Annotated in this window: 63 protein-coding genes and 1 pseudogene; 50 read left to right on the plus strand and 14 right to left on the minus strand. The window is 40.7% G+C overall.

Annotation, left to right across the window (positions count from 1 at the left end; all coding sequences use genetic code 11):
• From ACE1TI_RS12665 to ACE1TI_RS12755, 19 genes and pseudogenes are all read left to right on the plus strand, one after another.
• On the plus strand, positions 1-197 hold a 197-nt coding region (locus ACE1TI_RS12665), incomplete at its 5' end, for an electron transfer flavoprotein subunit alpha/FixB family protein (protein WP_375007942.1).
• A 47-nt stretch (positions 198-244) separates the two neighbouring features.
• Entirely contained in the window at positions 245-1,405 is a 1,161-nt protein-coding gene (locus ACE1TI_RS12670; RefSeq protein ID WP_375007944.1) for an acyl-CoA dehydrogenase family protein, read from the plus strand.
• 81 nt (positions 1,406-1,486) lie between these two features.
• Complete coding sequence (locus ACE1TI_RS12675) at positions 1,487-2,827, plus strand: MmgE/PrpD family protein (protein ID WP_375007945.1); 1,341 nt, start codon at positions 1,487-1,489, stop codon at positions 2,825-2,827.
• A 17-nt stretch (positions 2,828-2,844) separates the two neighbouring features.
• A complete protein-coding gene (locus tag ACE1TI_RS12680) occupies positions 2,845-4,203 on the plus strand; it encodes an MmgE/PrpD family protein (RefSeq protein WP_375007947.1) in 1,359 nt (452 codons plus the stop codon).
• A gap of 41 nt (positions 4,204-4,244) precedes the next feature.
• On the plus strand, positions 4,245-4,397 hold the full coding sequence (locus ACE1TI_RS12685) for a hypothetical protein (protein ID WP_375007948.1): 153 nt from the start codon (positions 4,245-4,247) through the stop codon (positions 4,395-4,397).
• 2 nt (positions 4,398-4,399) lie between these two features.
• Positions 4,400-4,657 carry a PaaI family thioesterase gene (locus ACE1TI_RS12690; protein ID WP_375008034.1) on the plus strand — a complete coding sequence of 86 codons (258 nt, stop codon included), beginning with the start codon at positions 4,400-4,402 and terminating at the stop codon, positions 4,655-4,657.
• Positions 4,658-4,742: 85 nt separating this feature from the next.
• Positions 4,743-5,585, plus strand: coding sequence for a fumarate hydratase (locus ACE1TI_RS12695; RefSeq protein WP_375007949.1), 843 nt, complete (start codon positions 4,743-4,745; stop codon positions 5,583-5,585).
• Positions 5,510-6,172 carry a Fe-S-containing hydro-lyase gene (locus ACE1TI_RS12700; protein ID WP_375007951.1) on the plus strand — a complete coding sequence of 221 codons (663 nt, stop codon included), beginning with the start codon at positions 5,510-5,512 and terminating at the stop codon, positions 6,170-6,172. Before ACE1TI_RS12695 ends, ACE1TI_RS12700 begins: the two co-directional genes overlap by 76 nt.
• Positions 6,173-6,198: 26 nt before the next feature.
• The gene (locus ACE1TI_RS12705; RefSeq protein ID WP_375007952.1) at positions 6,199-7,437 is read left to right on the plus strand and encodes an MFS transporter; all 1,239 of its coding nucleotides are present in this window, start codon (positions 6,199-6,201) and stop codon (positions 7,435-7,437) included.
• Between the two features lie 182 nt (positions 7,438-7,619).
• Positions 7,620-7,908 (plus strand): annotated as a pseudogene (locus ACE1TI_RS12710) (sigma 54-interacting transcriptional regulator); the annotation flags it as partial.
• 68 nt (positions 7,909-7,976) lie between these two features.
• On the plus strand, positions 7,977-8,168 hold the full coding sequence (locus ACE1TI_RS12715) for a helix-turn-helix domain-containing protein (protein ID WP_375007953.1): 192 nt from the start codon (positions 7,977-7,979) through the stop codon (positions 8,166-8,168).
• A 135-nt stretch (positions 8,169-8,303) separates the two neighbouring features.
• The gene (locus tag ACE1TI_RS12720) at positions 8,304-9,218 is read left to right on the plus strand and encodes an NAD(P)-dependent oxidoreductase (RefSeq protein ID WP_375007954.1); all 915 of its coding nucleotides are present in this window, start codon (positions 8,304-8,306) and stop codon (positions 9,216-9,218) included.
• 53 nt (positions 9,219-9,271) lie between these two features.
• Positions 9,272-10,099, plus strand: coding sequence for an enolase C-terminal domain-like protein (locus ACE1TI_RS12725; RefSeq protein WP_375007955.1), 828 nt, complete (start codon positions 9,272-9,274; stop codon positions 10,097-10,099).
• Complete coding sequence (locus ACE1TI_RS12730; RefSeq protein WP_375007957.1) at positions 10,075-10,440, plus strand: enolase-like domain-containing protein; 366 nt, start codon at positions 10,075-10,077, stop codon at positions 10,438-10,440. The genes ACE1TI_RS12725 and ACE1TI_RS12730 overlap by 25 nt, the downstream gene beginning before the upstream one ends.
• A gap of 423 nt (positions 10,441-10,863) precedes the next feature.
• Entirely contained in the window at positions 10,864-12,000 is a 1,137-nt protein-coding gene (locus ACE1TI_RS12735; protein ID WP_375007959.1) for a mechanosensitive ion channel family protein, read from the plus strand.
• A 113-nt stretch (positions 12,001-12,113) separates the two neighbouring features.
• Positions 12,114-12,509, plus strand: a complete 396-nt coding sequence (locus tag ACE1TI_RS12740; RefSeq protein ID WP_375007960.1) for an HPr family phosphocarrier protein — start codon at positions 12,114-12,116, stop codon at positions 12,507-12,509.
• A gap of 208 nt (positions 12,510-12,717) precedes the next feature.
• On the plus strand, positions 12,718-12,855 hold the full coding sequence (locus ACE1TI_RS12745) for a hypothetical protein (protein ID WP_375007962.1): 138 nt from the start codon (positions 12,718-12,720) through the stop codon (positions 12,853-12,855).
• A gap of 93 nt (positions 12,856-12,948) precedes the next feature.
• Positions 12,949-13,467 (plus strand): HD-GYP domain-containing protein, encoded by a 519-nt coding sequence (locus tag ACE1TI_RS12750; RefSeq protein WP_375007963.1) that lies wholly within the window; start codon positions 12,949-12,951, stop codon positions 13,465-13,467.
• Positions 13,468-13,519: 52 nt separating this feature from the next.
• Complete coding sequence (locus tag ACE1TI_RS12755) at positions 13,520-13,693, plus strand: hypothetical protein (RefSeq protein WP_375007964.1); 174 nt, start codon at positions 13,520-13,522, stop codon at positions 13,691-13,693.
• A gap of 26 nt (positions 13,694-13,719) precedes the next feature.
• Here ACE1TI_RS12755 and ACE1TI_RS12760 read toward each other — a convergent pair whose 3' ends face one another.
• Positions 13,720-14,595, minus strand: coding sequence for a LysR family transcriptional regulator (locus ACE1TI_RS12760; RefSeq protein ID WP_375007966.1), 876 nt, complete (start codon positions 14,593-14,595; stop codon positions 13,720-13,722).
• Positions 14,596-14,712: 117 nt separating this feature from the next.
• On the opposite strand from ACE1TI_RS12760, the gene ACE1TI_RS12765 reads away from it, so the two are divergent.
• The 3 genes from ACE1TI_RS12765 (at position 14,713) to aceA (ending at position 18,786) form a co-directional block, all read left to right on the plus strand.
• Entirely contained in the window at positions 14,713-15,939 is a 1,227-nt protein-coding gene (locus ACE1TI_RS12765) for an MFS transporter (protein WP_375007968.1), read from the plus strand.
• Between the two features lie 144 nt (positions 15,940-16,083).
• Positions 16,084-16,644, plus strand: coding sequence for a hypothetical protein (locus tag ACE1TI_RS12770; RefSeq protein WP_375007969.1), 561 nt, complete (start codon positions 16,084-16,086; stop codon positions 16,642-16,644).
• Positions 16,645-17,490: 846 nt separating this feature from the next.
• The gene (gene aceA / locus ACE1TI_RS12775; protein WP_375007970.1) at positions 17,491-18,786 is read left to right on the plus strand and encodes an isocitrate lyase; all 1,296 of its coding nucleotides are present in this window, start codon (positions 17,491-17,493) and stop codon (positions 18,784-18,786) included.
• A gap of 300 nt (positions 18,787-19,086) precedes the next feature.
• Here the strand turns inward: aceA and ACE1TI_RS12780 are convergent, their stop codons facing one another.
• The 5 genes from ACE1TI_RS12780 to rraA form a co-directional block, all read right to left on the minus strand.
• Positions 19,087-20,295: an MFS transporter gene (locus ACE1TI_RS12780; protein ID WP_375007972.1), complete on the minus strand. Its 1,209-nt coding sequence runs from the start codon at positions 20,293-20,295 to the stop codon at positions 19,087-19,089.
• A gap of 1 nt (position 20,296) precedes the next feature.
• Positions 20,297-20,716 (minus strand): MarR family winged helix-turn-helix transcriptional regulator, encoded by a 420-nt coding sequence (locus tag ACE1TI_RS12785; protein WP_375007974.1) that lies wholly within the window; start codon positions 20,714-20,716, stop codon positions 20,297-20,299.
• 770 nt (positions 20,717-21,486) lie between these two features.
• Positions 21,487-22,410, minus strand: a complete 924-nt coding sequence (locus ACE1TI_RS12790) for an endonuclease I family protein (RefSeq protein WP_375007976.1) — start codon at positions 22,408-22,410, stop codon at positions 21,487-21,489.
• Between the two features lie 15 nt (positions 22,411-22,425).
• Positions 22,426-23,232 carry a carbonic anhydrase gene (locus ACE1TI_RS12795; protein ID WP_375007978.1) on the minus strand — a complete coding sequence of 269 codons (807 nt, stop codon included), beginning with the start codon at positions 23,230-23,232 and terminating at the stop codon, positions 22,426-22,428.
• A gap of 256 nt (positions 23,233-23,488) precedes the next feature.
• Positions 23,489-23,968 carry a ribonuclease E activity regulator RraA gene (gene rraA / locus ACE1TI_RS12800; protein ID WP_375007980.1) on the minus strand — a complete coding sequence of 160 codons (480 nt, stop codon included), beginning with the start codon at positions 23,966-23,968 and terminating at the stop codon, positions 23,489-23,491.
• 142 nt (positions 23,969-24,110) lie between these two features.
• Between rraA and dapD the strand changes: the two genes are divergently transcribed.
• The 4 genes from dapD to ACE1TI_RS12820 all read left to right on the plus strand — a co-directional run bounded on the left by dapD (position 24,111) and on the right by ACE1TI_RS12820 (position 27,559).
• Positions 24,111-24,833: a 2,3,4,5-tetrahydropyridine-2,6-dicarboxylate N-acetyltransferase gene (dapD, locus tag ACE1TI_RS12805; RefSeq protein ID WP_375007982.1), complete on the plus strand. Its 723-nt coding sequence runs from the start codon at positions 24,111-24,113 to the stop codon at positions 24,831-24,833.
• A 126-nt stretch (positions 24,834-24,959) separates the two neighbouring features.
• Positions 24,960-26,174 carry an aspartate aminotransferase family protein gene (locus tag ACE1TI_RS12810; protein WP_375007984.1) on the plus strand — a complete coding sequence of 405 codons (1,215 nt, stop codon included), beginning with the start codon at positions 24,960-24,962 and terminating at the stop codon, positions 26,172-26,174.
• Entirely contained in the window at positions 26,171-27,292 is a 1,122-nt protein-coding gene (locus ACE1TI_RS12815; protein WP_375007985.1) for an N-acetyldiaminopimelate deacetylase, read from the plus strand. The genes ACE1TI_RS12810 and ACE1TI_RS12815 overlap by 4 nt, the downstream gene beginning before the upstream one ends.
• Positions 27,293-27,376: 84 nt before the next feature.
• Positions 27,377-27,559 (plus strand): cold-shock protein, encoded by a 183-nt coding sequence (locus tag ACE1TI_RS12820; RefSeq protein WP_375007986.1) that lies wholly within the window; start codon positions 27,377-27,379, stop codon positions 27,557-27,559.
• Between the two features lie 338 nt (positions 27,560-27,897).
• Here the strand turns inward: ACE1TI_RS12820 and ACE1TI_RS12825 are convergent, their stop codons facing one another.
• Positions 27,898-28,740, minus strand: a complete 843-nt coding sequence (locus tag ACE1TI_RS12825) for a mechanosensitive ion channel family protein (RefSeq protein ID WP_375007987.1) — start codon at positions 28,738-28,740, stop codon at positions 27,898-27,900.
• Between the two features lie 401 nt (positions 28,741-29,141).
• Here ACE1TI_RS12825 and ACE1TI_RS12830 point away from each other — a divergent pair, with 401 nt between their 5' ends.
• From ACE1TI_RS12830 to ACE1TI_RS12850, 5 genes are all read left to right on the plus strand, one after another.
• Positions 29,142-29,693, plus strand: a complete 552-nt coding sequence (locus ACE1TI_RS12830) for a peroxiredoxin (protein ID WP_375007988.1) — start codon at positions 29,142-29,144, stop codon at positions 29,691-29,693.
• 270 nt (positions 29,694-29,963) lie between these two features.
• Positions 29,964-30,422, plus strand: a complete 459-nt coding sequence (locus ACE1TI_RS12835) for a TlpA disulfide reductase family protein (protein WP_375007989.1) — start codon at positions 29,964-29,966, stop codon at positions 30,420-30,422.
• 164 nt (positions 30,423-30,586) lie between these two features.
• Positions 30,587-31,072, plus strand: a complete 486-nt coding sequence (locus tag ACE1TI_RS12840) for a peptidoglycan recognition protein family protein (RefSeq protein WP_375007990.1) — start codon at positions 30,587-30,589, stop codon at positions 31,070-31,072.
• 54 nt (positions 31,073-31,126) lie between these two features.
• Positions 31,127-31,294: a peptidoglycan-binding domain-containing protein gene (locus ACE1TI_RS12845; RefSeq protein ID WP_375007991.1), complete on the plus strand. Its 168-nt coding sequence runs from the start codon at positions 31,127-31,129 to the stop codon at positions 31,292-31,294.
• 80 nt (positions 31,295-31,374) lie between these two features.
• Positions 31,375-32,040 (plus strand): potassium channel family protein, encoded by a 666-nt coding sequence (locus ACE1TI_RS12850; RefSeq protein WP_375007992.1) that lies wholly within the window; start codon positions 31,375-31,377, stop codon positions 32,038-32,040.
• 133 nt (positions 32,041-32,173) lie between these two features.
• Here the strand turns inward: ACE1TI_RS12850 and rnjA are convergent, their stop codons facing one another.
• Both rnjA and ACE1TI_RS12860 read right to left on the minus strand, forming a co-directional pair.
• The gene (rnjA, locus tag ACE1TI_RS12855) at positions 32,174-33,841 is read right to left on the minus strand and encodes a ribonuclease J1 (RefSeq protein WP_375007993.1); all 1,668 of its coding nucleotides are present in this window, start codon (positions 33,839-33,841) and stop codon (positions 32,174-32,176) included.
• 3 nt (positions 33,842-33,844) lie between these two features.
• Entirely contained in the window at positions 33,845-34,054 is a 210-nt protein-coding gene (locus tag ACE1TI_RS12860) for a DNA-dependent RNA polymerase subunit epsilon (protein WP_375007994.1), read from the minus strand.
• A 497-nt stretch (positions 34,055-34,551) separates the two neighbouring features.
• On the opposite strand from ACE1TI_RS12860, the gene ACE1TI_RS12865 reads away from it, so the two are divergent.
• Positions 34,552-35,328, plus strand: a complete 777-nt coding sequence (locus ACE1TI_RS12865) for a Cof-type HAD-IIB family hydrolase (protein WP_375007995.1) — start codon at positions 34,552-34,554, stop codon at positions 35,326-35,328.
• Between the two features lie 65 nt (positions 35,329-35,393).
• On the opposite strand, the gene def is transcribed toward ACE1TI_RS12865, so the two are convergent.
• Positions 35,394-35,939, minus strand: a complete 546-nt coding sequence (def, locus tag ACE1TI_RS12870; RefSeq protein ID WP_375007996.1) for a peptide deformylase — start codon at positions 35,937-35,939, stop codon at positions 35,394-35,396.
• Positions 35,940-36,095: 156 nt separating this feature from the next.
• The gene (locus tag ACE1TI_RS12875) at positions 36,096-36,281 is read right to left on the minus strand and encodes a YjcZ family sporulation protein (RefSeq protein WP_375007997.1); all 186 of its coding nucleotides are present in this window, start codon (positions 36,279-36,281) and stop codon (positions 36,096-36,098) included.
• Between the two features lie 356 nt (positions 36,282-36,637).
• On the opposite strand from ACE1TI_RS12875, the gene ACE1TI_RS12880 reads away from it, so the two are divergent.
• The 6 genes from ACE1TI_RS12880 to ACE1TI_RS12905 all read left to right on the plus strand — a co-directional run bounded on the left by ACE1TI_RS12880 (position 36,638) and on the right by ACE1TI_RS12905 (position 43,206).
• On the plus strand, positions 36,638-37,342 hold the full coding sequence (locus ACE1TI_RS12880) for a YkyA family protein (RefSeq protein ID WP_375007998.1): 705 nt from the start codon (positions 36,638-36,640) through the stop codon (positions 37,340-37,342).
• A 697-nt stretch (positions 37,343-38,039) separates the two neighbouring features.
• On the plus strand, positions 38,040-39,083 hold the full coding sequence (gene pdhA, locus ACE1TI_RS12885; RefSeq protein ID WP_375008036.1) for a pyruvate dehydrogenase (acetyl-transferring) E1 component subunit alpha: 1,044 nt from the start codon (positions 38,040-38,042) through the stop codon (positions 39,081-39,083).
• Positions 39,084-39,086: 3 nt separating this feature from the next.
• Positions 39,087-40,064 (plus strand): alpha-ketoacid dehydrogenase subunit beta, encoded by a 978-nt coding sequence (locus ACE1TI_RS12890; protein WP_375007999.1) that lies wholly within the window; start codon positions 39,087-39,089, stop codon positions 40,062-40,064.
• A gap of 120 nt (positions 40,065-40,184) precedes the next feature.
• Positions 40,185-41,477 carry a dihydrolipoamide acetyltransferase family protein gene (locus ACE1TI_RS12895; protein ID WP_375008000.1) on the plus strand — a complete coding sequence of 431 codons (1,293 nt, stop codon included), beginning with the start codon at positions 40,185-40,187 and terminating at the stop codon, positions 41,475-41,477.
• A 2-nt stretch (positions 41,478-41,479) separates the two neighbouring features.
• The gene (gene lpdA, locus ACE1TI_RS12900) at positions 41,480-42,895 is read left to right on the plus strand and encodes a dihydrolipoyl dehydrogenase (RefSeq protein ID WP_375008001.1); all 1,416 of its coding nucleotides are present in this window, start codon (positions 41,480-41,482) and stop codon (positions 42,893-42,895) included.
• A 101-nt stretch (positions 42,896-42,996) separates the two neighbouring features.
• Positions 42,997-43,206, plus strand: a complete 210-nt coding sequence (locus tag ACE1TI_RS12905; RefSeq protein ID WP_375008002.1) for a hypothetical protein — start codon at positions 42,997-42,999, stop codon at positions 43,204-43,206.
• A 16-nt stretch (positions 43,207-43,222) separates the two neighbouring features.
• Here the strand turns inward: ACE1TI_RS12905 and ACE1TI_RS12910 are convergent, their stop codons facing one another.
• Positions 43,223-44,827 (minus strand): glycine betaine uptake BCCT transporter, encoded by a 1,605-nt coding sequence (locus tag ACE1TI_RS12910; protein WP_375008003.1) that lies wholly within the window; start codon positions 44,825-44,827, stop codon positions 43,223-43,225.
• 392 nt (positions 44,828-45,219) lie between these two features.
• Between ACE1TI_RS12910 and ACE1TI_RS12915 the strand changes: the two genes are divergently transcribed.
• The 5 genes from ACE1TI_RS12915 to ACE1TI_RS12935 all read left to right on the plus strand — a co-directional run bounded on the left by ACE1TI_RS12915 (position 45,220) and on the right by ACE1TI_RS12935 (position 48,449).
• Complete coding sequence (locus tag ACE1TI_RS12915) at positions 45,220-46,062, plus strand: polysaccharide deacetylase family protein (RefSeq protein ID WP_375008004.1); 843 nt, start codon at positions 45,220-45,222, stop codon at positions 46,060-46,062.
• A 28-nt stretch (positions 46,063-46,090) separates the two neighbouring features.
• A complete protein-coding gene (locus ACE1TI_RS12920) occupies positions 46,091-46,528 on the plus strand; it encodes a hypothetical protein (RefSeq protein ID WP_375008005.1) in 438 nt (145 codons plus the stop codon).
• A 387-nt stretch (positions 46,529-46,915) separates the two neighbouring features.
• Complete coding sequence (locus ACE1TI_RS12925; protein ID WP_375008006.1) at positions 46,916-47,029, plus strand: GapA-binding peptide SR1P; 114 nt, start codon at positions 46,916-46,918, stop codon at positions 47,027-47,029.
• 172 nt (positions 47,030-47,201) lie between these two features.
• Entirely contained in the window at positions 47,202-48,158 is a 957-nt protein-coding gene (locus ACE1TI_RS12930) for an NAD(P)H-dependent flavin oxidoreductase (protein ID WP_375008007.1), read from the plus strand.
• A 15-nt stretch (positions 48,159-48,173) separates the two neighbouring features.
• Positions 48,174-48,449, plus strand: coding sequence for a UPF0223 family protein (locus ACE1TI_RS12935; protein ID WP_375008008.1), 276 nt, complete (start codon positions 48,174-48,176; stop codon positions 48,447-48,449).
• A 512-nt stretch (positions 48,450-48,961) separates the two neighbouring features.
• On the opposite strand, the gene ACE1TI_RS12940 is transcribed toward ACE1TI_RS12935, so the two are convergent.
• Positions 48,962-49,594 (minus strand): YktB family protein, encoded by a 633-nt coding sequence (locus ACE1TI_RS12940; protein ID WP_375008009.1) that lies wholly within the window; start codon positions 49,592-49,594, stop codon positions 48,962-48,964.
• Between the two features lie 308 nt (positions 49,595-49,902).
• Here ACE1TI_RS12940 and ACE1TI_RS12945 point away from each other — a divergent pair, with 308 nt between their 5' ends.
• Complete coding sequence (locus ACE1TI_RS12945) at positions 49,903-50,091, plus strand: hypothetical protein (RefSeq protein ID WP_375008010.1); 189 nt, start codon at positions 49,903-49,905, stop codon at positions 50,089-50,091.
• Between the two features lie 169 nt (positions 50,092-50,260).
• Entirely contained in the window at positions 50,261-51,082 is an 822-nt protein-coding gene (locus ACE1TI_RS12950; protein ID WP_375008011.1) for an inositol monophosphatase family protein, read from the plus strand.
• A gap of 35 nt (positions 51,083-51,117) precedes the next feature.
• Here ACE1TI_RS12950 and ACE1TI_RS12955 read toward each other — a convergent pair whose 3' ends face one another.
• On the minus strand, positions 51,118-51,297 hold the full coding sequence (locus ACE1TI_RS12955; protein ID WP_375008012.1) for a DUF5325 family protein: 180 nt from the start codon (positions 51,295-51,297) through the stop codon (positions 51,118-51,120).
• Positions 51,298-51,448: 151 nt separating this feature from the next.
• Here ACE1TI_RS12955 and typA point away from each other — a divergent pair, with 151 nt between their 5' ends.
• The 5 genes from typA to ACE1TI_RS12980 all read left to right on the plus strand — a co-directional run bounded on the left by typA (position 51,449) and on the right by ACE1TI_RS12980 (position 56,922).
• A complete protein-coding gene (gene typA, locus ACE1TI_RS12960) occupies positions 51,449-53,311 on the plus strand; it encodes a translational GTPase TypA (protein WP_375008037.1) in 1,863 nt (620 codons plus the stop codon).
• A gap of 30 nt (positions 53,312-53,341) precedes the next feature.
• Positions 53,342-53,698: a YlaH-like family protein gene (locus tag ACE1TI_RS12965; protein WP_375008038.1), complete on the plus strand. Its 357-nt coding sequence runs from the start codon at positions 53,342-53,344 to the stop codon at positions 53,696-53,698.
• Positions 53,699-54,108: 410 nt separating this feature from the next.
• Positions 54,109-55,347 (plus strand): acyl-CoA dehydrogenase family protein, encoded by a 1,239-nt coding sequence (locus tag ACE1TI_RS12970; RefSeq protein WP_375008013.1) that lies wholly within the window; start codon positions 54,109-54,111, stop codon positions 55,345-55,347.
• Positions 55,348-55,378: 31 nt separating this feature from the next.
• Positions 55,379-56,155 (plus strand): SDR family oxidoreductase, encoded by a 777-nt coding sequence (locus ACE1TI_RS12975; RefSeq protein WP_375008014.1) that lies wholly within the window; start codon positions 55,379-55,381, stop codon positions 56,153-56,155.
• 14 nt (positions 56,156-56,169) lie between these two features.
• Positions 56,170-56,922 carry an SDR family NAD(P)-dependent oxidoreductase gene (locus tag ACE1TI_RS12980; protein WP_375008015.1) on the plus strand — a complete coding sequence of 251 codons (753 nt, stop codon included), beginning with the start codon at positions 56,170-56,172 and terminating at the stop codon, positions 56,920-56,922.
• Positions 56,923-56,924 lie beyond the last annotated feature (2 nt).

Genomic DNA, 56,924 nt, shown 5'->3' on the forward strand with positions numbered 1-56,924 from the left:
CAGATTTATATATTGCAGCAGGGATTTCTGGAGCGATTCAGCACCTTGCCGGAATGTCGAATTCGAAAGTGATTGTGGCGATCAACAAAGGCCCGGAAGCTCCGATCTTTGAAGTAGCGGATTATGGCATCGTCGGTGATCTCTTTGAAGTTATTCCTAAACTGACAGAAGAACTAAAAGAAGCAGTCTCGGCATAATAGAAGGCTTACTTTTTTTGAATTAAACAAGTATAGGAGGAATTATAATGACAGTAAGTACAGAACAAGAATTGGATTTAATCCGGAGCAGTGTACGTTCGCTTTGTGAAAAGTTTCCGGAAAGTTATTGGAAAGAGACGGATGAACAAAAAGAATATCCAGAAGCTTTCATAAAAGCTTTAACCGACGAAGGATGGCTGTCTGTTTTAATTCCAGAAGAATATGGCGGCGCAGGACTTGGAATGAAAGAAGCTGGAGCGATTTTAGAAGAAATCAATCGTTCAGGAGGAAACGCAGGAGCAGGACACGCCCAAATGTATACCATGGGTGCAGTGCTTCGGCACGGAAGTGAAGAACAAAAGCAGCGCTTTCTGCCAAAAATAGCAAATGGAGATCTGCGTTTGCAAGCTTTCGGGATCACCGAGCCAACAGCTGGTAGTGATACAACAAGTATTACCACTACAGCAGAGCTAAAAGGGGATCGCTACATCGTTAACGGCCAGAAAATATGGACTTCTCGTGCAGAATATTCTGACCTTATGCTATTGCTTGCAAGAACCACCCCAAAAGACCAGGTAAAGAAAAAAACAGACGGACTAAGCTTGTTTATTTTAGATATGAAAGATCAAAAAGATAACATCTCCATTCGTCCAATAGATACGATGATTAACCACGCCACTACAGAAGTGTTTTTTGAAAATGCCGAAATTCCAGTTGAAAACTTAATAGGCGAAGAGGGAAAAGGGTTTAAGTATGTATTGAGCGGAATGAATGCAGAAAGAATACTCATAGCTTCTGAAAGCGTTGGAGACGGTTTGTATTTTGTGGATAGATCCGTCCAGTATGCGAATGAGCGAGTAGTCTTCAACCGTCCAATCGGGCAGAACCAAGGGGTTCAATTTCCAATTGCAGAAGGATACATGGACATTGAGGCTGCAAAATTGATGCGTGATAAAGCTGCAGACTTGTTTGATGCAGGCGAAAATTGTGGAGCAGAAGCAAATATGGCTAAATATCTAGCTTCCGAAGCTACTTGGAAGGCGGCGAATGCCGCAATGGATACTTACGGAGGATACGGGTTTGCGACAGAATATAATATTGAAAGAAAATTTAGAGAAGCCCGCTTGTTCATCGTTGCTCCTATTACAAACAACTTGGTTGTCAGCTACGTTGGCCAGCATATACTCGGTTTGCCTCGTTCCTTTTAGAAAAGTCGTTAGGTCCTTGTATTTCCACAGGGGCCTTTATGTTTCTTAAACAAAAAAGTGAAGAAGAGGAGACACAGTAAAATGGTGACCGAACAATTAGTAGAAAACATATTAAACACGGCATACGAAGATATACCTGATCGTGTGAAGGAGCATGCCAAAAAAAGCATGTTAAATTGGCTAGGTGTAACAATCGGTGCCATAGAGCACGAGTCCATTGATATTTTAGTTAGTCTAGCAGATGAACTAGAATCAGCATCCCAAAATACGATTTTAGGCCGGAATCAAAAGGTTGACTTATTGTCCGCCGTTTTAATTAATGGTACGGCTTCCCACATTTTTGATTTTGATGATACACATTTAGATACCATACACCATCCGAGCGGTCCGGTCGGCCCTGTGGTGTTTGCTCTAGGTGAGAAATACGACCTTTCTCCAAAAGAACTAATACGTGCATTTGTACTTGGCTGTGAAGTAGAACTTCGAATAAGTAATGCTGTGTACCCCTCTCATTACCGTCAAGGCTATCACATAACTGCAACCGCCGGAGTATTTGGAGCAGCTGCTGCAGCGGGAATTCTTTTAGGTTTTAATGAAGAGAAAATGGCGATGGCTCTTGGATTAGCTGGTACTCAAGCATTTGGTCTCCGAGAAACGTTCGGTACGATGACGAAACCTTTGCATCCAGGAAAAGCGGCTCAAAACGGGCTGTTAGCATCCCTTTTAGTTAATAGAGGATTTACAAGTTCAACACAAATTCTTGATGCAAAACGTGGTTTTCTTAATGTTTACAGCCAATCATCTCAAAAGGAAAAAGTAAACGACAGCTGGGGACAGGTTTGGGAAATAGAAAAAAATGCTTTTAAACCTTATGCGTGTGGCATTGTTCTTCATCCGTCGATTGATGCCTGCATTCAGCTAAGCGAGTTTGCTGCTCCGGATGAAGTGAAAGAAATTCGTTTAAAGGTTCATCCATATGTATTGGAATTAACAGGAAAAGAAACCCCGGGAACAAGCTTGGAAGGCAAGTTTAGTATTTACCATACGGCAGCAATAGCATTTTTAGAAAAAGATGCATCAGAAAATCAGTATCAAGAAAATAAAGTGAACAATAATGAGACTGTAACCTTTAGAAAAAAAATCAAACCTTACGTTACTGAAGAAATGAATAAAGATAAAGTGGAAGCAACTCTTACAAAACATAACGGGGAAACCATCAGAGTATTTATAGAGCATGCTACAGGAAGTTTAGAGAACCCGATGACAGAAAAAATGCTTGTACGAAAATTTAGGAAAGTATGCCAGAAAAAATTGTCAGCTTCACAAATAAATCAAGTTGTTGATCAGTTGTTAAATCTTGAAAGAATAGATTCAATCAATCAAACATTGCACGTCATTAATGAAGACAACCACGTGAAATAAAGATAGGAGGAGAAGAGATGAGTTTAAGCCAAGCATTAGCTCGTTATGTTCGGAACACAAATTATGAGGATTTACCTGAAGATGTTGTAAGCTTCACCAAGCTTTGTATATTAGATTACTTTGGCTCCGCTTTTGCCGGTGCTAATAAGCCGCCAATACAAAAGATTGATGAGTTCGTAAAGGAAATGGGCGGAGAGCAGCAAGCAACAGCCGTAACTGGCGGAAAAACGTCTGTAATGAATGCAGCGTTAATAAACGGTGCAGCAAGTCATATTGTCGAATTAGATGATATTCATAAGGCCTCGATTATTCATGCGGCAACTGTAGTTGTACCGGCAGCATTGTCTATGGCCGAATGGAAAAAAAGAAGCGGTAAAGATTTCATTGCAGCCGTTGCGATAGGTTATGAAGTAGCTTATCGAATTGGCGAAGCTGTCACCCCTTCTCATTATTACTATTGGCACAATACAGCAACTTGCGGTACGTTTGGAGCAGCAGCCGCTGCGGCTAAATTATTAGATTTAAAGGAAGAACAAATCATTCATGCTATCGGGAGTGCCGGCACCCAAGCAGCAGGGTTATGGGAATTTATTGAAGATGGAGCTATGACCAAACAGATGCATCCAGGAAAGGCAGCTATGAATGGTGTGATTAGCGCCGTTTTGGCAAAGAAAGGCTTTACCGGTGCTCAAAAGATTTTAGAAGGAAACCGCGGCTTTTTTAGAGCAATGAGTGAGCAATACGATGAATCTAAAATTACCGACCGTCTAGGAGAAGAATTCAAAATTGTCGAAAATTCATTTAAAATTCATGCTTCTTGCCGTCATACTCACCATGCCATGGATTTAATGATCGATTTAGCCAAAGAAAATCCAACTTTTTTGCAAGAAGTGGAAAGAATAACAGTGAAAACGTATCAAGTAGCATTAGATATTACAGACAATAACAACCCGGCAACTCAATATGCATCAAAATTCAGCTTGCAATTCTGCACAGCGTTAGCTCTCATTAAGAAACAGGGAGGATTGGGTGATTTTAATGAGGAAAGCCTTTGGGATGATAGGATAAGAGAACTGATGACAAAAGTAGAGGTAAAAGTGGATCCAGAGATTGATGCTCGGTACCCGAATAAATGGGGGGCTAAAGTAGAATTGGAGTTAAATAACGGAGAAAAAATAATAAAAGAAACCGATTTTCCAAAGGGAGACCCAGAAAACCCGGTGACCTCTAATGAAATACTTGATAAATTTTCGTTGCTTGCCAAAAATTTGCCAGAGGATAGCAAGAAAAGAATTGCTGATAGAGTGTTAAAACTAGAAAGCTTGGAAAGTGTTACGAAGATATTAGAACCCAAAGAAAAAATCTTTAATAGATAATAAGGAGATTTCTAGAAGTTTCAGCTTAGAGGAGGAAATCAATGATCAACGCTAGTGAAAGTGACGTCAGGTCTACTAAAATCAATGACATCGAGACAAAATTGAAAATGCTTTCAAATGAGGAGCTTTCTCATATTGAGCACGTCATGGCTGCTCTTGAGCATTCTAGGAAAATTTTTAGGGAAAATTTTTAGGGATCCGCAAAGTAAATGATGAGAAATTTGTTATGGACCTCGGTCTGCAAAATAAAAATATTTATGGGGTTGCTCAAGGTGGAGCAATATACACACTTGCTGATGTAGCCATTGGTTTTAAAATATTTAGTGAACTAAAAGAGCACCAAAAAGTATTTACCCTGGAATTAAAGACGAATTTTATTAAAAAAGGGAAAGGAAACCAATTAATTGCAGAACCACGTTTTATTCATTGGGGAAACACAAACAGTGGTCTCTGAATGAACGATTACAGATGAAGATAATAACACGGTGGCACAGGATCTAGGGACTTTTTATATTAAACGTTAGTAAGGGGGAGGAGAAATGAGGGACATTCACTATAACGACATCGTTCGTAAAGTAAAAGAGATGTGCATAGAAGCGAATTATAATTTAGGGGAAGATGTGGTCAATGCGTTTAACAATGCCTTGAGAGAAGAAAAATCTGAAACAGGAAAAGACGTCTTAAATCAATTAATTGAAAACGCTGACATTGCGACAAAAGAGCGGGTGCCTATGTGTCAAGATACTGGAACTGCAGTTTTTATCGTAGAACTTGGCCAGGACTGCCATATAACCGGGGGCAGCCTGTATGATGCTATTAACGAAGGGGTTCGCCAAGGATATGGTAAAGGATATTTAAGGAACTCTATCGTCCATGACCCGCTTAATCGAACAAATACGGGTGACAACACACCTGGTATTGTCCACATGGAAGTCGTGGAGGGCGACCAGATTAAAGTCCACATGACAGCAAAAGGCGGCGGGGCTGAAAACATGAGTGACCTCAAAATGTTAAAGCCTTCTGATGGAATCCAAGGGGTAAAAGAATACATCCTTACTATTGTGAAAACAGCTGGGCCGAATGCCTGCCCTCCGCTAGTTGTGGGTGTAGGGATTGGCGGTAATTTTGAGCGCTGTGCTTACTTAGCGAAAAAATCCCTTTTTCGTCCTATCGGTGAACGGCATTCTGACCCCGCTGTTGCGGAGCTCGAAGAAGAATTAATGGCTGAGATTAATAGACTTGGCATTGGTCCTCAGGGGATGGGAGGAAGTACAACAGCCCTTGATGTGAAAATAGAAGCAGAAGCATGCCACATTGCGGCTCTCCCGGTAGCGGTGAATTTAAACTGCCACGCAAGCAGACATCAAGAAGCCATTTTGTAAGCCCAAGTATTTCTAACAAGAGGAGAAGAATACCTATGCAAAAATCAATACGAATTCCATTTGGAAATGAAGAAGCTCTCTTTTTACGTGCAGGTGATCGAGTCTTACTAACGGGTACCGTATATACAGCAAGAGACGCTGCCCACAAACGAATGATCGAACAGCTAGAAAGAGGAGAGTCGTTACCATTTGATGTGTCGGAGCAAGTCATTTATTACGTTGGCCCCACTCCGGCAAAACTCGGCCGGGTTATTGGGTCGGCCGGTCCTACAACAAGCAGCAGAATGGACAAATACACTCCAAAACTGCTGGAAATGGGGCTAAAAGGAATGATTGGCAAGGGATACCGCAGTGAAGAAGTAAAGAAAGCTATTGTTAATCAGCAAGCTGTGTACTTTGGGGCCGTGGGAGGATCTGCGGCTCTAATTTCCCGATCTATCAAATCAGTTGAAATGGTTGCGTATGAAGATTTAGGAACAGAAGCTATCCGTCAATTAGAAATTGAAAACTTTCCGGCCGTTGTCATTAATGATGCCTTCGGTGGCGATTTATATCAAGAAGGAGTGGAGAAATACAGGCAGACATGACTTATGGATAGGATTGGAAGTGAGATATGGAAAAAGAAATACATCCATATAAAAGTCACCAGCCAGAATTTTGGAAAATAACAATTGGATTAGCACTTGCTTCATTTATAAACTTTGCTAATTTGTATGTGGTGCAGCCCTTGCTGCCGATATATGCAAGAGAATTTAGTGTTTCACCAGCAGTCTCCAGTTTAACTCTTTCCCTAACAACTCTTTCCCTTGTCAGCGGCCTGCTGGTGTTTGGCTTTCTTTCTGATCGAATCGGCAGGGTGAAGCTTATTCATTTAACGCTGTGCCTGTCTGTGCTCCCTCTTTTTGCCATACCCTTATATGACGCTTTTTGGTGGCTCACCAGCTGGCGTTTTATTACAGGATTTGTTCTTGCGGGGCTTCCAGCAGTCGCGGTTGCCTATATTAATGAAGAGGTTTCCATAGAGAGCCGGGGATTAGCTGTATGTTTATATATTGCGAGTAATGCATTTGGAGGAATGGGTGGACGGTTTATCGGTGGATATTTCGCTGATCATTTCAGCTGGCAGACTGGTTTTTATTATCTCGCTGTATTGGGTTTAAACACATGTTTTTTCTGTTTTTATTTAATCCCAGCGTCCCGATTTTTTCATCGTTATCCTCGGTCTTTTTTACAAGATGTATTTGGGATGGCTGTTCATCTTAAAAACCCCTTATTACTATTTGCTTTTCTCTTTGGCATGCTGCTGCAGACAGGGTTTACCGGTATTTGGACGTATGCACCGTTTTATTTAGAGCAGGACCCTTTTCAATTATCGATTCGTGTCATTTCTCTTATTTATTTTACTTATTTATTAGGAGTAGCAGGTTCTCCTGTAGCTGGACGACTCTCTGATAGTTTTGGAGTCCTTCGCGTGATGGCCGTCGGACTTTTTATTATGATAATAGGAAATTTACTTACAACTATAATAAATGTTGGAATAGTAGTTATAGGGCTATCCATTATCTGTATGGGCTTCTTTATTGCGCATTCGATGGCATCTACGTGGGTTGGAAGCACGGCAAAGCATCACAGGAGCGGGGCAACCAGTTTATATCTTGTCATTTATTACATTGGTGCAGCTACTGGAGGAACAGCAATTGGAACTGTCTGGTCAGGCTTTGGCTGGATTGGTGTGATTACAGTTAGTACCATTCTTCCTATTGTTTCAGGGATTACCTTTTTTTGTGTGGTACGAAACACTGTTAATCATCAACTCATTCATATGGAGAGCAAAAAGAAGATAGAGCATTAATGAAGGGGAAGGTCTCTTTTGAGGTTTTCGCCTTAGGATCAAAAGAGGAGCAGGGAGAAGAATAACCGACATAGGACCAGCATCTTTTTTGGGGATGCTGGTCCTATGATTAGGAGGAAGGGATTCATTTATTTTGCTACAGTCACCACTCTGTTGTTCCCAATTTTCTCTGTATCGAATTTATAGCGATACCAGCTGATTTATTAGAATCAGAATTATTTGGCTATGTTAAAGGAGCTTTTACAGGAGCGAATGTAAAAGGAAAAGCCGGGTTATTTGAAATTGCCGATAAAGGTACATTGTTTTTAGACGAAATTGCAGAACTGCCTTTGGCATTACAAGTTAAGTTATTAAGAGTATTACAGGATTTTGAAGTTACTAGACTAGGTAGCATTGAAAGTTTGGAGCATTATTCGTGGCCCGGAAATATCAGAGAACTACAAAATTTAATCGAACGACTATTTGTTACTGTTCAAGAAACAACGATAAGATGCGAACATCTTCCTTCCGATGTATTTTAAAAAAATAAAGCTTTTAATATGAAAAAGAAACAGTCTTTAAAGAGCCGGGTTGAAGCAGTCGAAAAACAACTTATCTTAGATGCGTTAAAAAAATCTCTTACCATGTCCGAGGCAGCTAAAGAGCTGAAGGTCAATGCTTCTACTCTATCTAGAGAATGCCAGAAGTACAAAATAACCGTCCGGAAGACAGTAAACCTTTACGAAAAATAGCATGAGCAACGCCAGCCTTGTGTTCCACCGCAACAAATAAAAGAAGACGCTTTCAAAATACATAGATTTTTTGTCTTGAATAATGTATACTGGATACAACAAGAATTTCATTAGATCGTTAATAGAGGTGAGGCTATGAAACTAGGAATTATCGGTGTGGGAAACATGGGAGGAAGAATAGCAAAAAAGTTTCTTGAACATGGTGTACAGGTTGGAGTTTATGATCTTAACCAAGAAGCATTAAGAGAATTAAATGCTGCAGGGGCAAGTGTAGCAGAGAATCCTGCTCAGCTTGCTAGAGAATATCAATATATTATTACCATTCTTCCTAATGCAGAAATCGTGAAGAAAACAGTATTAGGAGAAAACGGGGTAGTAGAGGGGTTCACAGAAAAAAACATGTTAATTGAAATGACTTCATCCATTCCCACTGTTACTAAAGAATTGGCAGTGACATTAGAGGGCAAAGGTCATCGTATGGTTGATGCTCCAGTAAGCGGCGGAATAAAAAAAGCCGGTGATGGCACTTTAACCATTATGGTTGGAGGAAAAGAAGAGGACTTTACAGAAATTAACCCCTTATTAAACTATATTGGGCAAAATATTGTCCATGTAGGTGAAATTGGAGCAGGACACACAATTAAAGCGTTGAATAATTTGGTATCAGCTACTACTTTAGCTGTTACTGGGGAAGCCATATCGCTTGGTGTAAAGCTTGGTTTAGATCCAAATAAGATGCTTGATGTCATAAATTCCAGCACAGGAAGAAGCCATTCAAGCGATTTTAAATTCCCAAATCAAATTCTACCGCGAAAATTTGAAGGCGGTTTTACGCTTGACTTAATGGTGAAAGACTTAACGATTGCACTCGGAATGGCAGACGAAAAAAGAACGCCAATGTTTATTTCTAGTGCAGCCTATCAGCTTTGGAAATATGCTTGGGCTAATGGTCAAGGAGAATTAGACCATACCACTATTGTTAAATTTATTGAAGAAATGGCTCAAGTAGAGATCAAAGGTGATAAAAACTACGTCGCACAAAATGAATAGCTCATTGATTAAGTTAAAATAACTGAAAATTTTTAATAAAGGGGAGAAGAGGGTTGAAAATAGTCAAAATAAAAGAGAAGCCAGTGCCTATAAAATCTGACATCCGAAATGCTTATATTGATTTTAGTAAAATGACTGCATCGGTTATAGCCATTATAACGGATGTATTCAAAAATGGTGAACGAGTGATAGGGTACGGATTCCACTCGAATGGTCGTTATGCCCCAAGCGGTTTATTGCACGAGCGTTTTATCCCGCGCCTACTTCAAGCGGATCCAACAGAGATTTTAAATGATGATGGTTCAAATTTCGATCCTCACCGTATTTGGGATATATTAATGACCGGTGAAAAGCCGGGAGGGCATGGAGAACGATCGGTAGCAGTAGGCACCATTGACATGGCTGTATGGGACGCTGTAGCTAAAATTGAAGAAAAGCCTCTTTATCAATTACTTGCAGACCGCTACCGAAATGGAGAAGTAGATGAGAAGGTATTTGTGTATGCAGCAGGAGGCTATTATAGTCCGAATAAAGATCTTTCGAAACTTCAAGAAGAGATGCAAAGATATCTTGACCAGGGATACTCTGTTGTAAAAATGAAAATTGGCGGGGATTTCTTAGAAGAAGATCTTCGGCGCATCGAAGCTGTTTTAGATGTAGTGCCTGATGGTCAGTCGCTGGCAGTAGATGCAAATGGAAGATTTGATTTAGAAACAGCTATTACATATGCAGAAAAGCTAGAGCCTTATAACCTTTTCTGGTACGAAGAAGCTGGAGATCCACTGGATTTTGAATTACAGGCGAACTTGCCAAACATTATAAAAACCCAATGGCAACAGGAGAAAACCTCTTTTCTATGCAAGATGCACGCAACCTTATAAGGTATGCAGGTTTAAGAAAAGATAGGGACATTCTTCAGTTCGATTGTGCCTTGAGCTATGGCTTAGTAGAGTATTTACGCATTTTAGAAATGCTGAAGGAATATGATTGGTCTCCACGTCGATGCATCCCGCATGGCGGACATCAATTGTCCTTAAATATTGCAGCCGGCTTAGGATTAGGGGGAAATGAATCTTATCCAGGAGTGTTCCCGCCGTTTGGAGGATTTTCTGATGGATATGCCATAGAAGACGGCTATGTACGTCTCCCGGACATCCCTGGAGTTGGTTTTGAAGCAAAAAGTGATTTAATCCAGCTGCTGCGCTCCGTTTCAGGAAATTAAGGAAGGAGGGAAAAACTCCTTCCTTTGTCTTATAACAATGTTTCTAACGGTTTATATATTTTGTGAGATCCTTTCGTAAAACTTCAAACGTTAACTCCATCATCAAAAAAACCTCGACAAGCCACTGGAAAAGGGACAAAAAGGAAAAGAGAACCTTAATGATTTTGACATTCATCGGTTGTGAGCACTGTGGTCTGTTGATGCTTTGTTCGTATTTTATTTATCCATTTTCCGTCCCCTTGGTTCTTTTCGGATAATAAAAATATGGAAAATCCACATAAACACGTTTTATTTTATTATGGCATTTATGAAAGTAATATTTTCCAATTCTAAATACAACATAGAATGGTCTTCCTTATGATTAGTGTTCCCTTTTGCATCATGTTAAGATAAAACGGGTAATGATTCGCAGGAGGGTAGACAATGGATTATTTGTATAATTGGTGGTATTGGTTTATAGACCTGCCGTGGATTGATATAGGTATTGCGTTTGTTATATTTTTGCTTATATTTGTATTTCGGAAGATTTTTACAACCTATATCTTTAGATTTATTATGAGGTTTGCAAAAAAAACGCCGACCGATATTTTCACAAATTTAATTGTTGCGTTTGAGAAACCAATTCGGTTTTTCATCGGAATTCTTGGGATTTATCTAGCAATTTTATATCTGCCGATCCCGCGGGAGCAATTAGGATTGATCAATACGCTTTACCGTTCGATTATTATCGTCGTCATCGGATGGGGGCTTTTTAACTTTGCTTCCTCGTCATCGAGTTTGTTTTATAAAATTTCGCATAAGATGGAAGATGGCGAAGACAGCATGCTCATTCCATTTTTGTCGAAGCTGCTTCGTTTTGTCATTGTTGCGCTCACGATTACGGTTGTGGCTCATGAATGGGATTATGATATTAATGGATTTGTTGCTGGGCTTGGTCTGGGCGGACTGGCCTTTGCGCTTGCAGCTCAGGATACACTCAGCAATTTCTTTGGCGGTATCATCATAGTGAGCGAACGTCCCTTTAAAAAAGGAGACTGGATTGCAACGCCTACGGTAGAAGGAATTGTAGAAGATATTTCGTTTCGCAGCACAAAGGTAAGGACTTTTGAAGATTCACTTGTCACCGTGCCAAATAATACACTCGCTCATGAAGCGATCACCAATTGGTCGGAAATGGACAAGCGTCTGATCAGTTTTACCGTTGGAGTGGAATATGCTACGTCGAGAGAAAAGCTCGAGCGTGTTGTAAACAGAATCGAAGAGATGCTTTTTAACCATGAAGCAATCGACAATGAGCTTATTATTGTGAAGCTAAATGAAATGAGCTCGTCATCGTATGATATCTTTCTATATTTCTTTACGAAAACCACGGCTTGGGTAGAATGGTTTAATGTAAAACAGCAGATGAATCTGGAAGTTATTAAAATATTAGAAGAAGAAGACGTACACATTGCATTTCCATCAAGGTCTATGTATCTCGAAAAGTATCCAGATGACTTATATAACGCGTTTAAAGAGAGACAAAGGGAAGTGGATATAGATAAGAAAGAAACAGAGTAGTGGCTGTTGCGACATTTCTGTGAATTCTTCTTACAATCCGGTAGCTATTTTATAAAGAACTATTTATAATAGAGGAGGCTTACAAGGATCGTTTAAAAAAGGAGAAGATGATAATGGAACAACAGGAAACTATTTCGTTGTTCAAAAGCTTATCTGTTCATAAAGTATTGGAACTTGTCCACCTTTTAGAACACTATGAAAGTGACGTTTTCATGGAAAAAAAGAATAAAGCAGCTAACGGAAAAAGTGTACTAGGGATGATGTCTGTATTTACGACCATTCGAATTGGAGATAAAGTGCATATGCGGGTGAAAGGAGAAGATTCCGACAAAGTATGCTCTGCGGTGCACGCATTTTTACAAGATGCCGGTGCAGAAGAAGAAGTACTCGGTTATTGGGAAGAAGAAGGAGTAGAAACGGTTGAAAAAGCAATGACCGCATCTTTAAACCATTGGTCTCCCGATGTCCGGCATGTTGCAAAATCATATTTAAAAACAACCAGACACTAAAGTGATTCATAAAACCGTTTCAATAGCTGATTCGTTATCTCAGCTGTTGAAATGGCTATTTCATATTTCTTTACAATGAAGCCTTCTGCACTTTTCTGATAAAACCCTCAAAAATTCCTGTTATTTCCGCGTGAAACTCCGATATAATAGAGGAACAACAAATCTAACAAAAAGACTCAAAGAAAAGAAAACTCAAAAGGTGATACTTATGCGGTATACTTTAACCCAAAATATTCAGCAGGGGGACAAATTAGCGCGCCACATTTATGCAAGTGATGGCCGCATTTTATTAAATGCCGGAGTGCCTCTTACAGTTGGTCATATGGGTGTTCAGGCGGTCTACTAGAAGATGAAAAACTTCAAGATGTAACTGTAGAAGAAGTAGTGTCGGAAAAAACAAGAAGAGAGACGGCTTCAGCGCTTGCAGAGTCTTATCAGTATGTCCAATATAAAAGCAATTAACCAATCCGTATATACATTAATAGAGGAAATATCATTAAACAAAGATATTCTTTTAAATTTAACGGATATTCGAACAACGGATAATGCGTTGTACGTTCATTCAGTCAATGTTTGTATTATGTCCATTTTAACCGGGACGAAAATGGGCCTAGACCGGGTGAAGCTTCAGGAATTAGCTATAGGTGCACTGCTCCATGATATCGGAAAGGTCATTCCGGAAAGCAAACGGCTGGACGAGCACCATTCCTGGATCGGTTTTAATTTTTTAAGAAAAAATAAAGAAATCAGTACATTATCTTCTCATATTGCGCTTGCTCATCATGAACACATTGATGGAAGCGGCGTACCAAGGGGCATGGCAGGAAAAGATATTCATCTGCTGGCAAAAATTACAGCTGCAGCTAACTTTTATGACAACCTTGTTGCCGGCGGAAGCGGGAATATGGAGCCATTGCGAACTGCTGTTAGGACTCACCAATCATCATTTTTCTTTTAACGTAGTTTGGAAGTTTTTACGCACGATCGCGTTTTATCCGACCGGAAGTCAGGTGAAACTGACAACAGGGGAAGGAGGCGTCGTTGTTAGCCAGCATAAAGGACTCCCTCAGCGTCCGGTCGTGCAAGTGTTTAAAGCTTTTTTCGGTCAAAATGTAGACTACGATATTACAGACCTTGATCCTGTCAAGCATACCACTCTTTTTATCCAAAATACAGTTGAATAATCCGTCTCCGTCTGGTGCTGAAGCATTCAGCGGCGGGCTTCTTTTTCTAAAAATTTAAGAAAGATCTCATTTGCCGTAGAAAGCGGCAAATTTTTTTTATGAGCGATTCCTAAAGTTAAGACAATCGGCGGATCAAAAGGAATGGCAACCAGGTCTTCGTCCGGACGGATGACCATTTTCAAAAATACGGTAACACCAAATTTTCTGGCTGCTAAAGATTTGGCCATAGATATTTGATTGGTTTCAAACGCAATATGAGGACTTTTGCCGGCTAATTCACCAGCACGGTCAATAATTTTTCGCTGGTAATATCCTTCTTTAAAAAGGATTAAAGGCTCTTCGGCTAAAATTTCCAACCGAACGGAAGACCGAGAGGACAATGGGTGTGAAGGAGCAACCACCATCATCAATGGTTCTTGGAGAAAAGGATGAATATCTAGTTTATGAGATACCTCATCTATCATAACGGTACCCATTTCTAAATTACCTTCTAGAATAGCTGTTTCAATGTCAGTTGTCCCTGCTTCGAAAAAATCTATTTCCATGTCAGGGTATTGGTTTTTAAATAAGGAGAGTTTATCTGGAAAATAATAGGATCCTACCATAGAAGGAACCCCAATTTGAACAGTTCCCCGGATACCTTCTTTAATTTCTTCTAATTCTTTTTCAGCTTGCTTCATTTTTTGTCGAATTTCAAGAGCATGCTTTTTCAATACGCTGCCTTCCATTGTTAAACGCACACTTCGTTTTTCACGGATAAAAAGACGAAGACCTAATTCGGATTCGAGGTTTTGGATCGATTTCGTAATCGCAGGCTGTGCTATGCGAAGCTCAGTTGCGGCTTTTGTAAAGCTTTCATGTTCGGCAACGGTTAAAAAATAAGTGAGCTGCTTAATATCCATCTGACTTCCTCCATATAAAAAAGTTATCATTTTAATAATTATTATATATTTTATTTATGAGAATTTCACTGGTAGCATAAAAGATATGACTCCAAGAATGAAAGAAGGCAGCATGCCATGATTGATGTAGAAACAAAGTCTTTTTGGAAAGCAACAGCAGCATTAGGGGCTTCATCACTGTTAATTTTTGCAAATATGTATTTTCCTCAGCCGCTTCTGCCGCTGTTCACAGAAGAATTCGGTATTACCGAAACCGTATCAAGCTTGATCATTTCTGTCTCATTGTTTGTATTAGGAATCAGCTTTTTTCTTTATACCGCTCTTTCTGATGCATTTGGCAGACGAAATATTATTTTTATCGCAATGGCCCTTGGCACTATTGGAACGTTAGCGATCAGTGCAGCCCCTTCGTTTGAATGGCTGCTGGCTGCAAGAATTTTTCAAGCTGCAGCTCTTGCCGGTATTCCTGTGGCAGCAATGGCCTATATCAGCGAAGAATATAAGATGAGAGCGATGACTGTTGCCGTAGGGATATATATTAGCTGTAACAGTGTAGGAGGCATGGGAGGACGGGTGTTAAGCGGTGTCCTGGCCGATGTTTGGGATTGGAGAGGAGCGTTTGTGATCATGGCAGGTGTCAGTTTTGTGCTGTTTTTTATGGTATACCTGCTTTTGCCTCGTTCCAAGCAATTTAAGGCTCGTCCGTTTCAATTAAAAGAAGTGCTCGCAAATAATAAAGAGCATCTTAAAAATCCTGTTATGCTCTATGCCTATATTATAGGCGGGATTCATTTTCTCGTGTTTATTGGCATTTTTAACTTTATTACGTATTATCTTAGTGGTGAACCGTTTCAAATATCAACCGCCGTTTTAGGTTTGCTGTTTCTAACGTACGGAGCGGGGACGGTCAGTTCTACGTTAGCCGGCAAAGCAGCACAGAAATGGCAGCAAACCTCATGTATTTTTATTGGAATCTGTTTGATGATCGGTGCGTTATTGTTATCCTTGATCCCTTCTTTTCCTATCATCATCTTGGCTTTATTAGTGCTAAGCTTTGGTTTCTTTTTTGCACATTCGAGCTCAAGCTCCTGGGTAACAAGACATGCCAAAAAAGCAAAAGCAAGTGCATCAGGCTTGTATTTAACGTCTTATTATTTAGGCGGAAGCCTTGGCAGCTTTTATTACGGGTGGCTGTGGCCGGCATTTGGCTGGCCTGGTGTTGTAGCTGGGTCTCTGTTTCTTTTAGGCGTTACGTTTACATGCACTAAAGGAATGGCGAAAATGGAAGCGGGAGAAAAACAATTGATGGAGAAATATTCAAGCCCTGCAAATCAAAGTGGTTAATAGCTTTGGGAGCTGTTCCTCATACTAAAGACTTATTTCACTAAAAAGAACATTAATAGAGTGTAAAAATAGTAAAAGAAAGGAAATACACTACTATAAACGAGTGAACGCATAAAAGTTTTTAGAAAAATGGGAGGAACGGTTATGAAATGGATCTACGGACTGCTGTTGAGTATAGGTATAATATGCGGCTGTGCTTCAGGGCAGCAGGACAATGCGCTGCCAGTAAAGCAGGCAGAAAAAGCTGACACCAGAATTGAAGAGAAGCAGCCGCCGAGTGAAGTGAAAAGTGTGAGCCAAAAACAAATAGGTGCAGAAACGTTTAATGAACTAATTGAATCTTTTCATGAATTTAACTACGCGTCCTACTTGAACCAGGAAAAAGAAGAAATTAAAGAAGCATTAGGAGAACCAGAAGATGAAGGTTGGTTTGAAGGCGGGGAGTACATGCAGTACGGGGATTTTACGTTTTTCTTTCATCCTGTTACAGAAAAAGGAATCTCGGTTGCTGTAGAAACAACAAATAAAACATTTGATCAAGAGAAAGCAGAAGATATTTTAGGTTCAGTTGACCGCAGCTTCTGGAATGAAATGGACAATATGTGGTCAGAAGTGTACGAATTCGAGGATGGAACAATTACTTTTGAAAAAGAATCAGAAGAAGCAGAACATCCATCTTATATATGGTTTGAAAGCAGCAAATAAACGCCAAAAAATCTCCGGGTCGTGTATCTGGAGATTTTTTTTATACTCTTAGGAAAGTATAACTTTTTTATTGGTAAACAGTATAAGCAAAACTACGGTATTCGCCATAAGGAATCGGCGATATGCTTTTTTTAATTTGTTTAGGAAATTATGTTTTTACAAGTTGTGGATAACTATCTCCATATTGTTTGATCCGCGTCTAGCTTCAGCGCCCAGCCTCTCGGAGGCCCAAGACGGTTTAAGGAACTTTTGCTAGAATCGCGAACATCGTGTTCGCAACGCAAAAGTCAGCACATCCTGTGCAAGCCAGTTCGACGTTGTCACAGGACGTGACGTTCTTAGTCGAACATCCTTTAGGACCCTTCTGCTAAAGACGCACACGTCGACGCACAGGACGTGCTAATGTCGCCAATGCCACAGGACGTGGCGTTTTTGGCGACGAAAGTGCAACACAGAAGTCACCACATCCTGTGGAAGTAAGAGCGCCTTTATTGCCTGGAGAACATTTACCTGTCGAGGCTGACCAGGGCGCTTGCGCTTTGGTTCTGTACCGATTGATTCTCTGATCAATTAAACTGTAACACAACAGAAAGGGTAAATTATATGTGTGCTAATAGCAAAAAGAAGCAAAACCCCTGTTAAAACAATAATTTTGTTTTCAGAATATTAAAATTTATATAAAACACAAAAAAATTTCCAATTTTATGTTGCATAACAGTGTTCTCTGTTATATTATAATAACTAACGAAACAAACTGTATTAAAACAGTTGAAAAAGAAAGGGATAAGCCGGGAAGGGGGCTGGCTGAATCTCTTCACTTTCATTATTAAAAAGGAGATGAGAAACATGGGAAACATTCAAGAAGAAGCAAAAAAATTACAGGAACAATGGGACACAGATGAGCGCTGGATTGGAATTGAAAGACCTTATTCTGCAGAGGAAGTAGTAAAGTTGCGGGGATCCTTGCAAATTGAACATACACTAGCAAAAAGAGGAGCGAAAAAACTGTGGGATCTGATTCATAGCGAACCATATGTAAACTCTTTGGGTGCGTTAACAGGAAATCAGGCGGTACAACAAGTAAAAGCGGGTTTGAAAGCGATTTATTTAAGTGGATGGCAGGTAGCGGCGGATGCTAACCTTTCCGGACAGATGTATCCGGATCAAAGCCTTTATCCGGCAAACAGTGTTCCGCACGTCGTAAAACGTATTAATCAGGCGCTGCAGCGAGCTGACCAAATTCAGCATATGGAAGGAAGCGGTGATATAGATTATTTTGCTCCGATTGTAGCGGATGGAGAAGCAGGTTTTGGTGGACAGCTCAATGTCTTTGAACTTATGAAAAGCATGATAGAATCTGGGGCTTCGGGTGTTCACTTTGAGGATCAGGTAGCATCTGAGAAAAAATGCGGTCACATGGGCGGCAAGGTGCTTGTACCGACCCAAACGGCAGTGAAAAACCTTATTTCCGCAAGACTCGCAGCAGATGTAAGCGGTACTGATACCATCCTAATGGCAAGAACCGATGCAAATGCAGCGAACCTGATTACGAGTGATGTGGACCCGGCAGATCATGAGTTTATTACAGGTGAAAGAACAGAAGAAGGGTTCTATCGGACAAATGCCGGCCTGGATCAAGCGATCGCCCGTGGCTTGGCTTATGCGCCATATGCCGATCTTATCTGGTGTGAAACAGCGAAGCCGGACCTTGACGAAGCAAAACGCTTTGCTGACGCCATTCATGCTAAATTCCCTGGTAAGATGCTAGCTTATAACTGCTCACCGTCCTTTAACTGGCAGGCTAACCTTGACCAGGAGACCATCGAGAAATTCCAAGTTGAGCTTGGTAAAATGGGATATAAATTCCAGTTTGTTACATTGGCTGGCTTCCATGCATTAAATCACAGTATGTTTGAATTGGCCAGCGGGTATAAAGAACGCGGTATGGGTGCATACTCTGAACTGCAGCAAGCTGAGTTTGCTAGCGAAGAAAATGGCTACACAGCTACACGCCATCAACGTGAAGTAGGTACCGGTTACTTTGATGAAGTTTCCCAGGTAATCACCGGCGGTACGTCATCTACCACTGCGATGAAAGGCTCCACCGAAACCGATCAATTTCAAAAATCAACTCAATCTTAATAAAAAACGGGCTGTTATGGCAGGTGATTCTGCCAAACAGCCCGTTTATTGATTATTTGTTTAGGCAATTATGTTTTTACAAGGTGGATAACTATCTCCATATTGTTTGATCCGCGTCTAGCTTCAGCGCCCAGCCTCTCGGAGGCCCAAGACGGTTTAAGGAACTTTTGCTAGAATCGCGAACATCGTGTTCGCAACGCAAAAGTCAGCACATCCTGTGGAAGTAAGAGCGCCTTTCATGACTGGAGAACATTTACCTGTCGAGGCCGATCAGGGCGCTTGCGGCTTTTGTTCTTTATATTAACTGCTTTTTTCCAGTTTGAGATTCCTTTTCTTCGCACCTTCTGTATGATTTAATAAGTAATAAAACCCGGCAGCTGTCAGCACAACAAGAATAGCACTACAGCTGAACATAAGAGAAAAACCAGTTATGGAAACTATGATTCCTAAAATATAGGAACCTGCTGCAATTCCCGTATCATACAGCATAAAAAAAGTAGCCGTTGCATGGCCGTTTCGTTCGCGTGGGGCATATTGAACTGATAGGGAAAGGACACACGGCAAAATCGTTCCATACCCTACCCCAATTAACGCAGCGGCTAACAAAAATAAAAAGCCTGACTCAGCTAAGCTTAAAACAACTAAACCAACTGCAAAAGTGACTAAACAAGGTAAAATAACGATTTTTGGACCACGCTGATCAAATAGTCTGCCAAGAAAGGGTCTGAAAAGAAGCATCGTTACAGCAAATACGAGAAAGAAATAATTAGACATATCGCCAAGTCCGATGTTGGCAGCATAAACAGAAATAAATGAAACAATTCCGGCATACGCAAAGGCAACTAAACTACTTATTAGTGAAATAGGGATGGCACGGAATTCAAAAAAATCATCCAGAGAGAGTTTTCGTTTTTCTAAAGCTTTTTTCGGTTTTTCGGTTTCTGTCACTTTCACTAAAAGTGTGCAGAGAACACCGATGATCATAAAAATACTGAGAACGCTGAATAGTTGTTGAAATGTAATAAACTGAATCAGTGTCAATCCTATAAAGGGACCGGCTACAACAGCTAGATTCATAGCCATCGTGAAATAACCAAGCCCTTCTCCCTGACGCTTTTGCGGCAAAACATCTACCGCAATGGCAGCCGTAGCTGTTGTCACTACTCCAAAAGACAACCCGTGAATGAAACGTAGAATAATTAGAACAGAAAACTGATCTACCCAGATATAACCAAACGTAGTAACAGTGAATATAAAAACGGTGGAAATTAAAACTTTTCTTTTTCCGGCCCTCCCTAGTAGTTTTCCAGAAAACGGCCGAATCAATATAGCGGCTACCAGCATAGCTGTAACAATTAACCCGCCTTGAGCTTCTGTGCCTTTTAAATCATTTACAACGTAAAGAGGCAGTGTCGTTAATAATGTATAAAAAATAACAAATACAATAAAATGAACAAAAGAAATACCGAAAAAATTCTTTGTCCAGATTGGCTCATCGGAGGTACTCATTTTATTCGTCACTCCTTTTTGTGCCAAGCTTTTCTAGAAAATGGTAAAGCTGTTCTTGGTCGCTGCTTGTTAATTGAGCAACGAATTGCTGCTCAAACTGTTTAATGGTCTCTTTCACTTCAGGCAGTTTTTCTTTGGCTTCATCAGTTAACACAACAATTCGTTCACGTTTGTCGTAGCCTGGCTTTCGATGAATCCAGCCGCTCGTTTCCATTCTCGCAAGCGTGCGCGTAATCGTTGGTGCTTCCACTTTTAAGTACTGCCAGATGTCGGTTTGCGACATTGGACCTTTTTGGCTCAGCATATACAAAATCGTCCATTGAGACGTATATAAGTCATGTTTGTGGAGATGTTCATTTAACTCTTTCGATAACAACCGAACTTTTTGATTCAATAAGTGAAACAGAGTGCTCGTATCCATACATTTGCGTCCTCCAATATTTACCCAGGTAAATAAACAATACTTCTACTATAGATGTGTTGTAAACGAAAGTAAAGCCCGCCACACCCATGATAAGGCTTACATGCTGTCATTTCGTAAAAGAATTGTTTTTTTAAGAAGAGATGGGTTTTGACTTGTTTCGGTCGAAGTCTACGGTGCTTCCGCTGGTAGTAGTCGTTCCTATGAACAGTTATGGGTGCATTCGTGTGGAAGGGCGATCTATAGTTTAGGCGGTATTAGCAGGGTTTGGAGCATGATAAAGAAGGAAAAGAGAAAGAAAAGAGAAAGAAAGGTCACCAAGGGAGGGTGTTGGAATCCAAAAAAGGAGTAGGAGAAGAAGCACGGTTACCATGGGAAGTGTTGGAACCTGAAAAAGGAGGAAGAGAGAAAGAACGCTCACTTAGGGAAAAGATTGGAACCCGAAACAAAAACCAGAGAAAAAGAATATTAGTCAAGGGAGGTTCCTGGAGCCTAACATAGGAGAAAATCGAAAAGAATGGTAGTTAACGAAGCTTCTTGGAACTTAAAACTAGAGCAAAAAGAGGGTGGTTGGGTATTGGAGTGCGACCTGGGTAAAAGTTACGTCTTAAGGATTGACGTTCGTGCAATGCAAAGAGAGTTCCTTAAGATACCTAATATCATGTGACTGGCAGCGAATTAGGCATCCCTTGCTCGCTGCCATTTCTTTTGAAAAAAGAAAATCTATTAAATCATTGAAACTGCTGAGAAAACAATACTTCACATCCGGTTTACGACGTGAAAACGGAAGAAGCTTCTATTGGAAAATCAATTAAGGGGTTGCGGTTTCCCTGTATTTCAAAAATAGCTAGGTTGCGGTGCTTTTCATACACAGAAACGGGAAACTGTTCATTCCAGCTTAGCAGCAGATCAATGTCTATTTGTTCGTAATAGGAACGCTCGATTTCATCGGGATATCTTATTAAAAAATAAAGCATGGCTCTGGAAACAGCTCCTTTTGCATATTCCGGCTCAAACCGACTATCCTCGGTTTTGCCGCACCCGCTCGTTATTTTATTAGCTCTTGCATGTTCTGGATCATAGCTTTTGAAATCGTGATAAGGAAAATTACTTCGTATCGAGTTGCAGATAGGTTCACAAGTAAACAAATGATGAATATCTCCGCGCATCGGTTCATCTCTTTGAAACCAGGACTGGGGAACCACGTGCTCACAATTAAATTTAAAGTCGTTTTCTATTCGTATGATTTGATCTTCCAACGTGAAATGCACTTTGGCTGCCATTGTTTTTTCCAGCTCTTGTTCTCGTTTTAAAGCTGTCTCATAATCTTCATTGATCACATCTTCTGCCCGCCTGTTTTCTCCAGAGTAAATACTAGTTAAAGTACCATCCGGCTGTAAATCCACCCAAGGATAAACGTATTCCGTCGGGTTGTAGTTCACCTTGCTTGTATGAGTTTTTGTAATAAGGTCATGTAATAACTGAAACACTTCCTCACTTGGCTGTGTTTCAAGATCTATATTTTTATAATATTCTCTTATGATAAAGCTGTCTTTTTCTTCGTCATAATACTCTTCATTTTCTTTTAGCAGCTTTGTCTTTGTGCTGGAAGTTTGGGATAGGATATTGTCCAGACGGCGGCGGTCTTTTGACATGGGAAAAAGGGTTCTTTGCTGCATGGATGTGAAAGTCATTTAATCCCTCCAACATTAGTTTTTCATAATTTCACGGTCGTTCCTCTCTTGGACGGGCCGGTGATTGTCAGGAAAAATGTGTTGAAAGTCTTCCATTTGCTCTTTTAACATTTCCAACGGCTCTTCAAAAATAATCCAGTTAACTTCTTCTGTACATGGAGGGGTAGTTAGAGAGCCATTATAATGAAACGACTCCTGGTCTTCAGGGAGAAGAGCTTGTAAGTCAATTGGCACATCTATTGTTATGTCATCTTCACCCTCTGTTTCTGGAAGGTTTTCCCATACCTTGGAAAGCTCCTCATTTTCATTTCCTTCCTGCAGCATTACCCCCAGCACAGCTAGTTGACCATTTTTATCTTCGTGAACGAGGTGCAGCTCCATATCATATTTTTCATCGTTAAATTCGTGTTCACTTGGAGTATGAAAATGAAATTGGGCGAGTTGGTATTCGTTTTCGTCAATGACTAAGCTGTTGTCTTCTGATGGGTTTTCCGCTTGAACAGTATGCCCGTTATTAACTAGGGTAAAGGAAGCAGGATGATAATCGACTTCCATGTTTTCTAAGTTTTGGTCATCCTTTGTTACTTGAGAAAATTCAATATTAATAGGAGATTGTTCATAGCCATCAATACAAACAGAATAGGCAGGATCTAAATCACCCCAATACTGCGGCCCGGTGTCACCCTCATAAGACCACTCATCAGAGCTGATCTGGTCTTCTTCTTCGTTTAGGATATTTGTTTCTTTTGTACCTTCTTGACAACCCCCGACAGGAAAGCTTAATGAAGCGGCTAAAAATGGACAAATAAGCTTGTAAGACATTTACAACATTTCACCCCTCCCTTTTTATAATAAATACAATACAATATTAGGAAGGATCAGCAAATATGGTTCAACTAAAAATATAAATTCAGTGAAAACGAACTAAAAGAAAAGGGCTGGTTTAGAGGAGAGGGATGTAAGGGGGTACTTGCTTAGCAGCAGTTACCTTATTCACATCGATACCTTTGCAAGGCCGCCATGGACTGGAAAGTATAGGAAAAGGACTGTCCCCTGTTTTAAAGACAGTCCTGTAGAGCTAAAGTTGAAGCTCCTCATCAGACAATAAAATCCCGTCTGCATCGGCATACACCCAGGCACCAGGCTTCCATTCTACATTGGCAAAGCGAAGAGAAACGGCGCTTTCTCCTTCGCCTTTTTTAATAGATTTGAAAGGATTCGTACCTAGAGCACGAACGCCAACCTGCATCTCATTGATTTCTACCGAATCACGGATGCAGCCGTGGATAATGACGCCGGCGAGGTTTCTTTCTTCGGCAATAGCTGCAAGATTATCTCCCATAAGAGCACAGCGAGTAGAACCACCTCCGTCTACGACGAGAACGCTGCCTTCTGGAATGGATTCGAGCGCTTTTTTAACCAGAACGTTGTCTTCTAGCACTCTGACTGTGTGAATAGGCCCGGAAAAAGAAGTTTTTTGACCGAACGATTGAAACAAAGGATCAGCTAAAAGAACTTTCTCCTTATGTACGTCACAAATATCTGCTGTTAAACTCATGCATCTGCCTCCTTTTCTATGTCTCTCTATATTTATTCGACATATATACGGTTATTTCCTGTGTTAAATAGTACAGAATGGTTTCCTTCAACGGTCTCCTGTGATAATCTATTGAAGAGAATGGATAAGGAGGCACCAGAACATGAACCAAATGGATGCAAACGAGATTATTAAATTTATTTCTGAAAGTGAAAAATCAACTCCAGTAAAAGTACATATCAAGGGAGACCAGCTTGAAAATATTGGATTTGGAAACGAAACAAAATCCTTTATTACGGGTAATACCGGCGTATTATTCGGAGAGTGGAAGGATATTAAAAAAGCAATTGATGAACATGAAGATAAAATTGAAGACTACGTGGTAGAAAATGACCGCCGAAATTCAGCAATTCCTCTCCTTGATTTAAAAGATATCCCTGCGCGTATTGAACCAGGCGCAATTATCCGCGATCAAGTAGAAATCGGTAAAAACGCTGTAATTATGATGGGAGCTTCCATTAACATTGGCTCTGTGGTTGGCGAAAATACGATGATCGATATGAACGTTGTAATGGGAGGACGCGCGACAGTAGGGAAAAACTGTCACATTGGTGCGGGTTCTGTACTTGCAGGTGTTATTGAGCCGCCATCTGCTCAGCCGGTTATTGTAGAAGACGGTGTTGTTGTTGGTGCAAACTGCGTGATATTAGAAGGAGTTACAGTTGGAGAAGGTTCTGTTGTAGCAGCGGGCGCTATCGTTACAGAAGATGTTCCTCCAAATACAGTCGTAGCTGGTACACCGGCTCGCGTTATTAAAGAAATTGATGACCAAACAAAGGGGAAAACGGAAATGAAGCAAGAGCTTCGCCGTTTAAATGAAGAATAATATCCTTAGGTTTAAGAATACAATGTATTAGATGAAAAAAACGGAGACTGCCCGGCGCGTGTTGTTGGGCAGTCTTCCTTCTATCTATTTGGAACGAAAACTTCTTAATGGAAGGGAAGTAGAAAAATGAACTGGATGCAGCTGGACCAGGAATATATGATGCCTACCTATAACCGCCTGCCGATTACGGTAGCAAAAGGGGAAGGCAATTATATAATGGATGAAGACGGAAAAAAATATTTGGATCTGTTTACCGGCCTGGCGGTCAACATTTTAGGGCACTCTCATCCCTATTTGATGAAAAAATTAGAAGAACAGTCCAAGCAGTTTTTGCATGTGTCTAATTTTTTCTTAAATAAACCTGCGATTACACTGGCTCATCGTTTGATTGAGCATTCAGTAAAAGGAAAAGTGTACTTCGGCAATTCCGGAGCGGAGGCGACAGAAGCAGCTGTGAAGCTGATTCATAAATGGACCTCTGCTCAAGAGGAATCAAAACAGGGCATTGTAGTGTTAAAAAACAGCTTTCACGGACGCACGCTAGGGGTTATTCGTTTGACACGCCAACCCGGTATTTATCAGGATTATCCCGCAGCCGATTATCCCGTATATGAAATTGCGGCAGAGGACTTGGAAGCACTGGAAGAAGTGTTTAAAGAAAAGAAGCCCGCTGCTCTTTTAATGGAACCCGTTTTAGGTTCGGGCGGTATTATGCCTTTGTCAAATACATTTTTACAAGAATCAGAAAAATTATGCAGGCGCTATAATGTATTGTTTTGCATGGATGAAATCCAAACCGGTATGGGCCGTACCGGAAAATTGTTTGCATATCAGCATGCTGGAGTAGAGCCTGATATTATTTTATTTGCAAAAGGGATCGGCGGCGGCCTGCCGCTTGGTGGTTTGATTGCTAAAACAGGCTTAGATGAGCTTTTTCAGCCAGGTGATCATGGAACTACCTTTGGACCTTCTCCGTTGAGCGCCGCGCTTGGGAACGCAGTACTTGATGTTCTGATGGAACAGGGCGGCATGGAACAAGGCCGGGAACATGCAAATTATTTAGAAAGCCAGCTTGAGTATTTAAAGGTACGGAGCGGAAACAAAATAAAAGAAATACGCGGAAAGGGTATGATGCTTGGCATACTCTTGAATGATGATGCGGACGAAGTGAAAAGTATTCAGCAGCAGCTTCTTCGAAGAGGATTTATGATCAATGTCACTCAGGGGAAGATCATCCGTCTGCTGCCACCGTTAACCTTGAAAAAAGAAGAGATCGATGCTTTTATTCTTGCCCTTGAAGAAGAATTGGCGGCAAGAAGAGGAGGCGTGAGTGCTACGTGAATAAAGAACAGCTTGTCACTATCCGAAGAGAGCTTCATCAAATTCCAGAAGCGGGGTTTGAGGAATTTAAAACCCAGCAGTATGTAAAAGAAAAGATTGCTGCCATGCCACAGAATTTTCTTACGATAGAAGAATGGAAAACAGGACTTTTCGTATTTGTTAAAGGATATGATGGTAAAAAAACTCTAGGGTACAGGACGGATATGGATGGTCTCCCTATTGAAGAAAACACCACTTATTCCTTTCGCTCGCAGCATAAAGGAATGATGCATGCTTGCGGTCATGATATTCATATGACGATTGCACTCGGAATTCTTGAGCATTTTACGATTAATCAGCCAAAACATCATTTATTGTTTTTGTTTCAGCCGGCAGAAGAAGGACCGGGGGGCGCTAAGCCCATGCTTGCATCTGAAGAATTCCAGCGTTTTAAACCTGATGAAATGTATGCTCTTCATATTGCGCCTGAGTATCCGGCAGGAGCCATTGCAACCAAATCTGGGCTTCTTTTTGCCAATACATCAGAGCTTTTCATAGATTTGAAAGGAAAAGGGGGGCATGCAGCTCGTCCGCATACCGCAAATGATATGGTGGTCGCAGCAAGTCACCTTGTTACACAGCTCCAAACGATTGTCGGACGAAACGTGGATCCACTTGATTCTGCGGTAGTAACCGTTGGAAAAATCAGCGGAGGAACAAAGCAGAATATTATTGCAGAAACAGCACGAATAGAAGGTACCATTCGGACACTTTCAATAGAAAGCATGGAAATGGTGAAGCGGCGCATCCGTGCTTTAACAGCTGGGATTGAGGCTGGCTTTGATTGTGAGGTATTCATAGACTGGGGCTCAAATTACTGTCAGGTATATAACGATGAAAAGCTGACGGAGTCATTTATGGCATTTACCCAAGAGCTGTCTAACGTGCAATTGATAGAATGCCGGGAAGCAATGACAGGAGAAGACTTTGGTTACTTTTTAGAAGAGATACCAGGGGTTATGTTCTGGCTTGGCGCCGATACACCATACGGCCTGCATGACGCTCGAATTGAGCCAAAAGAAGAAGCTATTTTCACAGCTGTCACACATATGATTAACTTTTTTTCTAAAGATCAATAACTCCTGTTTCCACAGGATCCTCTTTCAAAAACGTTTTTTTCAATTGTGGTATAATAAAAAGAGGAACAAGAAAGGGATGGGTTTATGGCTTATTATAATGGAAGAAAAGAAGCACCTCCTGAAGTGGAAACAAAAGTCTGGTCATGTACGAATGACGATTGTGCAGGTTGGATGAGAGAGAATTTTACGTTTGAAAGTGAGCCCAGTTGTCCTTTGTGCCAGTCCGAAATGATAAAAGATACAAAAACATTGCCGCAGATAAATTAAGTAAATTGAAAAAGGGGTTGTCTCGAAAAAAGAGATAACTCCTTTTTCATTTTCACTTTATCCATGAGGTGTTGAAGTCCGCGGCTAAGCAAAAGAGTCGGCGGTCATCAAGGAAGAGTGTTGGAACCCATGGCTGTAGAAAAAGAGACGGAACGATAATAAAGGAAGGGAATTGCACTCCTGAGAAGTTTACATCGTGTCTTGCTCAGAACTTTCCGTACAAAATAGTGAAAAACAAGCAAAAAAAGCCGCTCGTAAATGTATCATTTCACGATCAGCTTTTTACATATAAGCCTCTTATTCTTCAAGGCTCGTTACTCTCTGGCTTCTTAAATGTATTAAGCGTTTTGTTTCTTTTCTACGTAGACCTGATGAGGGAAAGGAATTTCAATGCCATTTGCGTCGAGAGCTTCTTTGCAGGCTTTACGCAATTTCCGCTCGATGCCCCACTGCTCCATGTTCTCTGTCTTACCCAAAATACGGATTACCACGTCGGAGTCTCCTAGTGTTTGTACGCCAAGCACGTCTGGTCCTTCTTTAATGGCTGGTTCTTCTTCCGCCATCTTGTCACAAACGCTCTGTAACACCGTGATAGCTTCTTCGACGTTATCATCATAAGAAATACTGATATCTACCATTGCTCTCATATTTCCTCTTGAATGATTGTCAACCGTGCTGACTTCCCGGTTTGGTATAAAATGAAGGGTTCCGTCAAATCCGCGAATCTGTGTCGTGCGAAGGCCGACTTCTTCCACCACTCCATCAATACCTGCAACCGTTACGTAATCTTCTACGTCAATTTGCTTTTCAAGTAAAATGAAAAAGCCTGTGACAACATCACTGACAAGCCCTTGTGCCCCAAATCCGACAGCCAAGCCTACAATACCAGCTCCAGCGATTATAGGGGCGATATCCAATCCAAAAATACCTATAAAAATAGTGATGAAAATAAAAATTAAAACATAGGAAAATACATTGACGCTTAGTCTCAAAAGAGTTTGAACTCTGCCCGGGTGCATATGCCGCTGCTCCTGCATTTTCGTGAAACCGCGGTTAATTATGTTTTTACCGATTGCTCTAGCTATGAAAAAGCCAATGATAGTAAGTATAATCTGCAAAATAACGAGCAGGGCTCCACCGATAAAGTTTCCCCAAAAGTCGTTTTCTAACATTTGATCCATTTAGAACACTCCTTTAACCAATAATCATGACGCGTTTTCCCTTTATAAAATAACAAAACATCACAGAATTACGACACAGTATAGCATAATTAGCTGGTTTGAAAAAAATTATTTATTTCGAGCATTTCGAGCATATTATTTTACATACTTGTCTTAATTTTGTAGGCTTTAACGTAGAGATGAGAAAAACATGACAGTTATTCTCAATATTTTAACTCAATTTTTTAGTAAATATAGTTTTTAATTGGTGAATTAGGGTAAAGCTATGTGTGGAAAGGTTACAAAGTACGAGCTATTATTTAAATTAATTACAATTTAATATTGACTTTAATTTAAGGCTCGTATTATAATAACAATTGGTAAAGATAACAAGAACATTTATCAAAAAGGAGTGCAAGCAAATGAGCGAAAAGCGAATGGTAGCTAAACAAGCACCGCGTTTTGAAATGGACGCAGTAATGCCAAATAAAGAATTCGGTAAAGTAAGTTTGGAAGATATTATGAAAGAGGACAAGTGGACAGTTCTTTTCTTCTATCCAATGGACTTCACTTTCGTATGCCCTACAGAAATCACTTCTCTAAGTGATCGTTATGATGAATTTGAAGACCTCGATGCAGAAGTTATTGGAGTATCTACTGATACAATCCACACTCATAAAGCTTGGATTAACACTTCCCGTGATGATAACGGTCTTGGAGACCTGAATTATCCATTAGCAGCAGATACAAATCACCAAGTTTCTGAAGACTATGGTGTTTTGATTGAAGATGAAGGTGTAGCATTGCGCGGCTTGTTCATCATCAGCCCTGAAGGTGAGCTTATGTATTCTGTTGTAAACCACAACAACATCGGCCGTGATGTAGACGAAACACTTCGTGTACTTCAAGCTCTTCAAACTGGCGGACTTTGCCCTGCAAACTGGAAGCCAGGTCAAGAAACATTGAACGTATAATAGCAAATATTGAAAGTTTGAAACGAACGAAGAGGTCTAGCAGCAATGTTAGACCTTTTTCTTGCAAGTAGAAAAAGTGTTTATCTGTCTAGCTGCATCGCACAGCCTTTCTAAATTAAATAACCTCCAGGTATAAAGGCACAACTCCGCCTTTTCTTTCCCTGTCAAGGCTGGTCGAAGAGTTTACACTTCTTTCTTGACAAGATATTTTTATTTAATTTATAGAATACATTGTAAGGATTACAGAATAAGAGGAGGAAAACGACAACCATGGCACTTAAATTAAGATCAGAAATGCCTGAAATTACCGGTGCGACTACCTGGTATAATGGCGAAGTATCAAAAGAAGACTTAATCGGTGATAAACCGACATTAATTCATTTTTGGTCGGTCAGTTGCGGTCTTTGTAAAGAGGCTATGCCAAATGTGAATGAATTCCGTGATGAATATAAAGATGACTTAAACGTTATTGCGGTTCACATGCCTCGTTCTGAAAAAGATCTGGATCTCGACCAGATCAAAGAGGTGGCGGATGAACACGGAATTACGCAGCCGATATTTGTGGACAATGAGCACAAACTAACAGACGCATTTGAAAATGAATACGTGCCAGCGTATTACGTATTTGATAAAGATGGCACTCTTCGTCACTTCCAGGCCGGAGGCGGCGGCATGAAAATGCTTACCAAACGCGTTAACCGCGTTCTTGGTAATAATGAGAAAAAATAAATAAAGAAATGTTAAGCTGCGGGATAGATCCTCCTGCAGCTTTTTTCATGCAAGATGCGGCGTTATTAGGCGGTTTCCTCTTCCAGGGCGACAAGCCGCGCTTTTCTCATTTCATTTCCTCTTTTTTCACCTTCTACGGTCATATTATTTATGGAGGTGTTTATATGAACATAATAAACCGAATAGAACAGCTGCCAGTCCATTCTTCTAAAACGTATAAAACGAGATCCCTATCTATCATTCATCATCTAATACTCCATCACAGCGGTGTTTCAAACGGCTCGCCGGTGTCATATGCAAGGCACCATGTCTATACTAATAATTGGCCGGGGATCGGTTATCATTATGTAATCGAGCAAGATGGCACAATCCTGAAATGCCAAAAAATGACAACAATTTCTTACCACACGGGTGGATACAACACACATTCTATCGGTCTTTGCTTAACGGGCGATTATTCTAGAAATACACCCCCTCCACGGCAATTACGTTCTACTTATCAGCTAGTAAGGCAGCTCATGCAGACTTTTTCTATTAACAAAGATAAACTACTTGGCCACCGGGAGTGTGAGGGTCATGCGTCGAATGTGTGTCCTGGATTCGATATGAACGAATTTCGAAAAAACCTTACATCTTTTTCACATGACTAGTTCTCATTAGAAAGTAAAAATCCTCTTCTGAAAAGGAGGGACAGAGGTTCCCATGTGCTGAAGCTTCAAGAGCTATTAGAGCTAAATAAGGTATCTCCAGGAGCAATTGATGGAATCTTTGGGCCTCAAACAGAACAAGCGGTTCGTACCTTTCAAAAAAAGAAAAAACTGACTGCTGATGGCATTGCAGGCCAGAAAACATGGGCTGCCCTGAAACGATAAAGGTTTTGCGGAAGAGAGGGGAATCGGTTAAAATAGTAACAGCAATATTTGGCATAATGGAGACAACGGAGGAAAAACCCATGAAAAAGCAATTTGCTGTGATCGGGCTTGGTCGTTTTGGAGGAAGTATATGTAAGTCCTTAGCTTCTGAGGGGATGGACGTTCTGGCTATCGATTCAGATGAAGACAAAGTAAATGAATTCGCCCCAATTGTCACACAAGCAGTAATTGCTGACAGTACGGATGAAAAAGCGTTACGAGGGCTTGGCATCCGAAATTTTGACCACGTTATCGTCGCGATTGGCGATAATATTCAGGCGAGTATTTTAACGACACTTATTTTAGATGAAATGGACATTGAACATATTACGGTAAAAGCTCAAAATAGTTATCATGAAAAAGTACTGCGCCGTATCGGAGCAGATGAAATCGTGCATCCCGAAAGAGACATTGGTGTCCGTATTGCTCACAATGTAGTATCTAAAAACGTATTGGATTATCTTGAACTCTCCGATGAATATAGTATCGTTGAACTGGCCGCAGGCCCTACCATTGATGGAGAGACCATTATTGATCTGGATCTTCGTTCAAAGTATGGCTGCAATATATTAGCTATTAAACGAAATGATGATATTCACGTTTCACCGCGGCCCGAAAAAGAAATTCAAGAAGGGGACGTTCTCATTGTCATCGGTGCCGATAAAGATATTAACCGCCTGGAAAACCATTGGATTGATGAAACGTAAAACAAAAGACATAAGTGTTTTTGGCGGTCGTATGATCCTTCCTTCCAAGATTTTTCTTGAAAGCCAGTAACTCTTACAATTAAGTCCAAAAAAAGCCGGCGTGGAGTAACATCCATGCCGGCTTTTTATCTGTTTATACTTCCATGATGATAGGAAGAATCATTGGTTTTCTTTTTGTTTTTTCATATAAATATGGAGACAGTTGATCAATAATTTCATTTTTGATCTCTGACCATTGCGTGGTTTTTCGTTTCATTACTTCATCGAGGTGTTTTGCAAGCCGTGCCTGGGCATCGTTAATCAAATCGCTTGACTCCCTCATGTAAACAAAGCCTCTGGAAATAATATCAGGACCAGCAGAAACTTTGAAGTTTTTCATGTCAATGCTTACTACCACCACTACAAGCCCTTCTTCTGATAAAATCCGGCGGTCGCGCAATACAATATTGCCAATATCTCCTATGCCGTTGCCGTCGACATAAACAGAGCCGGACGGCACTTTTCCTACCACGGATGCGCTTTTTTTCGTTAGTGCTAATACTTCGCCATTTTCCATGATAAATGAATTTTCTTCCGGGATACCGCAGTCTTTGCCGAGAATGGTGTGCATTTTTAACATGCGGTATTCCCCGTGAATAGGCATGAAGTACTTAGGTTTCATCAGCCGAAGCATTAATTTTTGTTCTTCTTGACCGCCGTGGCCGGAAGTATGGATGTTGTTAAGGGATCCATGAATTACATTGGCACCGGCTCGAAATAATTGGTTAATGATTTTATTAACGGATAATGTGTTCCCTGGTATAGGAGAACTTGAAAACACAACGGTGTCGCCGGGAATAATCTGAATCTGACGATGGGTGCCATGAGCAATTCTAGACAAGGCAGCCATCGGTTCTCCCTGGCTTCCTGTACATAAAATAGCAGCCTGGTCATCAGGAATTTTGTTTAATTGGGAAGGCTCCACAAAAGTACCTTTCGGAGCTTTAATATAGCCTAACTCTTGTCCAATGCTAATTGCAGACTCCATGCTGCGTCCAAAAACAGCTATTTTCCGGCCGTCCCGTACAGCTGCTTCTACAGCTTGCTGTAATCGGTAAATATTCGAAGCAAAAGTAGCAAAAATAAAGCGACCCTCTGCTTGGTGAAGGATAGTGTCAATACTTTTTCCGACTTTTCGTTCAGACATCGTGAAACCAGGAACTTCACTGTTTGTACTATCTGATAAAAGACATAAAACACCTTCTTCACCAATTTGTGCCATTTTTGATAAATTAGCAGGCTCTCCTACTGGAGTGAAATCAAATTTAAAATCTCCGGTATGCACAATGTTGCCTTCCGGGGTATTGACGACAACGCCAAGTGAATCCGGAATACTGTGAGTCGTCCGGAAAAAAGAAACTTTCGTTTTCTTAAATTTAATAACCTGATCTTCTTTTACCACATTCAGCTTTGCGCGCCGCAGAAGGCCATGTTCTTCAAGCTTCCCTTTTAATAATCCAATAGCAAGCTTTCCGCCGTATATCGGCACATTTACTTCGCGAAGCAGATAAGGAATGCCGCCAATGTGATCTTCATGGCCGTGAGTAATAAAAAGACCTTTAATTTTATCTTTATTTCGGACGAGGTACGTATAATCAGGGATTACGTAATCAATTCCGAGCAATTCATCTTCTGGAAACATAATTCCGGCATCAATGAGAATGATCTCATCTTGATACTGTATGGCGTACGTATTTTTACCGATTTCGCCTAAACCTCCCAGGGCGAAAACCGCAACCTGATATTTTTTAATCTGTTTCATGCTTTACAAATTCTCCACTTTAAAATCTTCGTGTTTTTCTTCGAATCTCAGGAGGTCTTCTGAAACCGGTTGAACAAATTCAATATTATAATTTTTATCCGCCAATTTATGCCGTACTTCACGTTCCGTTTCCGCTTCAATAAACATTGCATCCGTATTCTCTCGAACTGGAACTTCTTGAAAGTTTTTTTGATAAAAAACTTTGTAGATCATCGTTCTATCTCTCCTCTTTCTGTTCTTCTATACATAAAGAAACAACACCTGCAGCTTGTCCTGGGATCAGCAGGAGCAGTAACTCCATATAAACGTTCATTAATAAAAGCTCTACCATATATTATAAATCAAACATACGATATTTTCATCTCTATCATATATAAGTGAGGCATGAAGAATCTGGTTAACCCGGTTAGACTCAATTAACAAATTGTAATCGATTTATATCTTTTTTTCAATAGGGACCTGCTTATACGGGCAAATACCGGTGTTTTGGAAGCAAATTTCTGCAGCGCTTAAGCAGTTTTTTCCGCCACTTTTTTAACATGATCATTCCCCTTTCAATATCTCGGTATTATTATTTTGGCTAAATAAAGGAAATAACACCGTTGAATTTATTGGAAACAGAGAAAATGAAACAGGAAACCAGGTATGATAAAATATAGGCGTTATAATACAGAGATAGATAAAATGTTAATTGGATAGGGTGAGAAGAAATGAAAAAACCTTCGATTGTCTTTTTCGACATTGACGGTACGCTGTACACGCAGGAAATGACGCTGCCTGATTCATCTAAGGAAGCTATTAAAGCAATTAGAGACAGCGGCACGTATGTGGCTATAGCCACTGGGCGTGCACCGTTTATGTTTGAATCACTCCGGAAAGAACTTGGTATTGAAACATTTGTCAGCTTTAACGGGTCTTATGTGGTAGCGGAAGGCGAAGTCATTGAAAAAAGACCGCTTGAAACAGAAAAAATGGAAGAGCTTCAGCTTGCTGCAGGTTCGGAAAGTCATCCTATGGTATTTTTAGACCATGAACAAGCAGCTGCTAATGTAGAGAATCATGACCATATTTCAGAAAGCTTAGGGGATTTAAAAATGCCTTACCCCCCTATCAGTAAAGATTTTTATAAACAAAAAGAAATTTATCAGGCCCTTTTATTTTGTGGAAAAGAAGAAGAAGAGCTGTATAAAAACAATTATGGAACGTTTAATTTTGTAAGGTGGCACAAACGTGCGCTTGATGTGCTGCCAGCAGGAGGTTCTAAAGCAGAAGGTCTTCGTGCAATTGCTAATCATTTAGGATATACAATGGAAGACACAGCAGCTTTCGGTGACGCTTTGAATGATATTGAAATGCTGACAGAAGCGGGAATCGGTATAGCAATGGGAAATGCACTGGAAGAAGTAAAGCAGGCAGCAGACATCGTTACAGCACCTGTATACGAAAACGGAGTACAGCAGGGATTGGAACGGCTTGGTCTATTATAAAAACGCGGAAACTTTAGCATAAAATAAGCGAGCCGGGGATCGATCGTGTCCTCGCTCGCTTATTTTTATAATTTGGGCAGTTCTTTAGTGAACGCGTCGTCATAGCCTTCAATCCGGTCATAAAACATGATGCCGTTTAAGTGATCAAGCTCATGCTGGAACACAATTGCAGGAAGGCCGCGCAGCCGTAATTTTACTTTTTCATTGTCTAAGGTGAAAGCTTCCACCGTAATTCTTTTATAACGAGGGACAGTTCCAGGAACTTCCCGGTCAACTGATAAACAACCTTCACCGCCTTCTAAATACGTAGTTTCAACGGAATGGCTGACAATCTTTGGGTTGAAAAAACCATAGCTGTATAAATTATCTTTATCATCTGTCACATACATGGCAAACATTCGTTTTGTAATGCCAAGTTGAGGTGCCGCAATTCCTACCCCGGATCGAAGGTTATATTTTTCTGCGATTTCAGGGTCCTGACTGTTTTTGAGAAAATCCAGCATTTTTTCTAATGTTTCCTTATCTTCTGAACTTGGGGGAACCGCCACTTCTTCTGCTATTTCTCGTAACGCGGGATGCCCTTCACGGACGATATCCTTCATCGTAATCATTTAAATCCCTCCACAAACGCTGACACTAATCACTAATATATAGAAAAAAATGAAGCCTGTCGTATTTTCGTTAAATAAGTATATCAGAAAAAACGAATCTTCAAAAGAAAAAGAAAGGCCCGCGGGGGAGGCGGACCTTCGGAAAACTTCCTAACACTAGTCTTTGTAACCGAGTTTAGATGCTCCGACGATAATGAGAAGTATGAATAATACTACGATTAACGCGAAACCTTTTCCGCGTCCATAGCCATAGCCGTATCCACCGATCATGCCTGGGCCGACATTGGCTTGAGCGCCGCCGACCATACCAGGACCGACATTGGCTTGAGCGCCACCGACCATGCCAGGACCGTAATTATAACAATGATGTCCCCACATAGCTTTCTCCCTCCTTTAAACGTGGAATGCCTTGTATGGGGCATTTCCCTAATACCTTATGTAAAAATAAAGAAATGGGATGGGCAAAAACCCAAAAAAAGCAGATGTTATGAAGAAAAAGAAAAAAGCATACATTAACTAAGACAAATAGGAGCATGTGGTGCAGTGTATACTCCACAACTTTCTAATATTGATTTAGAAAGAATGTTGCTATATGATTGTGAGGGTAAATATTGTAAAAACAATTGTAATATGATAAATAACAGAGGCCGGCTGCAAATACGGCTCTGGTGGATGGAGAACAGGGAGGGGGTACTGCTGTGCTGGTACATAAAAAAGGAATTTGCTTCGCAGCTGCTGTATTAGGTTTAGTTGTGGTGATGAGTGCATGTGGTAAAAGTCCTGAGGAACAAGTTTATGCTCATTTAGAAGAAGCAGTTTCGCTGGAAGAAGACTTTGAGCAGCAGCAAGAACCATTAATGGAGCTGGAACAACAAGAGCAAAATTTATATGAAGAAATGCTTACTTTAGGGTCTGAAGAGCTAGAGGAAATTGAAGAGCTTGCTGATGAAGCCATCAGTTATGCAGAAGAACGAAAAGGGCTGTTAGAATATGAAAAAGAGAGTATTGAGGAAGCTTATGAAGAATATAAGCTTGGAGAAGAACAAATGGAAAATGTAGAAGGCGCAGAAGAAGAGGCAGAGGCAGTAAAGGATGCCATGAATAAACGCTATGATACGTATCAATCACTTTATGAAAGTTATGAAAAAGCTATAAGTGATGATATTGTCTTATATGAGGCGTTCACAAAGGAAGACTTAACAATAGAAGAATTGCAGTCCCATATAGATGATGTAAATGAAACGTATAAAAAAGTTGTAGACAACAGGGATCTATTTAATGAATATACAGATGATTACAATGAAGCAAAACAAGCATTTTATGAAGCGTCCAGCCTGGAAATAACTGCTGAGAATGAAGGGGAAGAAGAGACTTCAGATAATGAAGAAGAAACAGAAGAATAGTGAATCGTTCGAAGCTGGAGCAGTCCCAGAATGGAAACGGGACCGCTCTTTTTTTGTTTTGGAACGGGGTACCGAAATTTTATGAATTAATACATAAACCTAAGAAAATGGGCCATTTTAAGAAATTCATATGGTTGAGCTCTGTTATAGAAGAAAATTATTTTGAATGCGCTTACAATCGTAAAACCTGTTTATAGCAAATTATTAAATGATATATAACAGTATTGGAAATGCAGAAATTATTAAGTAACACGAAAAGTCTAAAAAACGTTTGAGCAAAAAGGATTGACGAATCTTTTTCATTTAGTATATTCTTATCAGTGGGCAGGGTTGTTTCATTTTTTTATAAAAATAAGTGAAACAGCCAAAAAGATTTGCACAAAAACAGACATATGATTATGCATAAGTGGTCACGGGTAATATGAAAATAGTGGATTGTTAAAGTATTAAATACTGATGTTTCTAGCACTATCTGGTTACCCTAAGGTTTGTAAGAAATGGCCGGGCAATGGGTTCATTGTTTAGCTCATTTGTGATGGTAAGAGACCGGGATGTTTGAAGATGTCTACTTTTTATCGTCTGGTTCTCTTTCATAATAAGAAATAGTACAAGCCAGCATATTTAACCACGTAAAGAAAGGAAGAGGTGAACATTTGTGGCTACCAAAACATTGGAGCAAGTTGAAGGTCACTTTGAAATGTTTCAGATTTTGAATGAAGAAGGGGAAGTCGTTAATCAAGACGCCCTTCCTGATCTATCGGATGATGATTTACAAGAGCTTATGGAGCGCATGGTTTACACCCGTATTTGGGACCAGCGTGCAATTTCCTTGAACCGCCAGGGCCGTTTAGGTTTCTACGCTCCAGTAGCGGGACAGGAAGCATCGATGCTGGGTTCTCAGTTCGCTTTGGAAAAAGAAGACTGGATTTTACCTGGTTACCGTGATGTCCCTCAAATCGTTTGGCACGGTCTTCCGCTGTATCAAGCATTTTTGTATTCCCGCGGTCATTTTCACGGCGGCCAAATTCCTGAAGAAGTAAACGTATTGATGCCTCAAATTATTATCGGGGCCCAAATCGTACAAACTGCTGGTGTTGCACTAGGCTTGAAACGAAAAGGCAAAGATAATGTAGCTATAACTTATACCGGTGACGGCGGTGCTTCCCAAGGGGACTTCTACGAAGGAATGAATTTTGCCGGAGCATACAACGCACCAGCAATTTTTGTGGTACAAAACAACCAGTTTGCGATTTCTGTTCCAGTAGAACAGCAGTCCGCTGCCAAAACAATTGCACAAAAAGCAGTAGCTGCCGGTATTAACGGCTTGCAAGTAGATGGTATGGATGTGCTTGCTGTGTACGCTGCAACCAAAGAAGCACGTGAAAATGCAGTAAACGGCAACGGTCCGACATTACTTGAAACGATGTGCTACCGCTACGGTCCGCACACTATGGCAGGTGATGATCCTACACGTTACCGTACATCTGATCTTGATGATGAATGGGAGAAAAAAGATCCATTAGTGCGATTCCGTAAATATCTCGAGAGCAAAGATCTCTGGTCTGAAGAAAAAGAAAATGAGATTGTGGATAAAACAAAAGACGACATTAAAGCTGCGATTAAGAAAGCAGACGATACACCGAAGCAGAAAGTGTCCGACTTGATTGAAATTATGCATGAAAAGCTGCCAGCTAATTTGCAGCAGCAGCTTGAAGAATATAGAGAGAAGGAGTCGAAGTAAGCTATGGCGCAAATGACAATGATTCAAGCAATAACGGATGCGATGCGTACGGAGCTGAAAAACGACGAGAATGTTCTTGTTTTCGGTGAAGACGTTGGGCTAAATGGTGGAGTATTTAGAGCAACTGATGGCCTGCAGGACGAATTTGGGGAAGAGCGTGTGTTTGATACACCGCTTGCTGAATCTGGTATTACCGGTTTATCCATTGGTCTTGGATTAACAGGTTTCCGTCCGGTCATGGAAATTCAATTTTTCGGTTTCGTTTTCGAAACAATGGACGGAGTAGCTGGGCAAGCTGCGCGTATGCGTTACCGGTCCGGTGGAAATTATCATTCACCAATCACTATTCGTTCTCCATTTGGAGGCGGGGTTAAAACTCCGGAACTTCATGCGGACAACTTGGAAGGATTAATGGCACAATCTCCTGGATTAAAAGTAGTTATTCCTTCCACTCCGTATGATGCGAAGGGACTTTTGATTTCATCTATCCGTGACAACGATCCAGTTGTATTCCTTGAGCATATGAAACTGTATCGTTCCTTCCGTGAAGAAGTGCCGGAAGAAGAATACACTATTGAAATTGGCAAAGCGGATGTGAAACGAGAAGGAAAAGATATTACAATTGTTACTTATGGTGCCATGGTGCACACTTCCTTAAAAGCTGCAGAAGAACTTGCAGAAGAAGGAATTGAAGCCGAAGTTATTGACCTTCGTACAGTAAGTCCGCTTGATATGGACACGGTGATTGAATCAGTGAAAAAGACCAATCGTGCTATTGTTGTACAGGAAGCACAAAAGCAAGCTGGTGTCGGAGCAAATGTTGTAGCTGATATTAATGACCATGCCATCTTGCACCTAGAAGCTCCAGTTCTTCGTGTAACTGCACCGGATACTGTGTATCCATTTGCAGCTGCAGAAGATGTATGGCTTCCAGATCATAAAGACGTGGTAGAACGAGCAAAAACAGTAATTAATTTCTAAGGATCATTTAAATAGAATCAGGCTGGAAAAGAATGCAAGGAACGTTTTCTTTTTCAGTCTCTTAGTATGTCCGGTAGAAAATGTGGAACAAGATTGAGATAACTGAAGGAGGCAAATGAAGTGGCTTTCGAATTCAAACTTCCAGATATTGGTGAAGGTATTCATGAAGGTGAGATTGTTAAATGGTTTGTTAAGCCTGGGGATACTATTAAAGAAGATGATACACTTTGTGAAGTACAAAACGATAAAGCAGTAGTAGAAATTCCTTCTCCAGTAGAAGGAACTGTAAAAGACGTAAAAGTAGACGAAGGAACGACAGCGGTTGTAGGCGATGTTATTTTAACCATCGACGACGGAAGCGAAGATACTCCGGAAGAAGAAAGCGGAGACGATTCTGGTAAAGAAGAAAAGCAAGAAGAAAAACAAGAAACTTCTGAGAAGAAAGAAGAGAAAAAAGAGGAAGCTCCTGCAGCTGTCGATGAAGCTGAAGACGACGGCAAGCGTGTGATTGCCATGCCTTCTGTGCGCAAATACGCTCGTGAAAAAGGCGTAGCTATTCAAAAAGTGCAAGGAAGCGGCAAAAACGGCCGTGTTTTAAAAGAAGACGTGGACGCTTATCTTGAAGGCGGACAAGAAGCTGCAGAAGATACAGGTGCTAAAGAAGAAGCTCCAGCAGAAACAACGGCACCAGCTGCGGCTCAAAATACAGGTGCTCTTGAAGAGCGCGTTCCAATGAAAGGAATTCGCAAAGCTATTGCAAAAGCAATGGTGAACTCCAAACAGACAGCACCTCATGTGACGCACATGGATGAAGTAGATGTAGCGAATCTTGTTGCTAATCGTAAGAAGTTTAAGCCAGTAGCAGCAGAAAAAGATATCAAACTCACGTATTTGCCATATGTTGTTAAAGCATTAACTTCGGCACTTCGTGAATTCCCGGCATTAAATGCATCTATTGATGACGAAAATGAAGAAATTGTGTACAAAAAGTATTATAATGTAGGTATCGCTGCTGATACAGAACAAGGACTTGTTGTACCAGTAGTGAAAGATGCCGACCGTAAATCCATCTTTATGCTTGCAGATGAAATTAATCAGCTTGCAGGCAAAGCCCGTGACGGCAAACTTTCTTCGGAAGAAATGAAAGGCGGATCCTGCACTATTTCAAACGTAGGCTCTGCTCAAGGCCAATGGTTCACACCAGTTATCAATCACCCGGAAGTTGCTATTTTGGGTATTGGAAGAATTGAAGAAAAAGCAGTCGTTCGTGATGGAGAAGTTGTCATCGCACCTATGCTTGCATTATCCTTAAGTTATGACCACCGTCTTATCGATGGAGTCACAGCTCAAAATGCGTTAAACCATGTAAAACGCTTATTAAACGATCCAGAATTATTAGTAATGGAGGGGTAAAAATGGTTGTAGGAGATTTCGCAGAAGAAGTAGATACGCTGATTATAGGTTCCGGACCAGGGGGCTATGTTGCAGCTATCCGTGCTGCGCAGCTAGGCCAAAAGGTAACGATTGTGGAAAAAGGCGATGTAGGCGGTGTATGCTTGAACGTAGGCTGCATTCCTTCTAAAGCTCTAATTCAAGCAGGTCACCGCTATCATGAAGCAAAATCCGGCGGAGATGAAATGGGTATTACTGCAGAGAAAGTAAACGTTGATTTTTCTAAAGTACAGGAATGGAAAGCCGGCGTCGTGAAAAAATTGACTGGTGGTGTTCAAGGGCTTCTTAAAGGAAACAACGTGAACATCGTCCAAGGTGAAGCTTATTTTTCCGATGAAAACTCTGTAAAAGTCTCAATGGATGAATACAATTCGCAAACGTACAAATTTAAAAATTGTATTGTTGCTACCGGCTCTCGTCCAATCGAGCTTCCAAATTTTAAATACAGCAAACGCGTCATCAACTCCACTGGCGCGCTTAGTCTTGACGAAATTCCAGAGAAGCTCGTTGTTATTGGCGGCGGCTATATTGGTATTGAGCTTGCAGGCGCTTATTCCAACCTCGGTTCTGAGGTGACTGTGCTGGAAGGTGAGAAACGTATCCTCGGTGGATTTGAAAAACAAATGGCACAGCTTGTTCAGCGTCGTTTGAAGAAAAATGGCGTGAAGTTCGAAACACAAGCATTTGCACAATCGGTAGAAGAAACGGACAATGGTGTGACAATCAAAGCAGAAGTCAAAGGAAAAGAAAAGTCCTATGACGCAGACTATGTACTTGTTTCAGTTGGCCGTAAACCAAATACAGATGAGCTAGGTCTCGAGCAAATCGGTGTAGAACTTGATGAGAAAGGCTTCATCAAAGTAGACAAACAGTGCAGAACAAGCAACAAGAGCATTTATGCAATTGGAGACATTATTGAAGGCCCTCAGCTTGCGCATAAAGCTTCTTATGAAGGAAAAATTGCTGCTGAAGCTATTTCTGGCGAAGCTTCTGAAATTGACTACTTGGGTATCCCAATGGTGGTATTCGCTGAACCAGAACTCGCAAGTGTAGGTTATACAGAAAGTGAAGCCAAAGAAGCCGGCTATGATGCTGTTGGTGCGAAATTCCCGTTCCAGGCTAACGGAAGAGCACTTTCTCTTAACGATTCTGAAGGGTTTATGAAGCTGGTTACCCGAAAAGAAGACGGTCTTGTAATCGGCGCCCAAATCGCTGGACCAAACGCTTCTGATATGATTGCAGAAGCCGGCCTTGCGATTGAAGCAGGAATGACAGCAGAAGACCTCGCTATGACCATTCACGCTCACCCGACATTAGGGGAGATCACAATGGAAACTGCTGAAGTGGCGCTTGGCACACCTATTCATATTACAAAATAAAGAGACGGATTATACAGGAAAGTGTCCTCCAATAAAGGAGGGCATTTTTTTGTGGGGAAAAGAGGCTGTTATAGCGCGTAGAGTTAAATATAGAGGTACAAGTGGCTGGTGGTGTTGTTTTTATGGCAGTTTCTTACAATACTAGCCGGATGAAGCAATCTACTAGCCAATTGAAGCAATTTATTTTCCAAAAAGCCGATTTTATTATCCAAAAAAAGCAAAATATTATCCATATCAAAATTTCATCAGGGTCTGGCCACAAAAACACTGAAATAGACAAAAATCCCTCTATGCTTATATTTCAAACATAGAGGGGTACACATTTTTCTATCTGTTTTTAGGAGCTTTCACTTGTTTTTTCAATTCTTCTTTTTCTTTCTTCAAGCGTTCTTTTTCTTCTCGAAGCCGGTTTCGTTCTGCTTGAATAGCCGCTTTATCTGTCTGCAGGATATTCCGTTCGCTTTTGAGTGCTTTGAATATGGAAACTACCATTAACAGCATGACGAATGTAAATGGCAGCGCCGCTATAATCATAGCCATTTCCAGGCCTGCGAGACCGCCGAAATACAGTAGAACTGCTGCTGCAGAAGACTGAATAGCGCCCCAAACCATTTTAACAGAGGTAGGAGGATTTAAGCTTCCATTTGTCGTTTGCATCCCCAGAACAAACGTTGCTGAGTCTGCGGAAGTAACAAAGAAAGAAATAATAAGCAAAATCGCGATCGTGATCATAATAGACGCTAATGGGAAGTTTTCAAGCAGGGAGAATAAAGCAATTTCTTCGCCTTGCTCACTCATTATGTTATATAGCTGTCCGTTCATTGCGTCATCTAGAGAGATACCAGTTGCTCCAAATACTGAAAACCACATAGCACCGAATATAGTTGGAACAGCAAGTACTCCAAGTACAAACTCACGAATAGTCCGTCCACGGGAAACCCTTGCAATAAACGTTCCTACAAATGGAGACCATGCAATCCACCATGCCCAATAGAAGATCGTCCAGCTTTCAAGCCACTCTCTATCACCTGTGAAGGTGGCTGTGCTGAAACTCATGCTAGGAAGATTTTGAAGATAACTTCCGAGTGTTGTGGTAAATACATCAAAAATGAATACCGTAGGTCCTACTGCTAGTAAAAATAACATAAGACCGACAGCCAGCACGATATTGGTCATACTTAAAATTCGAATCCCGCGATTTAAGCCCGTACCTGCAGATATAAGGTAAAGCACAGTAATAATACCAATAACAATTACTTGCGTCCCAATGTTATTTGTAATAAAACCGAACGAGTGACTAAGCCCGCCAGTAACCTGGGCAGCCCCGAAACCTAATGATGTTGCTACACCAAAAATGGTTGCAAAAACAACTAATACGTTAATTAATGTACCAACAGGTCCGTCCACTTTATCTCCAAAAATAGGCCGGAGTGCAGCACTTACAACGCCTGGTGCATCATGACGAAACTTAAAATATGCAAGGGCTAGTGCAACGATAGCATAAATAGCCCATGGATGAATGCCCCAGTGGAAAAAGGAATAACGTAGAGCAGCCGCTGCTGCTGCTCCGCTTTCCGGCTCGCCAGCTGGAGGGCCATAATAGTGATAAAGAGGCTCTGCAACGCCCCAAAATACAAGACCGATCCCCATACCAGCAGTGAAGAGAAAAGCGAACCACGTAAAGTAATTATACTCTGGTTTTTCATCAGGTTTACCCAATTTAATTCTTCCATATGGACTGAAAATAAGGTAGATAGCAAAAATCACAAAGGTTGTTGCCGATAGCAAATAAAACCAACCGAGTTTTTCAGAAATAAAAGCCTGAATATTTCCTAATATGTTTTCTACGTTATCTGGTGCAATCACGCCCCAGATGATGAACAATAAAGCAATAATAAAGGAAATGTAAAAAACAGGTGTTAACTTCCTCATCTTAGGCAAAACCACCTTTCCTAGGAATTTTAAATGCATTACGTTTCTCAATAGTTAGTAATTGCTATGTGTACTAAATAGACCAAACCTGATTTCTCTTCACAAGACAATTATACTTTATTATTTGTGAAAGCATATTGTCTAATACCTGAAAAATCCACAAAGGAAATTATAACATGTACAAAAAAGGGGTCAACAGATAACACCTAACAACCTTATATACCCATCAAACGGCACAACTAATCAAAAAATAGCGAAAATTGACTAAGTTTATTGTGGAAAAATATAAGTCCAAAGAATTATAAATATAATTATATTTTTTTGATTTTTTTAACCCGTTTTTTCACATTTTTGATATGATAGAAAAAGATAACAGGAGGGGGGAAGAACGGTTGAAAACACTATTACCGCTGGGGGCATTTTTTTTGTTTTTAGCTGCTTGCAGTGCCAATTCTGAGGGCACTGCTTCAGAGACTGAGGAGCCAGAACAAATAGAGGAACAGACAGACAATCAGTCAGAGGAAGAAAATGAATTATCTGATGTGGACGAAAATAAAGAAAAAGCAGCAGAAGAAGAAAATGACGAAGATAAAGAAGAAACATACAGTCCTAAGTATGAAATTCGAAAAAGTGATTGGTCTTTGCAGCACGTAGAAGAATCAAATGAGCGCAATGTGCTTATTACGATTGATGATGCACCAGATTCTCACAGCTTGGAAATGGCTGAATTTTTAGCCGAAGAAAAGGTGCCAGCTATCTTTTTTGTTAATGGACATTTCATAAATGACGAAAAGGGACAGGAGAATTTAAAAGCCATTTATGACTTAGGTTTTGAAATTGGAAACCATACAATGAATCATGTTTCTTTAAATGAAATTTCTAAGGAAGAAACAATGCAGGAGATTGTGGATTTAAATGATTTAATAGAAGAAATAACGGGAGAAAGACCGGTCTTTTTTAGAGCGCCGTTTGGAATAAATACAGATAATTCAAAAGCTATCTTAAAAGAAGAAGATATGACGTGGATGAATTGGACGTACGGATATGATTGGGAAGAAGAATATATGGAATCAGACGCCCTCGCAGAAATAATGGTTAATACAGAACTTCTTACAAACGGGGCTAACCTGCTCATGCATGATAGAGAATGGACGAAAGAAGCACTTCCCAAGATGATTGAACATTTTCGTGAAGAAGGGTACGGATTTATTCACCCCGATGAAATTGTACGTTAATGGAAAGGTGAAGTAAGGGGGGAGTGACATGAATAAGTCAGAATTACTGGACGAAATGAGAATGGAGGTCGGTCTTGCTCAGGACTATGCTGCTACCCTGCACGAGTTTTATATCAAGGTGTTAAAAACTTTTGAACAGAAATGGAATTTCTGTGAAGTGACAGCTATTTATGAAAATAATTGGGACCACTTTCATGTCATTACGCTTCGCGAAAAGGCAAAGGGACTAAAAGTTCCTATAAAAGACAGCCCGGTGTCACATTGCGCGATTCACGGAAAGACTTCGTCGTATTTTACAATAGACAGCACTTATTTATTTGTTCCTTTTTACACAAATGCCATTCTAAAAGGCATTCTAGTTTTGAAAATACGACCAGAACGCTATATTATACAAGAAGAAGACGTCACTTTTTTAAATGAAGTAAGCCGTTTTTTAGGAGCGGCTTCATCAGACTTCTTACAATAAAAATATGGAACATTAAGCTGACTTGCAGCTGTGAGTCAGTTTTTTTTATTGTTTAGGAAATTATTTTTTTACAAGTGTGGATTATCCGCGTCTAGCTTCAGCGCCCAGCCTCTCGGGGTTAAATAACCTCCAGTCATGAAAGGCAAAGAGCGCCTTTAGTGACTGGAGAACATTTACCTGTCGAGGCTGAACAGGGCGCTTGCGCTTTTGTTCTAATGCTGTAAATCTTAATAAATGCGCTTTAATAAATAAAATAAAGTCGCAAGTCTCATTTATCTGGGCGATATTTTTAAATGTGTTATACAATTTAGGGTTGACTTTTTAATTATGACATCATAATATAAAATTACAGTAAACGATAAAACGCTTTCAAAGGAGAGGATTCCAGTGGGAATTATCGTATGCCAAAGCTGTGATCGCACGATCGAACATTTTGATGGAGAAAAAGTGGCAACCTTATATTCTACGAGCTGTAAGAAATGCGGTAAGTCCAAAAAATAAATATCAGACGAGAGCATCCCCTGCTTTTTTCCGGCACAGGGGATGTTTTTTGTGTTTAAACATCAAAAGACAATGCTTGACGAAAATATCCTTTTTCTAATAATCAGCAGGGAAATACTCTTAGATAAAGAAGTCATGATTGAGAGAAAAATAAAACAATGGAGGAGAAACTATGGAATGGAAAACAAGAGTCACCGAGCGCTTACATATTACATACCCAATTATTCAAGGAGGTCTTGCTTATTTAGCGTATTCCGATCTTTCCGCAGCCGTTTCTAACGCAGGAGGCTTAGGACAAATTACAGCGATGTCCTTGCCAGACGCTGAGGCTCTAAAACAAGAAATTCGTAAGGTGAAAGAAAAAACAGATAAGCCCTTTGGCGTAAATTTTGCTATCGGTCAATATAGAAGGCCTTTCGAACACATGGTAGAAGCTTCGCTTGAAGAAGGAGTAGAAGTCATTTCAATGACTGGAGGAAATCCGTCTCCCATTTTTGACTTATTAAAAGGAACCGATGTAAAAAAGCTTGTTTTGGTTGCAGCACGGCGTCAAGCAGAAAAAGCGGAAGAACTTGGTGCGGATGCGGTGATGGTTGTCGGTCAGGAAGGCGGTGGTCATGTTGGAAAACAGGATACAGGCACGATGGTGCTGATTCCGCAGGTAGTTGATAGAGTGTCTATTCCGGTTATTGCTTCAGGTGGAATTGGAGACGGACGCGGAATGATGGCCGCTCTTGCCCTGGGAGCTGAAGGAATAGAAATGGGAACGCGGTTTATTGCCACCAAAGAGTGTGTTCATGCTCATGAACACTATAAGGAAGCATTGATGAAAGGGACCGAAAATGATACGGTAATCATCAAACGTTCCATTGGGGCACCAGGACGTGCGTTAAAAAATGAATGGACGGAAAAAATATTAGAAGTGGAACACCAAACCCCAGAATATGAAAAATTAAAAGATTATATCAGCGGAGAAGCAAATCGTTCTTACATTTATCATGGGAATGATCAAAAAGGATTTGGCTGGGCAGGTCAAGTGATAGGAAGAATTAATGACTGTCCAAGCGTACAAGAGCTGTTTGATCGAATGAAAAATGAAGCTAATGACGTACGAACCCGCTGGTGCTGACAGGAGGGATTCACCTTGGAAGAACAACTGCATATGCCCATTTCCATGGATTGGAGCAAAGAAGAAGTAATTGACGCTGTGAATTTCTATCAAACAATTGAAAGAGCTCATCATAAAGCAGTACCTCGAGAAGATGTACTCGCTCTATATAATCGATTTAAACAAATCGCCCCTTCAAAAAGCGAAGAAAAACAATTATTCCGCCAGTTTGACGAAAGAGCTGGCGTGTCCTGCTGGAAAACTGTCCAAAAAGCAAAAGCAGCAGAGGCCGGTGAAAAAATTAAAATGTAATAAAAACGAGGGTTGTCTCGGAAATAAGGGACAGCCCATTTACCATTTTAAAGCGTTTGCGGAATGAGAATAAGGGGATATGAAGCCCGGACCAGCAGAAAGAAAAGCGAAATGGTAATCAAGGAAAGGGCTTGAAGACCGAAGTTGGAGAAAGCGAGTTAAAACAGAAACCAAAGATGTGTTTTGAAGAACGAAGTCGGAGGAAGTAAATAAATGCGGTAATCAATCAAGGAACTTAAAATATCACTCACTTGTATTTCGGCATCTCCTGTTCAATTACAGAGTTCACATCAAGCCCGCTGCCAATTTCACATTAAGCGCAATGGCGCCACCTTCCGTGATTCATTTTCACGACCGGATGGTTAGCAGACTCCTTTTTGTTTAGGTTGATGTAAATAACACCAGCTAATTGGCAGTCTGACTATACATTCAACAATAAAAGATGTCCGGCAGCATTTGAGCTTACAGGACACCCTCTATAGAAATATTACTAGATTAGATGACAGAACGCTTTAGGAAGTTTGATTGATGGACAGCTCGTAAAAAGGAACAAGAGTTTCAAACGTTTGTTTTGCTTCCTGTAAAAATGCTTCTCCATCTTTTAAGAGGGGATCATCTTTTTTAATATGTTTACCAATGAGAAACTCGCCCTTTTTCACATCACGAAATCTTGTTAATGATTCCGTGAGTTTGTCTTCAGCGATTTCATTAATTGAAAACGCATCTTTTTTTGTATGATCAAGGGAAATAACATAATCATCTGGAAGACTTAGAATATCTTCTTTGTTTTCTAAAAATGACTTTGCTACTTCTTGTTTGTCAGGCATTTCATAAATATAAGCAAGCCACAAAAATACGTGGTCGTCAAACAAGCCGACTTGAAAATGTGGATGTTTTTTATAGCCGCGTTTATTATCTGCTATTCCAAGCCACGTGTCTGTAGGCGGATTTTTTGTTCGCCTCGCGTGTTTAGCAATATGCAAGTACATTTCTTTACCTAACATCATCGAAAGTTCATCTGTTAAAAAGTCGCCAATTTCTTTAAATTTTGGCTGTATACGTTCTTGAATGGCCTCCATTCTTTCATCGAGGCCATCAATATGAAAAGTGTCAAAATCAGAGGATTGAAACCCTTGAAAAGACATATTGTTCTCTCCTTTCAGGTAATGGTTGTTTGTTTCTTCGTACAAGCACCCTTTTCTAATACTTATCATATCCTTCCATGAAAAAGAAAATCAAATACCATGCTTTTAATCATTAAAAACAGTTCTTTCAGCTAAAAACTATTTTCAGCCTTACCGGCCCATTTTCTTTTCAAGAAAGTATCGTTTGAAATTTCAAAATCATATGGTATAATATCAGAAACATAAATATCAGAATATTTAGTCAAACTACTTTATCGACTGTCAGCCTGTCTAGTGTACATCGAAATCATAAAGGGGTGTGGGTGGCCATGGAACAAGTGATTCAAACATTCAAAAGAAAAGATGCAGAAGAGAGAATCCCTGTATTACGCATCGAGATTGACTATGAGCTTGTCAGTTTGCATGATGCCATGTTGGCCGAGGACCTGGTTGCTATGAATGAATGTAAGGCTCGGCTGGAAGAATTAAGACAGGAATTAATTTGTCTAGAAGCTTAAATGAGGATGTTAAAACATTATTTATAATAGAAGGTTGGGCAGAAAACTTTGCCCAGCCTTTTTTTGCGGCAAAATGCCGGCTGGCTGTTTGTTCATTCAATGGAATGTGTATTAATTTCCCTCTGCCTGTGTGATAATGGAAGAATAGATAGTTACAGGAGTGGTTGGGATGAATGAAAACTGGATGGAAATAAAAAACACTGCTTTAAAATGGATGGAAGACGCAGGGAAGATGTTGAAAGAATCTTTACAGGATTCCATGCATGATTCACTTTATGTAAATACCAAATCAAGCCCTAATGATCTTGTGACGGAAATGGATTACAAAGTAGAAAGATTTTTAACCGAGCAAATAAATAATACATTTCCAGAGCACAAAGTATTAGGTGAAGAAGAAGCCGGGGCTGATATTCAATCTACAGATGGTGTGCTATGGATTATCGATCCGATTGATGGCACCACTAATTTTGTTCACCAAAAATACAATTTTGCAATTTCTGTGGCGGTTGCTAAAGATGGCGTTGGACAAGTTGGCATTATTTATAATGTAATGCAGGATGAATGGTTTACAGCTGTAGCAGGAGAGGGAGCGTATTTGAATGACCGCAGACTAGCCCGTGTTACAGAAGTTGACCTTCCTGAAGCTGTTATTGGATTAAACGGGCGGTGGCTTGCACGAGAGAAAAGAAGCGGTGAGCAATCTCTGCATACGATGGTTCGTAAATCAAGAAGTGTACGCTCTTATGGATCTGCAGCCATTGAACTGGCCTATGTAGCCTGCGGCCGCCTTGACAGCTATATAAGCTTTCGTCTTTCTCCGTGGGATTATGCTGCCGGGTTGGTGCTGTTAAATGAAGTCGGTGTTATTACGACTGATTTTCAAAAACAAGAACCATCTCTTTTAGAAAAAAGTAAAATTTTAGCCGCTCGTCCTGGCCTTCACGCCCAGCTCCTTCACTATGTACACAATCATGAAGGCTTTGATTATTAATTAAAAAAACACGTGCATGCTGCGCACGTGTTTTTTCAGCTTTCTGTCTCGGTTCTTGTTCGAAGTTTTCTTGACATTGTAAACGAAAAAAATAATCCAACTATACAGAAAGCAGCCAGAAGGATAGACCTTTCTGCTACCGCCACACCAATTGAAGCAATACAGAGCACTGCAAAAACAGCTAAGAACAAAAAACATAATTTTTCCCAGTTCATTGTTTCACCTTCCATTAACTTGTCCATTAATAATTAGTGTACAACGAATGTTTGTAAAAGAAAAGCAGAGACTGTTGTGTGTTGATGCAAGAAGTGTGATATAATAGTTAGGTTGAAGAAGTGCAGCGTATAGGATAGGAGCGATATAAAGATAATGAAATTACGTAATGACTTAAGAAACATCGCAATTATAGCCCACGTTGACCACGGGAAAACCACTCTGGTTGATGAGCTTTTAAAGCAGTCTGGGACTTTTCGCGATAATGAACAAGTTGACGAACGGGCCATGGACAATAACGATATTGAAAGAGAACGAGGCATTACTATTTTAGCGAAAAATACGGCCGTGCGTTACGGTGATACACGTATCAATATTATGGATACACCAGGACATGCGGACTTTGGCGGGGAAGTGGAGCGCATTTTAAAAATGGTAGACGGCGTTCTTCTTGTCGTTGATGCTTATGAAGGCTGTATGCCGCAAACTCGTTTTGTGTTGAAAAAGGCATTAGAACAAAAATTGACACCGCTTGTTGTACTGAATAAAATTGATCGTGACATGGCACGTCCGGCTGAAGTCGTTGATGAAGTTCTCGATTTATTTATTGAACTTGGAGCTGATGAAGATCAGCTTGACTTCCCGGTTGTGTACGCTTCAGCAATTAACGGCACCGCAAGTAAAGATCCTGAAAAACAAGATGACAATATGGAAGTTCTCTTTGATATGATCGTAAACAATGTACCCGCGCCTATTGATAATAGTGAGGACCCTTTTCAGTTTCAGGTTACGATGCTTGATTATAATGATTACCTTGGAAGAATTGGAGTTGGACGTGTCTTCCGCGGCACGATCAGCACGGGGGACCAGGCAGCATTAATCAAAAGAGACGGCTCGGTGAAGAATTTCCGCGTAACAAAGCTGTTTGGATTCATGGGGCTTAAACGCATTGAAATTGACAGTGCGCAGGCCGGCGATTTAATTGCTATAGCTGGTGTGGAAGATATTAACGTAGGAGAAACAATTTGCCCGGCCGACCATCATGATCCGCTGCCGGCCCTTCGTATTGATGAACCTACTCTGCAAATGACTTTTCTTGTAAACAACAGCCCTTTTGCCGGCCGTGAAGGAGATTATGTGACAAGCAGAAAACTAGAAGAACGCCTGATGACGCAATTAGAAACAGATGTTAGTCTGCGGGTAGAGCATACAGACTCCCCTGATGTCTGGACAGTTTCCGGCCGCGGTGAATTGCATTTGTCTATTCTTATTGAAAACATGCGCCGAGAAGGGTATGAACTTCAAGTATCAAAGCCTGAAGTCATTGTAAAAGAAATAGACGGTGTATTGTCAGAACCGGTAGAACGCGCACAGGTGGACGTTCCAGAAGAGTATACAGGAAACATTATGGAGTCTCTTGGAGAGCGCAAAGGTGAAATGCTTGATATGGTCAATAAAGGAGACGGACAGGTTCGAATGGATTTCCTCGTTCCTTCACGAGGCTTGATTGGATATACGACAGAATTCATGGCACAAACAAAGGGTTATGGTATTTTGAACCATTCGTTTGATGGGTATCAGCCTGTGCATACCGGACAAGTCGGCGGCCGCCGTCAAGGTGTGCTTGTATCGATGGAAAATGGAAAGGCAACGCCATATGGTATGATGCAGGTAGAGGACCGCGGAACGTTATTTGTAGAACCCGGAACGGAAATTTATGGTGGCATGATTGTTGGAGAGCATACGCGCGACAACGATTTAACGGTTAATATTACGAAAGCTAAACAGCAAACCAACATTCGTTCAGCCACAAAAGAATCGACTGTCACCATGAAGCGTCCACGCCTGTTAACACTCGAAGAAGCACTAGAGTTTTTAAATGATGATGAATATTGTGAAGTAACACCGGAGTCCATTCGTCTGCGTAAAAAAATTCTTGATAAAAGTATGAGAGAACGGGAAGAAAAGCGTAATAAACTGGCGAAGAAAAATGCAGATACCTCTGCGACATCATAAAGTCGGCAGAGCAGCACAGAGGTGACAGTGATGTATACAGCAGCTGCTAATATGAATGATATTGAAGTGACAAAAGAACAGCTAAGCTGGACAGCAGGATTACTAAATGTACATGAGCAGCCAGTACTCGGTTTCTGGTTGTTGTACGCTGCTGTCGTGATGATGTGTATTGTCGTATTTAATCTGGGTTTTGCTAGAAAGTTGCCTGTATTAAAAAATGTCATTGTTTATGCGGCATTATTTGTCGGCGCTTTACCGTTGACAATTTTTGCTATTGGAATGGCCGTAGTAGAATCGCTTATCGCTGCAGCCATTGTACTAGGCATTTATAAAATCCGCCTAAACAGACATAAAAAAGAACAGGAAAGCCAGGAAAGTGCGACCTGATTTTTCAAATAGATGAGGACACAGGTTTTGCTATTTCCAGAAATACAGAGCTGTTTGGAGAACGTGAGGACAGAGGAATCTTATTTGTTCTAAAATTACTTCATTTTAACTCTTTTTCAAGGAGATAACGGAATGACGGTCCAACACTACGATTTCGTTATTTTTAATAGAAATAAAGGAACGAGTGCCCGTTTCATCTCCTTATCAAAGCCGGTCCCTGAAATTGGGGACCAGCTTCTTTTTTTATGTTAAAAAGGGGTTGAAGTTTTTTAAATAAAATGTGTTGAATTTTCTGAAAAGGTAAGATATAGTAATAAATAATAACTGCTGTTCAGTCATACAAACCAACAGCAGTTCATTTTTTTATAACATACTGACCGGTTAGTATTCATAAGAATGGGGGAAGTAAATTGAATTTTACTTATACGGAAAAAGTCGAACAATGGCGTGAAAGACTGCTTCAATTCATGGAAGAAGTTGTTTATCCAAATGAAAAAACGTATAAAGAACAACTTAGAGCTCAGTCGGATGGGTTTGCAGGAATCCCGTCCATTATGGAAGAAATGAAAGAGAAAGCCAAAGAAGCAGGCCTTTGGAACCTGTTTTTACCTGAAAGTGAATTCGGAAGCGGCCTGACAAATCTGGAATATGCCCCGCTTTGTGAAATCATGGGACGTTCCTCCATTGGACCGGAAGTTTTTAATTGTGCCGCACCAGATACCGGCAATATGGAAGTGCTGGTAAGGTACGGTAATAAAGAGCAGCAGGACAAATGGCTGAAACCTCTGCTGGAAGGAAAAATAAGATCAGCATTTTGTATGACTGAACCGCATGTGGCTTCTTCAGATGCCACCAATATCGAAGCTGATATTAAAAAAGAAGGTAACGAATATGTCATAAATGGCCGTAAATGGTGGTCTTCTGGTGCAGGTGATCCCCGTTGTGAAATATTAATTTTTATGGGGAAAACGGATGTAAATACCGAAAGACATAGACAGCAGTCAATGATTTTAGTTCCATTGAATACTCCAGGTGTACAAGTAGAAAGGTTGCTGCCTGTTTTTGGATACGATGACGCCCCTCACGGTCATGCCGAAATTATTTTTAATAATGTGAGAGTGCCGGCAGAAAACATTCTTGTTGGGGAAGGAAAAGGTTTTGCGATTGCGCAGGGACGGCTCGGGCCTGGCAGGATTCACCATTGCATGCGTACGATTGGGGCAGCAGAAAGAGCCCTTGAAATTCTCTGCAAAAGAGTAGAAGAGCGCAAAACTTTTGGGAAGCAGCTTTCAGAGCAGGGAGTGATTCGTGAATGGATTGCAGATTCCCGCATTGAAATTGAACAGGCAAGACTGCTCGTATTAAAGGCTGCAGATATGATGGATAAAGTCGGAAATAAAGAAGCAAGAAAAGAAATCGCCATGATTAAAGTCGTTGCACCAAATATGGCTTTAAAAGTTATCGATAGAGCTATTCAGGCACTTGGTGCAGCAGGTGTAAGTGAGGATTTCCCGGTTGCCAATCAATATGCGGGAATTCGAACCCTCCGTCTTGCTGATGGACCAGATGAGGTGCACCGTCAATCTATAGCAAAGCTAGAACTACGGCACCAATCAGCATTAAGAGAAGAAAGTTATTTGTACAATTAATTGAAAGTGGTAACAGAAGGGTGGTACAACTATGAGTATTATTCAGCAATTATTCAGTCTAGAAGATAAAACAGCAATCGTGACAGGTGGCGGACGCGGGCTAGGACGGCAGATGGCTTTAGCCTACGCAGATGCTGGGGCAAATGTAGTCGTCTGTTCAAGAAAAGTTCAGGCATGTGAAGAAGTTGCAGAAGAATTAACAAAAAAAGGAGTTAAAGCTCTGGCACTGCCTTGCGACGTAACAGACCAGGAACAGGTGCACCGCACTGTGAAAGAAACAATAGAGGCCTTCGGTACTGTAGATATTCTTGTTAATAATAGCGGGGCATCATGGGGAGCTCCTGCACTGGAAATGCCTTTAGAGGCGTGGCAAAAAGTAATGAATGTCAATGTAACAGGCACCTTCTTAATGTCAAAAGCAGCTGGAAAACATATGGTGGACCAAAAAGCGGGGAAAATTATTAATATTGCCTCAGTTGCAGGCTTAAATGGAGTAGATTCCCGCGTAATGGATACGATTGGCTACAATGCCAGCAAAGGCGCAATAGTTACCTTTACAAAAGATTTAGCAGCTAAGTGTGGGCCGTCCAACGTACATGTAAATGCCATTGCTCCAGGATTCTTCCCTACTAAAATGTCAAAAGGTGTTTTGGAGATAGGAGGAGATTTCATTCTAGACCGCACTCCTTTACAGCGTTATGGAGGCGATGAAGATCTTATGGGAGCAGCGCTTTTTCTTGCTTCTAAGGCCTCTGATTATGTGACGGGTGAAATTCTTGTCGTTGACGGCGGGATGAATGCGGTATAAAAAGGGGGAGTATAATGCGGTTACGAGATAAAGCGGTGGTAATTACCGGGGCAGCCAGCGGTATTGGAAAAGCAGCAGCAATAAGAATGGCTGAAGAAGGAGCTTCTGTTCTATTATGTGACATAAACACAAAAGAAGGAGAGCTTACAGCGGAACACATTCAGGAAAATGGGGGAACTGCACTTTTCATGGAAACGGATGTAACAGATGAAGACAGTGTTCAGCAGTCTATTCAATACGCTTACAAGCAATGGGGAGCTATTAATATTTTATTTAACAATGCAGGTGTTGGGGGCCATGAAAAAAAACTACACGAAGTAGCGGCTGAAGAATGGGACCAGGTTATTAATACAAACTTAAAAGGAGTTTTCTTAGGTATCAAGTATGTCGTTCCTTACATGTTGGAAAAAGGAAAAGGAACCATTATCAATACTTCAAGCGTATTAGGCTTTAAAGGAAAAAAACGGACAGGCCCATATAATGCAGCAAAAGGAGGATTGGTCACCCTTACCAAAAATTCCGCTTTAGAATACGGTCGCTACGGTATACGAGTTAATTCGATAGGCCCCGGAGTCATAGACACTCCGATTGTAGATGAGTGGAGAAAAGACGAGAAAAAGTGGCAGATTATTTCATCTGCTAACGCTCTTGGAAGAATCGGCAAACCAGAAGAGGTCGCAGAAGCTGTATTATTTTTAGCTTCAGATGAAGCTTCTTTTATAACCGGCGAAACGTTAATGGTGGATGGCGGAGGACTGACTTTTTAAAG

It is taken from the genome of Alteribacillus sp. JSM 102045, from assembly GCF_041949975.1.
In the GTDB taxonomy this organism is placed as follows: Bacteria; Bacillota; Bacilli; order Bacillales; family Marinococcaceae; genus Alteribacillus.

Coding starts and splice junctions, on each gene's coding strand:
- ACE1TI_RS12670 (WP_375007944.1), top strand. CDS start 245: ATGACAGTAAGTACAGAACAAGAATTGGATTTAATCCGGAGCAGTGTA.
- ACE1TI_RS12675 (WP_375007945.1), top strand. CDS start 1,487: ATGGTGACCGAACAATTAGTAGAAAACATATTAAACACGGCATACGAA.
- ACE1TI_RS12680 (WP_375007947.1), top strand. CDS start 2,845: ATGAGTTTAAGCCAAGCATTAGCTCGTTATGTTCGGAACACAAATTAT.
- ACE1TI_RS12685 (WP_375007948.1), top strand. CDS start 4,245: ATGATCAACGCTAGTGAAAGTGACGTCAGGTCTACTAAAATCAATGAC.
- ACE1TI_RS12695 (WP_375007949.1), top strand. CDS start 4,743: ATGAGGGACATTCACTATAACGACATCGTTCGTAAAGTAAAAGAGATG.
- ACE1TI_RS12700 (WP_375007951.1), top strand. CDS start 5,510: ATGCCACATTGCGGCTCTCCCGGTAGCGGTGAATTTAAACTGCCACGC.
- ACE1TI_RS12705 (WP_375007952.1), top strand. CDS start 6,199: ATGGAAAAAGAAATACATCCATATAAAAGTCACCAGCCAGAATTTTGG.
- ACE1TI_RS12715 (WP_375007953.1), top strand. CDS start 7,977: ATGAAAAAGAAACAGTCTTTAAAGAGCCGGGTTGAAGCAGTCGAAAAA.
- ACE1TI_RS12720 (WP_375007954.1), top strand. CDS start 8,304: ATGAAACTAGGAATTATCGGTGTGGGAAACATGGGAGGAAGAATAGCA.
- ACE1TI_RS12730 (WP_375007957.1), top strand. CDS start 10,075: ATGCAAGATGCACGCAACCTTATAAGGTATGCAGGTTTAAGAAAAGAT.
- ACE1TI_RS12735 (WP_375007959.1), top strand. CDS start 10,864: ATGGATTATTTGTATAATTGGTGGTATTGGTTTATAGACCTGCCGTGG.
- ACE1TI_RS12740 (WP_375007960.1), top strand. CDS start 12,114: ATGGAACAACAGGAAACTATTTCGTTGTTCAAAAGCTTATCTGTTCAT.
- ACE1TI_RS12745 (WP_375007962.1), top strand. CDS start 12,718: ATGCGGTATACTTTAACCCAAAATATTCAGCAGGGGGACAAATTAGCG.
- ACE1TI_RS12750 (WP_375007963.1), top strand. CDS start 12,949: ATGTCCAATATAAAAGCAATTAACCAATCCGTATATACATTAATAGAG.
- ACE1TI_RS12760 (WP_375007966.1), bottom strand. CDS start 14,595: ATGGATATTAAGCAGCTCACTTATTTTTTAACCGTTGCCGAACATGAA.
- ACE1TI_RS12765 (WP_375007968.1), top strand. CDS start 14,713: ATGATTGATGTAGAAACAAAGTCTTTTTGGAAAGCAACAGCAGCATTA.
- ACE1TI_RS12770 (WP_375007969.1), top strand. CDS start 16,084: ATGAAATGGATCTACGGACTGCTGTTGAGTATAGGTATAATATGCGGC.
- aceA (WP_375007970.1), top strand. CDS start 17,491: ATGGGAAACATTCAAGAAGAAGCAAAAAAATTACAGGAACAATGGGAC.
- ACE1TI_RS12780 (WP_375007972.1), bottom strand. CDS start 20,295: ATGAGTACCTCCGATGAGCCAATCTGGACAAAGAATTTTTTCGGTATT.
- ACE1TI_RS12785 (WP_375007974.1), bottom strand. CDS start 20,716: ATGGATACGAGCACTCTGTTTCACTTATTGAATCAAAAAGTTCGGTTG.
- ACE1TI_RS12790 (WP_375007976.1), bottom strand. CDS start 22,410: ATGACTTTCACATCCATGCAGCAAAGAACCCTTTTTCCCATGTCAAAA.
- ACE1TI_RS12795 (WP_375007978.1), bottom strand. CDS start 23,232: ATGTCTTACAAGCTTATTTGTCCATTTTTAGCCGCTTCATTAAGCTTT.
- rraA (WP_375007980.1), bottom strand. CDS start 23,968: ATGAGTTTAACAGCAGATATTTGTGACGTACATAAGGAGAAAGTTCTT.
- dapD (WP_375007982.1), top strand. CDS start 24,111: ATGAACCAAATGGATGCAAACGAGATTATTAAATTTATTTCTGAAAGT.
- ACE1TI_RS12810 (WP_375007984.1), top strand. CDS start 24,960: ATGAACTGGATGCAGCTGGACCAGGAATATATGATGCCTACCTATAAC.
- ACE1TI_RS12820 (WP_375007986.1), top strand. CDS start 27,377: ATGGCTTATTATAATGGAAGAAAAGAAGCACCTCCTGAAGTGGAAACA.
- ACE1TI_RS12825 (WP_375007987.1), bottom strand. CDS start 28,740: ATGGATCAAATGTTAGAAAACGACTTTTGGGGAAACTTTATCGGTGGA.
- ACE1TI_RS12830 (WP_375007988.1), top strand. CDS start 29,142: ATGAGCGAAAAGCGAATGGTAGCTAAACAAGCACCGCGTTTTGAAATG.
- ACE1TI_RS12835 (WP_375007989.1), top strand. CDS start 29,964: ATGGCACTTAAATTAAGATCAGAAATGCCTGAAATTACCGGTGCGACT.
- ACE1TI_RS12840 (WP_375007990.1), top strand. CDS start 30,587: ATGAACATAATAAACCGAATAGAACAGCTGCCAGTCCATTCTTCTAAA.
- ACE1TI_RS12850 (WP_375007992.1), top strand. CDS start 31,375: ATGAAAAAGCAATTTGCTGTGATCGGGCTTGGTCGTTTTGGAGGAAGT.
- rnjA (WP_375007993.1), bottom strand. CDS start 33,841: ATGAAACAGATTAAAAAATATCAGGTTGCGGTTTTCGCCCTGGGAGGT.
- ACE1TI_RS12860 (WP_375007994.1), bottom strand. CDS start 34,054: ATGATCTACAAAGTTTTTTATCAAAAAAACTTTCAAGAAGTTCCAGTT.
- ACE1TI_RS12865 (WP_375007995.1), top strand. CDS start 34,552: ATGAAAAAACCTTCGATTGTCTTTTTCGACATTGACGGTACGCTGTAC.
- def (WP_375007996.1), bottom strand. CDS start 35,939: ATGATTACGATGAAGGATATCGTCCGTGAAGGGCATCCCGCGTTACGA.
- ACE1TI_RS12875 (WP_375007997.1), bottom strand. CDS start 36,281: ATGGTCGGTGGCGCTCAAGCCAATGTCGGTCCTGGTATGGTCGGCGGC.
- pdhA (WP_375008036.1), top strand. CDS start 38,040: ATGTTTCAGATTTTGAATGAAGAAGGGGAAGTCGTTAATCAAGACGCC.
- ACE1TI_RS12890 (WP_375007999.1), top strand. CDS start 39,087: ATGGCGCAAATGACAATGATTCAAGCAATAACGGATGCGATGCGTACG.
- lpdA (WP_375008001.1), top strand. CDS start 41,480: ATGGTTGTAGGAGATTTCGCAGAAGAAGTAGATACGCTGATTATAGGT.
- ACE1TI_RS12910 (WP_375008003.1), bottom strand. CDS start 44,827: ATGAGGAAGTTAACACCTGTTTTTTACATTTCCTTTATTATTGCTTTA.
- ACE1TI_RS12920 (WP_375008005.1), top strand. CDS start 46,091: ATGAATAAGTCAGAATTACTGGACGAAATGAGAATGGAGGTCGGTCTT.
- ACE1TI_RS12930 (WP_375008007.1), top strand. CDS start 47,202: ATGGAATGGAAAACAAGAGTCACCGAGCGCTTACATATTACATACCCA.
- ACE1TI_RS12940 (WP_375008009.1), bottom strand. CDS start 49,594: ATGTCTTTTCAAGGGTTTCAATCCTCTGATTTTGACACTTTTCATATT.
- ACE1TI_RS12945 (WP_375008010.1), top strand. CDS start 49,903: ATGGAACAAGTGATTCAAACATTCAAAAGAAAAGATGCAGAAGAGAGA.
- ACE1TI_RS12950 (WP_375008011.1), top strand. CDS start 50,261: ATGAATGAAAACTGGATGGAAATAAAAAACACTGCTTTAAAATGGATG.
- ACE1TI_RS12955 (WP_375008012.1), bottom strand. CDS start 51,297: ATGAACTGGGAAAAATTATGTTTTTTGTTCTTAGCTGTTTTTGCAGTG.
- ACE1TI_RS12965 (WP_375008038.1), top strand. CDS start 53,342: ATGTATACAGCAGCTGCTAATATGAATGATATTGAAGTGACAAAAGAA.
- ACE1TI_RS12975 (WP_375008014.1), top strand. CDS start 55,379: ATGAGTATTATTCAGCAATTATTCAGTCTAGAAGATAAAACAGCAATC.
- ACE1TI_RS12980 (WP_375008015.1), top strand. CDS start 56,170: ATGCGGTTACGAGATAAAGCGGTGGTAATTACCGGGGCAGCCAGCGGT.